The sequence below is a fragment of the Odoribacter lunatus genome (assembly GCF_943193135.1).
Taxonomy (GTDB): domain Bacteria; phylum Bacteroidota; class Bacteroidia; order Bacteroidales; family Marinifilaceae; genus Culturomica; species Culturomica lunata.
Genome location: NZ_CALPCZ010000014.1, coordinates 1 through 57,671 on the forward strand (window position 1 = coordinate 1; position 57,671 = coordinate 57,671).

A 57,671-nucleotide genomic window follows, 5' to 3' on the forward strand; every position below is an offset into this window, starting at 1 on the left:
TTTACAAAATTTACAATTATAGGTTTTGGATGCTTATTATTACCTGAAACTCCGCCATTTTAAACCTACGTTTTTTTGGTTGTGTAATGTGTTTATTATAAAACGATTATGGTATGTAATCGGTGACTATTAATTCTTAAATAATTTTAGTATGGCAAAACAGTATTTTTGGCAAGGTTGGTTATTGGATAATCCGCTGACGGAAGACCCGAATGACTTCACACTCAAGGTGAAAGCGGGCAACATGGTAACAGTCGGGGACATTGCGAAGGCATTGCAGGAGGAAGGTACTGAATTTCAGTTAGAAACACTAATTGACATTCTGAATCGTGGTGACCGGATAATCCGTAACAAGTTGCTTGCCGGCTTCAGTGTGGGAACGGGCGTGTTCTATGCTTATCCGAGCGTGTCGGGTGTGTGGTATGATAAGAATGAAACATTTGACGAGAAGAAGCACAAAGTGAGTGTGAATTTCCAATTGAGTGCAGCATTGCGGGAAGGCATCAAACAGGTGGGGGTAGAGGTGTTGGGCGTCTCTTCCGCAGGTCCGGAGATTTCGGGCGTGACGGATACGTGGACGGGCGAGTTGAACGGTTTGATAACCCCCGACGAAGTGGTGACGGTGAAAGGGCGTAATATACAGATAGCCGGCGAGGACGAAGGCAATGGCATCCGCTTCATCCGTGTGGACGATAACAGCGTCATACCGGTGGATATGCGCCGTCTGACGGTAAACAATCCGTCGTCGTTATCATTCCGTGTACCGAAGCTGACACCAGGCGACTACCATCTGGAACTGACCACGCAGTATTCGGCGGGGGGCAGTCTGTTGAAACAGGCACGTACCACACGTTTTGAGAAAGTGTTGAACGTTCCGGAAGCAGAGCAGAATTAGTGAGGTGTCCCACACGTCCGTATGGGGCATCCCCACACGGGCGTGTGACATACTCCCATTCGAGCGTATGGGACATCCCCATGCGGAAATTAATAACTACAAATAAAAATAACTATGAAACAACTATTATATTGTATGCTGTGCGTGGCTTTGCTGGCGGGGTGCAGCAAGGATCATGATAAGGTAGATGACAAAATTTCGGATTTTGCCCCTGCTTTTGCAAAAGTGTTACAAGAAAAAGGATATATCTCCGATTGTACAAAAATTACTTATGATGAGGTTAAAGATATTGATTCCCTTGATGTCAGTTTTAATGGTTTGACCTCCTTGGCGGGAATAGAGTATTTTGAATCATTGACTTATTTGGATTGTCGTGGTAATGAACTTACTTCATTGGATGTAAGCCGGAATACCGCCTTGACTGGTTTGGGGTGTGGTTCTAATCAACTTACATCTTTGGATGTGAGCCAAAATTCAGCATTGTCTGAGTTGTATTGTGATAGTAATCAACTAAAAGTGTTAGACGTAAGTAAAAATACGGTCTTGGCCGAATTATCCTGTGGTAATAATCCATTGGCTTCTTTGGATGTGAGTAAGAATGCAGCATTGACCGACTTGTCTTGTTATTATAATCAACTCACTTCTTTGGATGTAAGCCAGAATACAGCGTTGACTACGTTGAATTGCAGTGGCAACAAACTCACTTCTTTGGATGTAAGCCAGAATACAGCGTTGACTACGTTGAATTGCAGTGGCAACAAACTCACGTCTTTGGATGTGAGTGGGAATCCTGCATTGATTGAGTTGTTTTGTGCTGCTAATCAACTAACTTCTTTGGATGTGAGCGGGAATCCTGCGTTGACTTATTTGATTTGCTATTGGAATCAACTCACTTCTTTGGATGTGAGCGGGAATCCTGCGTTGACTTATTTGATTTGCTATTGGAATCAACTCACTTCTTTGGATGTGAGCCAAAATTCAGCTTTGTCCGAGTTGTATTGTAGTGATAATCAACTTGCTTCTTTGGATGTGAGCCAGAATACAGCGTTGACTACGTTAAATTGCAGGGGCAACAAACTCACGTCTTTGGATATGAGCCAAAATTCAGCTTTGTCCGAGTTGTATTGTAGTGATAATCAACTTACTTCTTTGGATGTGAGCGGGAATCCTGCATTGACCATTTTGGAATGCTTTTCTAATCAACTTGCTTCTTTGGATATGAGCCAAAATTCAGCTTTGTCCGAGTTGTATTGTAGTGAAAATCAACTTACTTCTTTGGATGTGAGTCAGAATACCGCCTTGACTCTGTTGTGGTGTAATTATAATCAACTTACTTCTTTGGATGTGAGCGGGAATACTGCCTTGACTTATTTGAGGTGTGAGGATAATCAACTTACTTCTTTGGATGTAAGTAATAATACTGCCTTGACTTATTTGAGGTGTGAGGATAATCAACTTACTTCTTTGGATGTAAGTAATAATACTGCCTTGATTTATTTGTATTGTTATGGTAATCAACTTACTTCTTTGGATGTAAGCCAGAATACTGCCTTGATTTATTTGTATTGTTATGGTAATCCTGGCGACGGGGAGAGCCTTTTCCCTGTGACGGCTTGGTTTGACAATAGCACAATTCCGGAAAATATGAAATTTAATAGCGAAGGCGATGGTTCTGACGGTAAAAGCTGGACGTACGCCGGCAAAACCATTCGCATCCATTTCCGCAAGGCGGAGTGATCTTAGAATTTTCGGAAATTATTTAACCGCAGGTTCATTCCGCATGAAGCCGGAATCAGCCTGCGGTTTGTCTATTCTCCTATAGAAATCTCTGACAAATTTCCACCGTAGATTATCTGGAAAATTAGTCATTTTCATGTATTTGCCCTTGAAAATGTGGTTTTAGTTTATGAAACGAAAGATATACAATAAGTTAAAGAAGTAAAAAGAGCATGGCGGGTTTATTGTAATTATCTGGATAATCACGGTTATAATAAGTATCGGTGTGTCATTGCTAAGTTAAATGATTTGCTTTATTTTTGCCGGAGTTTAAGCCCAAAAGAGTGAATCTGGAATTATTTATAGCACGCAGGTTATTAAAAGGAAGCGATAAACATTCCGTATCGGTTCCGATTGTCCGTATAGCATTGGTGGGGATTGCGCTGGGGATGTGCGTGATGTTGCTTTCAGTCTTTATTATTACAGGATTCAAGAAAGAGATTACGGATAAGGTAACGGGCTTTTCTTCTCATTTGAACATCGTCTCTTATGGAAATTACAACTCCTACACAGGAGGAAGAATCGTAGTGACGGATACATTGGTGGAGGGATTGAAGCGGATAAAAGGGGTTGCTTCTTTTCACGGTTATGTGATGAAACCGACCATCCTGAAAAGTGAAAAAGAAATACATGGGGCTATTCTGTATGGGGTGGATTCCTCTTTCCATGCTTCTTTCTTCCGTGACAATTTAAAACAGGGGCGGATGCCTGATTTTACGGGCAGTCAAACTTCCTCGGAAATATTGCTTTCGGGCAATATCGCTTCGATGCTGGATTTAAGCGTAGGGGATAAGATACAGGCACACTTTGTGCAGGAACCTCCCCGTGTGCGGGTTTTTACGGTAGCGGGAATATACAATACGGGGTTCAAGGAATACGATGACATATTTGTATTGTGTGATTTGCGGCATCTGCAACGTCTGAATGCCTGGAATAAGGAAGAAATGACCGGAATAGCCGTAGATGTGACGGATATAGCGCATCTTCCTGCGGTCTATGAGGAAATGGATGAAACATTGCCCTTGGAGAACGGAAATGATTTTTATAAAATAGAAACATTGTACGACAGATCGCCGGCAGTCTTCGACTGGCTGGAATTGTTGAATATGAACGTATGGGTCATCCTGATATTGTTATTGACGGTAGCCGGCTTCAATATGGTGTCGGGGCTGTTGATACTGATTCTGGATAAAACATTGTTGATAGGCATCTTGAAGTCATTGGGCTATAAAAATGTCAATTTGCGGAAACTGTTTTTGTATATATCGGCGGGGTTGATAGGTAAGGGAATGGTATGGGGAAATGTTTTGGCATTTACATTGGGGGCGGTGCAATATTATTTCCATATCGTCCGCTTGGACCCTGCTACCTATTACATGGATACGGTGCCTGTTTATTTCAATTTGTGGTATGTCGTATGGTTGAACATAGGAGTATTGGTAGTTTCCGTATCCATGTTGATTGTGCCGACCATGTTAATATCGCGGATACGGCCTATAAAAACCATTCGCTTTGAATAGCGGGAAGGAAAAAATGAGAGCATGAGCTGGAAAGAGAACATAGTGAAAAAATTATATGCCCATAAATACGGAATTATGGGTACCGTGATATTCCATCTCTTGTTGGCGATATTGCTGCTTAGTATGGAAATTGCCGGACTGCGCCAGCCCGAAAGGGTCGAAATAGAATTGGCAGCCCCGCCCGAGCAGGTACGGCAGAAACTGCTGGAAGAAAAATTGAAAAAAGAGGAAATCCGTAAAAGAGTATCCCGGGAAGAAATTCAGAAAATGTTACGCTCCATAGCAGTGAATGAAAATGTCGAATCGCGCAAGCAGTCGGGAGGCAATGTCGAGCGATATATAGAAGAAATAAGGGAGGAATTAGACCGTAACCAATCCTCCTCGGGACGATATAAACCGAAAAAAGACCGGAATTATAAATCGGATAGTTTGCAGCACGCTACAGATAAGAAAGAAGCCATGTTGGACTCATTGAAGTCTACATTTTATTCAGGGAAAAGCAGCGTATCCTATAAAGTGGAAGGGCGGTTTGCCCGTTTATTGCCGATACCTGTTTTTCAGTGTGAGTTTGGTGGGAAGGTGGTCGTGAGAATAGCGGTAAACAGGGGAGGGGCCGTACAGCGGGCAGTCGTTAGTGAAGCGGATTCCGATATGGATGAATGCTTGCACGAAGCGGCCGTGAATGCCGCTTTGCGTTCCAGATTTAATGAGAAACCCGATGCGCCGGTGTCGCAGACGGGAACGATTACATATCATTTTGTGAAACAATAGCGTTTGGTGTTTAAAATTATTGCATTAACTTTGCTTTGTTTAAGAGGAATTTATGGGATTTTTTTCAAAAAATAAAAAGTTTCGCAGTACGTATGAGGCTGAGACTTTACGGAAAGTGTTCGATGAAGATTATGAAATCTATAACCGGATAGCGAACAGCGAGGATTTGAAGCGTTATAAAGAGTTGGACGAATTCGTAAATAGTCCTGCATTTAAAGAGCGGCGCCGGAAAATAGAACAATTGTCCTATAAGAACAGTGAATATTATGTAGCGGAAAAGAAGTATAAGAAATTACTGAAATCCGCCGACCTGAAATCCTACTACATTATTCGCGAATCTCAGGAATTGAAGGGTTATTTGACTGCGAAGGCCTCTCCGGAGTACGAGCGGTATGCAGAGTTGCGGGTCATTGTCAATGCCGCTGGGTTTGATAAAAAATTAAGGCCGGAAGAGTACCTGGCTTATAAAAAAGTATTGAAAGACGCAAGGATAAAAGCTTTGCTTCGTTTTGAAAAACTTAAAAAATTCAAGTCTTACCAAAAAATGAAAGAAAGCTCGGTTCCGGAGGAATTTGAGCGGCTGGCCGAATATATAAAATCGGAGGACTTCAAAAAAAATCGGGAATATCTTCTTAATAAAAAGAGATATCTGACCACCGATGATTACAAACTGCTGTGTGAATTTGAGCAGTTGAAAAAACGCTCTGACCTTATAAAATATTTTACCCTCTGTGCCGATGTGAATTTCCAGAGTATGTGTAAATGGGAATTGGTATTCAGGGATAACTTCAATCAGGGCAAATTGGATACGGATCATTGGATAACCCGTTATTATGCGGGCGAGCGATTCTTGAACGATACTTATGCCGTTGGGGAAGACGTGCAATTATTTACTCCCGAAAATGTGAATTTTACCAAGAATTCAGTAATGCTGAATTTTAAGAAAGAATCAATTATCGGTAAATATTGGGATAGGGCTTTGGGTATTCGGGAAAAGAGTTTTGATTACACCTCGGGCATGTTGAGTACTGCTATTGATTTCCGGCAATGTTTCGGAAAATTTGAAGCGAAAATAAAATTGTCCCGTACCGAAGTTAAACAATGTTTCTGGATGAGGGGGGATAACGAGATGCCTCATGTGCAGATTATGGAAAATGGTCCGGAGGGATTGAAAATGGGAACAATGTATAATTTGCGGACACAATGTATCAATACGGTGCAGGCATTGAACGGTGTAAAACTGCCGAATGACTATTATATATTTACATTGGAATGGACACGGGACAGGATGGTGTGGAAAATCAACGATACGGTCGTGAAAGAAATAAATGAAGGTGTGCCGGATACACCGATGTATATAGGTTTTAGTCTGGGAACGACCAGTGAGCCTTCTGAACGGATGGTACCGGCGGTCATGGAGATAGGTTGGGTACGTTTTTATAAAATGAAAGACTAACTGTTTATGCCGCACAGGGGGATAGGGCTTTCTTTTCTTAATGCCTTGATAGAACTTTTATATCCCCGTCTGTGTTGTGTATGCGGAACGGGTCTGACAAGAGGGGAAAATCTCCTGTGTACTTCATGTTTATACGACTTTCCTTTTTTTGATGCGGCCTTGATTTCAGGAGACGGATTATTTTCTTCTTTTGAGGAAAAATGCAGGCCGGAAGGATTTCATTCTCTTTTCTATTACAATAAATACAGCAAATATAAAAACCTTGTACATGCTGTAAAATATCGTTCGCAAAAAGAATTGGGAATCTTTCTCGGAAAAATGTTGGGAGAGAGAATGCGGGGAAAAATACAGGCGGACGCGATTATACCGGTACCTTTACATGCTGCCCGGGAGAAAAAACGGGGCTTCAACCAGTCGCAGCGGATAGCGTGCGGTATTTCCGAAGCATTGGGGATAGAGGTATGGGAAGATGTAATTGTTCGGGTAAAAGACAACATTTCACAAACCGGTTTGGAGCCGGAAGAAAGGCGTAGGAACGTTGAAAACATATTTGAATTGCGTAACCCTGCGAAAATTAACGGAAAACACTTGTTGGTTGTTGATGATGTAATCACTACGGGAGCAACCGTTTCCTCCTGCCTGAAAGTATTGGCGGATGCCGGAAACGTACGATACACCTTGGCTTGTCTGGCGCGTCCGTTGGCATAAAAGGAACTTGGGCGGAATTGTTTAAGCAAGTTTGACTTTGTATTCAACTTGCACTATCTTTGTTGTTCAATAGTAAAAATAGTTTATGGATAAAGGACATTTATTGGCAGGTTGGAGGCTGTTTTGCCGATGGTTATTCATGGGGAGCATCATTTATTCATGCGCGAACAAAGGGTATCCGGAAGGAGGCCCAAAAGATGTAACCCCTCCGCATGTGGTGGAAGAGCGTCCCGGTTCTTTTAACCTGAACTTCGATAGAAAAAGTGTGAGTATCTATTTTGATGAATTCGTTCAATTAAAAAATGTGAACGAAAAATTCATCATCTCTCCACCTCAGGCTAAAAAGCCGAAAGTCCGCTTGCGAGGGAAATACATTCTGGTGGAAATACAAGATTCTTTACGTCCGGAAACAACATATAGCATGGACTTCGCGGATGCCATAGTTGATAATAACGAGGGAAATCCCTTGGGATACTATCGCTATGTCTTTTCCACGGGCAATTCAATCGATACCCTCGAATTGAGCGGGAATGTTGTGGATGCTGAAACCAATGAGCCGGTATACAACGCCTATGTATTTATTTATCGGGATGATGCGGATTCGGTGCCTATCACACAACTGCCCGATTACATGGCGAGGACGGACAGTGCCGGATTCTTCCGTCTCACGAATCTGAAAGAAGCGGACTACAAGATAGTGGCGGTGATGGACGACAACCGGGACTATAAATATGTGCCGGAAGCGGAACAAATCGGATTTATGGATTCTCTCGTACATCCGGTAATGATGGAAATGAGCCGGGTAGATACATTGGGAGAAGACTCCGTCGTAACCACGCACTACCTGGCTTACGGCCCGAACAACTTATATTTGCGTTTATTTCAGGAGACCCAGACAAAACTGTATATGACCAATAGCGACCGGCAGCGTCGGGAAGCCTTGTTTTTTACTTTTAGCATACCGGGGGAAAATGACTTCAAGATAGAGTTGTTGGATACGGCACTGAATACCCCTTGGTATATAGCAGAACAATCTGCCGGGAAAGACACGATAAACCTCTGGCTGACCGATTCTGCGGTTTATAAGCGAGACACCTTGCATTTCAGATTATCGTATTTACGTACGGACTCCTTAAATTGTAACTCGCCTTATACGGATACCGTAAGATTGGTATATACGGACAAAAATACCTCCGATAAAAAGAAACCGGACATGACCTTTTTAAACATATCTTCGAGCTTAAAAAGTGAGCAGGATTTAAACAAGGGCATCGGGCTGGAATTTGAAAAACCCTTGGCGGGACACTTGGATAGCATCAGATTATGGGAAAAAATAGATACCCTTTATCAACCGGTGAAATACGAGCTGACAAGAGACTCGCAGTCAGTGCGGAGGTACGAACTGAAAACGGAATGGAAGCCGGACGGCGAATACATGCTGACAATCGACTCTGCGGCCATGACGGACATTTATGGGAATCATAATAACAAATTAGAGAAAAAATTTAAAGTATTGAACAAAGAAGCGTATGGAAAACTGCTTTTGCATATTCAGGAGGGAAAAGGGCAGCTGCTGATTCAACTTTATAAGGCTGAAAACAAAAAAAGCGAAAACGGACACAAGATTTTTACCATCGTGGATGAAAAAATCATACAGGAAGCGGGAGAAGTTGAGTTTGACTACTTGAAAGCAGGGAAATACGGTGTCAGGGCAATATTTGATGAAAACCGCAACGGTAAATGGGATACGGGATTATACTTAAAAGGAATCCAGCCGGAAAAAATTGTTTATCTCCCGGGAGAATTAGATGTTCGACAGAATTTCGATATTGAACAGGAATTTAATCTGAAACAATGAAGAAAATAATTGTTTTTATACTGATATGGGGGGGATTTTTGGAAATTTCGGCACAAATAAGTGTCTTCCCTAAAGACGAGGAATTCACTTATTCGGGATACTACAATTGGGGAATTATATGGATGAGGGCGGGAATCGTCACATTTCGGGTAGAGGAATCGGAAAAATATCCTGATGCCTTGAAATTGGAAGCGGTCGGAACTTCATTGCCTTCATGGGATTGGATGTTTAAAATGCGGGATACCTTAATCACCCATTTTAATCAACACACCTTTTTACCTTATGAATTTTCCCGCAAAGCACATGAAGGGAGTTATCACAAAACCTTCGACTACCTTTGGGATTACGACAACAACCGGATTTTTGCCGATATACATAAAATAGATCGCTACAAAAAGCGGGATACAATACCGTTGCAGCCGGACACCTATGACATGTTATCGGTAGCTTGGAAAGCGAGAGGTTTGGACTTTGATTCCTATCATTCACAGGACACGATACCTATCAAAATATTACTGGACGACAAAATCCATGATTTGTACGTACGTTTTTTAGGTACGGATGAAATAAAAATCGGGGGCAAAAAGAGGGATGCCTATGTATTTTCGCCTCTGTTGGTAAAAGGCGATGTATTTAAAGGGGGAGAGGGAATGAAAATCTGGGTAAGCAAAGATGAAAACAGAATACCTCTGATGGTCGAGGCAAAAATCCTTGTCGGGTCGGTAAAAGGAATATTGGAAGTGAAAAAATAAATAGGGTACAGAAATAAAATAATCAATAAATAAGAATTGTCGCTTATGAAAACAATTGCTTTAATTCGTTTCTTGGCATGGCTGCTTGTAGTTTTTACACTATTCTCATGCAATGACCGTAAAGCGCCGTTGGCTACCTTTTCCGGAGCAACCAATGAAGTTTTGGTAATCATGGATAAAAATGATTGGAACAGTCCAGCGGGGGATACCGTGAAAGACTGGTTCCGGCAGGAACAATTGGGATTACCGCAGCCGGAGCCGATGTTTGATATAATTAATCTGCCCCGAAGCTCCTTTGAAGGCAATATAAAAGCCTACCGGAACATCTTGTATGCGAAAATCTCTCCCGACATCCAATTGGCGGAATTTGAATTCCGGGAAAGCCCGTGGGTGCGCGGACAGAAATATTTTCAGATTATGGCACCAGACAGAGCTTCCTTCATACAGGAATTCAATGCCCATAAGCAGGAAATGATGGATGTATTCATGAAAGCGGAGCGCGACAGGCAAATAGCATTGAACAAGCAAAAGCCGGAGCCGAAAATTGCCGAATTGATGAAAAACAAATACAAACTTTACTGTTACATACCTTTCGGATACAACGTCAATAAAGACCTGAAAGATTTTGTATGGATATCTAGGGAAACCAAAGTAGACAGTAGGGGAATAATCGTAATACAGCGGAAATATGAAGGAATCGGGCAGTTGCAGTACGATAGAATCATTGACACGGTCAATGTTGCTTTGCAACGCAACATCCCCGGACCCTTGGCAGGCACCTACATGGCGATAGATACCAAAACTCCGCTTGTAACGGAAACCTATAATTACGACGAAAACCATTATGCCGTAATGATGAAAGGTCTGTGGACGGTCGTAAACGATTTTATGGGAGGGCCTTTCGTATTAAATACCGTATTGGATGAGAAAAACGATCGGGTTGTATACATGATGGGATACGTTTATGCTCCCGATGATAAAAAACGGAACATGGTGAGAAAAGTGGAAGCAATCTTATTCTCTACCGGATTCGTGGACTGAAAAAACGGTTACTCATCCCGAATATAGTGTGCTGCGTTATTTGAAAATGTGATTTTATATACATAGTTTATCATGACTGAAAAAGTAAAGAAAGCTTTGTGGAAGAGAGGCTTGAAATGGGTGTGTGTCTCCTTCCTTTCGTTGGTTGTATTAGTGTTGATAGGAGTAGCCTTGGCCATCAACTTCATATTTACTTCCGAAAAACTGACCCCGTTTGTTGAAAAAATGGCAAATGAATATCTCAAGGCGGAGACCCGGATTGGAAAAATAGACCTGACATTCTTCTCCACCTTCCCCGATTTCGGAATGGAAATCTCGGATGCCCATATTATTTCGGGGGTATTCAGGGACTCATCGGCAACGGCTGTCGAACGCGACTCATTAATGTATATCGACAAAGCCTTGATTACCGTAAATCCGATGGCCTATTTGAAGAAAAAGAAAATAAAAGTAAAAGACTTCGTTATAGATCATCCTAGGATATACGCGTATGTGGACCAGGAAGGAGTGGCCAACTGGAATATTTTTGAACAGACCTCCGATACGACTGTTGTAGACACGGTGAAAACGCAGGAAGAGTCGGAAGAAATGCTTTTGGATATAAAAAACGTAAGGATAATAAACGGACACTTGATATTAAATGACCGTAGCACAGACCTCTATACGCGGATAGAAGGAATGGACATAGGGATAGATGGTAATTTCTTGGGGCGTACGGCGGACTTGCAATTGGATTTCGATGCGAAGAAAATATTATTTTGGCAGGAAGGAAAATTATTGGTAAAAAATCTGGCATTCGCCATGCAGTCAGGCATGAGCATTAATCGCGACTCCCTCCAATATAAATTGGATAAAGCCGTATTTACCGTAAATGGAATAAAATTCGGTGCCGGAGGAACTGTCAAGGCGGACACCGTGCAACGCCTGCTTGACGTGAATGTAAAATACGGGATACATATACCCTCCCTGAAAACCTTAATCGACTTAGTACCGGAAGCCGTATTGCAGAAAGACCACAAGGCCGACATACGGGGAGACATCCTGTGTACCGGAGATATCCGGGGAAGCTATGGGAAAAAGAATGTACCCCTCATTACCGCAGCTTTCCGCATCAAAGACGGCTATGTCGCCTATGAAGAAATGCCCTCCCGTATAGAGGCATTGGATGCCGATTTTGAAGCAGTAATCGATTTGCAGAAACAGCAGCCCTCCGTCGTAAAATTGAACAGTTTTTGCCTGAAAGGAGGCAAGACGGATATAGACGCGGAAGCGCTCATCGAAGACGTATTGACTGACCCGGTCATAAAAGCCCAGGTAAAAGCCCAGGTAGATTTTGACGATATAACCAATGTATTCCCGCTGACGGACGGAGTAACCTGTCAGGGAAAAATAGATGCCTCATTGCGGACAAAAGTCTTGATGTCGGATATAACGGGAGGAAATTACGGGCAATTGAAATTGGGAGGTTGGTGTAAAATGCAGGACGTATCGGTATTTATACCGCAAGACAGCATCAGCGCCCAGGTTAAATCCGCCGGATTGGCATTTGCCACCAACCGGGCAAACGAGAAAGTCACGCAAGGTGTGGATTTATTAAATGGAATCGTAGGATATACCGGATTGGATGTATTTGTAAGAAACAGGATAAATCTGAAAATGGATTCGGCGTATGTTACCTTAAAAACAACGCCTCTGCGGGACACAACCACCATTGCGACCGTAAATTCCGGTATGCACCTCGGAAGGACATTGCTTATCGTAAAAGACACGTTACTGCTGGGGATGAAACGGGCGGACGTAAAAGCAAAATTGATGCCGACCAAAAGAAACCCGAAAGTACCTCGTATAGAATCCCATTTACAGGTAGATAGTTTACGGCTACGTTCAATGGGAAATCGCTTGAACATGGCCAAAGCGGACATTCAGCTGAATGCGACGCGCACTCGGCGGGACGATAAAGTATGGATTCCTTCGGGATATGTTGATTTCACGGGCTTGCGGGCATTCACGCCTTACTTCCCCTTGCGTGTCAGTATGCCGGGAACACGGATACACTTCAATCGCAAGGAAATACAATTGGATTCGGCCCAATTACGCTTGGGACGTTCGGATGTGCGTCTGACGGGAAGCGTGACAAACCTGTGGAAAGCATTTTTCCGGCATGATACACTATATGCGTCATTGGCTGTCAAATCACGTATGGTAAACTGCAACCAGCTGATGAGGGCATTGGATGCCGGGACCGCTTATATGAACAAAACAGCGGAACAAAGACAGGAAACCGTGAACGGTAACGAAGAAAATTTGGATGACTTATCGGCAGTCAGCGATACCATCGTCTACTCGGAAAACAATACTGTATTTGTCGTTCCTCCGGGAATAGATTTCCTCTTCCGGATGGATATAGACCGGATGATATTCGGTAAACTGTTGATGGATAGCATACACGGAGAAGTCGTGATGAAAAACCAGTGCATCCAGCTTTCCGATTTGACATTGCGTTCCGCAGCGGCAGACATGAATGCTACGGGTATCTACAAAGCCACCGATACCTTGCGGGCCTATACGGGATTTGCCTTGAAAATGCACGAAATCCAGGTAGACAGTCTGATAAGGATGATGCCCTCATTGGATACACTCTTCCCGATGTTGCGTTCACTTGAAGGCGTTGTAGACTTCAATGTATCTGCCGAGGCCTGGTTGGATTCCACGTTGATGGTTGATTTGCCGACCTTGCGGGGAGCGGCCTATCTGGACGGACACGATTTGGTGCTGATGGACGGGGAAACCTTTGCTGAAATATCGAAAATGCTGTGGTTTAAAAACAAACAGAAGAATATGATAGACAGCATTTCGGTAGACATCTTGGTACGGGACGGAGTAGTGGAAATATTCCCCTTCCTGTTGGAAATCGACCGCTACAAAGTAGCAGTGGGAGGAGAGCACAACATGGACATGAGCTTTAAATACCATGTATCACTGTTGAAATCGCCCTTGCCTTTCCGTGCGGGAGTAGATATTTCCGGTACGCTGGATAAAATGAAATTCCGGGTTACAAAAGCAAAATACAAAGATTGGTTCATCCCTTCCCGGCAGACGAAACTGGACAGCGCGCAGGTAAGTTTGAGACAGCGGATTCGCACCATATTGAGAGAGGGAGGAAACAACGAATTGGATAACTGATAAACAAAAAAGCGGGGAGAAACATGGAGCAAAATAAACCGCGGGCAACCGTTCGGATGGACATGTTACATGGCGGTCTGTTTCGGAAAATACTGACATTCGCTTTACCGTTGATAGCCAGTGGAATCCTGCAACAGTCGTTTAACTCGGTAGACGTTGCCGTAGTCGGGAAATTTGCAAGTAGTCAGGCATTGGCGGCTGTTGGGAGCAACGGTTTGATAATCAGTTTGATGATAAACTTGTTTGTCGGAATCTCCGTCGGGGCCAACGTCGTTATAGCCCACTACATCGGGCAACAGGACGAAAAAGGTATCCGGAACGCCATTCATACCGTTGCGGTCATTGCCTTGGCCAGCGGCCTCCTTTTGCTTGCGCTCGGTTTATCCATCGCCAGGCCCTTATTGGAGCTGATGGATACCCCCGAAGATGTCATAGACCTTGCCACCCTTTATCTGCGGATTTACTTCCTGGGAATGCCGTTCATGATGATTTATAACTTCGGGGCGGCCATACTCCGGAGTATGGGAGACACCAAAAGGCCCTTCTATAGCCTCATTGCGGCCGGCATTGTCAATGTAGGACTAAACCTGCTTTTAGTCATCGTATTTGAAATGAGTGTCGCAGGGGTAGCCATTGCGACAGTCGTGTCGAACATCGTAAACGCTGCCATAATCATCTGGTTATTGACACACGAAGAAGGCGCCTTCCGTCTTGAATGGAAAAAAATGTCGATAGCCCGGCGGGAATTGAAAAAAATACTTCAGATAGGCATACCGGCGGGAGTACAGGGAGTGGTATTTTCCATCTCCAACGTATTTATCCTTTCCACCATCAACAAATTCGGTTCCGATGCAGTAGCAGGCTCCTCGGCGGCTGTCAATTTTGAATACTACTGTTACTTTGTCATTAGTGCTTTTGCACAGTCGGCGGTAGCCTTCATCAGTCAGAACTACGGGGCGGGGCAGATAGAGCGTTGTAAAAAAATCTTCCGGCAAAGCATGCTCATGGCATTCGTCAGTTGTGCCGTTCTGAACATAGTCATCGCTTGGCAGCGGGAACTTTTCGTAAGTATGTTCACCTCCAGTCCGGAAGTTATACATTACGCCTCCATACGCATGCGTTACGTCTTGCTCTTTCAGTTCATCGCGTGCAGCTACGAAATAAGCGGGGCGGCACTGCGGGGATTGGGATATTCCATGACTCCCACCATTCTGACCATATTCGGAACATGCTTATTCCGGCTATTATGGATATATACCGTCACACCCCGGTACGGCAGCTTTGAAGTCCTGATGTACGTCTATCCCATATCATGGGTCATAACCGGCATCGCCGTATACGTTGCCTACCTGATTATCCGGAAAAAAGCCTTCGCCTTGCATTCTTAAGTTGAAAAGGCTTTTTAAACTCTTTGATTTTTCATCATGAAATCGTGTTTTTTTCGGCTTCTTAAGCTAATAATCAAGACTTGAAGTGTTCAATAAAAAATCAAACAACCCCATTATCAAGACACCCTCTTCAGTATACCAGGGATTGATGTTTTTGTAAATACCAAGATAACTCAAAAGATGCAAACTGCCAAATAACTCATTTATTATTTTTGCCAATATTGGCACTTTTTGTAAATATATAAGATTTGAGGTTGAAAACAGACGATTTATGTAAAAGATAAAAAGCCATTGTCTTGGCCGTATCATCAGTTTCTTACCTCTTTGATTTTTCATCATGAAACTGTGCATTTTTTTCGGCTAAAAATACCCCTTTTCGGAAAACCTATCATTTTCATGTTAAAAACCTATCGTTTTTGTCTCAAAAACGATAGGTTTTCGGTAGCAAAACGATAGGTTTAAAAATAACGGGTTGGGTCATTAAGCCGGATGTATCTAAATGATGATTGCTAATGTTTTTAATATCAGATATTTATTTGTTTTTTCGCGGGCATTAATTGAAAATGGATACTTAGTTTGAAAAAAAGAGGCTCTTTTCAGTACAAAAAGAGTATGTTTTTGATGCAAAAAGAGCCTCTTTTTTAGTAGAAAACATATCCTTTATTTTTTGGAGTAAAAAAAATTGGTAGAAACGGAACAATGGAAAAAGCATTTTTCCACTGCTCCATTGTCCTATTTTTTCATTCTTACCAATCCGTTTCCAGTTTGTATTTGTTTTTTCTTGCCGCGGTTTGCAGAAAGTCACCCGTTCGAGAGAATTTGTTCCTGCAAGTTGCGGTGTTAAATCCTAAACATTTGTTATGTACCGCTAACAGCGGCTTAAATTTTTAACACTATTTTCTTTTGCAGCCATTCTTTTGGGACTATGGAACGACGGGGCTGATTCGTACTTGTCCGTTTCCATCTTCTGTTTGTACTCCGCTTGACATACTAGCATTTTGGAAGACAAGACCGCTGTAATGATTGGGTTGCCCTGTCGGGGTTAGATTCCCGTCGCCCGTAATGGCGTTGCATCCCGCCATCCCGGACACAAAACCGGAACCACCACCGCCAGAGTGACTTCTATTATTTGTATTTGGACCATAGTAGCCGCCGCCGCCACCGCCACCACCACTATAGCCACTTCCTCCATATTTCCCATCGCCTCCTACTCCAAAGGAATAAGCTGTTTGTGTAGCTTGAATGTAGACACTAGCTAATGATGTTGGATTACCTCCGGTTAAACCTCCTCCAACTCCAGCAGCACCGCCACTGCCGCCACCGCCGGCTACCATGATTCTGGAGTAAAGGTTCCCGGCGACTAGACGGATGTCACTGGCTCCTCCACCTCCACCACCGGTATCGTCTCCCTCATCGTTCCCTCCTTTACCGCCTCCATTCCATCCCCCGGCTCCTCCTGTTTTATTTTTCGCTCCGTCTCCACCCTTTCCTCCAACATAAGCATAAAAAGTTCTTGAAGAAGTTAATACCAATTCGCCTTTGCTGTATCCGCCATAACCAATAGAAGTTTTTAATGTTCCCTGTATTCTGATGCGTCCTCCTTTTGCTCCCCAACACTCCATTTTGTATTTACCAGGAGCCAAGGTAATAGATTGATAACTTCCCGTATATTTAAACTCTCTTTGTATTTCCAGTCTTTTTGTCCATTCTTGTCCCGGGCATTTGTCAGAGGATACCGTTACATTTGTCCAAAAGACGGAATTGGAAGTCAAGCCCGTTACAAGTCCTTTGTTATTAATGGATATTCCCGCAGGGGGAGTTTCCAATTTCCAATGCGTTTGCGGCATGTTACCCCACGTAGAGGTGACGGTAAAGGAAGGATAAGCATTGGTAAGAGTTTCCACAGAACTTGTCCAGGGTTTGGGAGCGACGTAAAGGGTGGCGATGGCTTCTGCTTCGCCGACGGCACAAGTCGCTTTCCGTTTGATTTTGTATACTTTGAATGTCGTTGTTGTGTTTGAGAAAGAAGCTTGTAAGTTAGCTCCCGTACTCCCCGAATATAATATCCACGAAGTTCCGCTGTCCGTACTGTAGTACCAAGAATATGAAATTTTTCCGACACTGTTGTTAGGCAGGACACCTGTTAATTTCACGCTCGTACTGGGACAGACAGAGTCCCGTGTCGTGTTGTTGGGACACAGGATGGCTCCACCATCAAATCCGGTGGTGTTAAGCAGGGTGCGTACTCCCCGGAAACCAACATCGTTAAATCTTTTGGTAAAAGAAGTATAAGTTAGTCCTCGAGCTTTAGTACGGTTGGAAGTATACAACAGGCTGTCCGGATTGAGATAGCATCCTCCCCGAACTCCGAATGCAGCGGCATCATTTGGCCAGTAACTGGTAGAAATATCTGTCGAACCATCAGCATTCAGTTCTCCGTCACCATGGGAGTAAGTAACGTTGGTAGCAACGAATCCTTTTCCGGAGCTTGTTGCGACATAACATAATTCATTTAAATTACCACTCATGTCCATAACGCCCCAATAGGTAGCTCCGGATTGGGTTTGATTGGTGGAAGAGGTGGCAAACATTCCGCACCTTACAGGACCATCGATGATGCCTCCGCTATTTACGTTGTGGTTTTTATTAACGGACTGTTCCCGCTCGTCGCCGGGGTAGAGGAGGTCGGATTCGGCGGTCAGAGGATTGACTCCGCTATTGCTGTTCCAGGCGTATTCTCCTTTTGCCGGAATCTGGGGATAAGGACGTCGGCATGCCTTTTCGTATTCCAGTTCACTCATAGGGCGCAGTCCGCTCCAGTCACAATACGCTAACATGTCATAGGGAGAGAGAGGACCGCAGGCAATAGTCTGCCCGTCATCCTTAGAGAAAAGGTCATTGGCCGGGTTAAGATTGTTGCCGAACACGGCGGGTCCGTCTTTCCCTCTTTGCTCAATAAAGACGATACCGTTCCGACGGGTCGGGGTGGCTATATCCCCAAAAACGTAATCTCCGCGGTTCATCGTAGAGAAATTGTTATTGGTCACATGCGCTTTCTGTTGTGTTAGGGTCAGAGAATTCAAAAACTCCATATACTGCTCCTGGCTCGTCTCGTACTTCATGATATAGAAACCTTTGTAGCCTTTAGGGAAAGCAGCGGGCAAGGTAACAGACGTGGATGACGGATTGGCAGTGATTAGGGTTATTGCCGCTTCCGAATCGATAAGGCAGCGGGTTTTGCCCGATTGGGCAAAACCATAGTGGGACTGATTGTCCCCGAGATAGTAACTACCGTAGGGGATATATACCATCTCTATGGCATGAACAGCAACGTATATTTTATCCAGTTTATCGCCGAAACTGGAGGCAGTGAGTGCTTTCTTCGTGTTGGCCTTGTAAAGCCATTTAAGCCGTACCCGAACACTTACATTACCGTCGGAGATTTCATCCCGCATAAGGAAAACACCAGTGACTTTGGTACCTGTCTGACCGAACATGAAGGAATACTCTCCGCCTTCGTCTCCGCTTTGTGGTGTGGCTTCGTGTCCTAACTGGGCAAGATAGCCGTGATGCCAGGGTTCGGTAGCGCCCCGCTTTTTGTACTTAAGGAACACCCACGCAGCGTCCCAGTTGAAGTCATCCCGCCAGGAGTTGTCCCACGAGAGATTCAGTTCAACGAAAGCCGTATCGCCGACGATATTGACGACACGGGGTTTACCCGCGATTCGGATATTGTTTCCGAGAACGGGCGGAGAAAACAATCCGGAAAGAGTCACGACAAACAGCAACCCCAACGACATCCATAGACGCCGCATTCCGACACACTTGATTAATTTTTTCATATCAAGAAATTACTTAGCACCTTGAAAGTCCCCGGAAAGGTGGTTAATGACAAAAAGAAAGCGTGGGAACTATTCTGTTTATCTTCTTTAAGGTATCGCCAAACACCCCGTTACGAATAAACAGCTATCCCACGCTTAACCTGTATATAGCACGAACGTATATACGGCAAGCATGAGCGTTTGTACTGTTTTTCCCCGTAACTTAAAAATTGGCGATTTCTAAAGAAAGGATAAAACAAAAACGCTTCAAAATAATATATCTACATGGCAGGTCTCTCTGCCACAACGGGACAAATATAAAGAAAAAACTTCAGAAAGTAGAAAAGGTTGTGAAGCGCTTTATAGAATTGAAATAGCATTGAAGAAGAGGCTATGAACAGTTAAAATCTATACGGAATCCGGTAGGAAGTCTAAAGTTGGCTATGATTTTCCGTATTATAAATTGTTTTTGTAATTTTAGCGGCTGAATTGTAACAGAAGCAGTCATGAGAAAAGACGAGAGATATAATAAACGGGGTGTTTCCGCCTCCAAAGAGGATGTACACAACGCTATCCGCAATGTGGATAAAGGGATATTCCCCAGGGCTTTTTGTAAAATAGTCCCGGATTATTTGGGCGGAGACCCTGATTATTGTAATATCATGCACGCGGATGGGGCGGGGACGAAATCGTCGCTGGCTTACATGTACTGGAAAGAAACCGGTGATTTGTCCGTGTGGAAAGGAATAGCGCAGGATGCTCTGATTATGAATATCGATGACCTGTTGTGTGTGGGAGCGGTGGATAATATTCTATTGTCTTCAACCATTGGCCGTAATAAGAATCGGATACCCGGCGAGGTGATAGCTGCTATTATCAATGGTACGGAAGAGTTGTTGGAGGAATACCGCCGGTTGGGGGTAAATATCTATTCCACGGGAGGAGAGACGGCGGATGTGGGAGATCTGGTGCGTACGATTATCGTGGATTCTACGGTGACGTGCAGAATGAAGCGGAAAGATGTAATTGACAATGCAAATATACGGCCGGGAGACGTTATTGTCGGATTGGCTTCATACGGACAGGCGACTTACGAAAAAGAATATAACGGCGGCATGGGTTCCAACGGTCTGACTTCTGCCCGCCATGATGTATTTGCCAAATATCTGGCGGAGAAATATCCGGAAAGTTATGACCACGAAGTGCCGGAAGAATTGATATATGCCGGCGGTTGCTGCTTGACGGATGCGGTGGAAAACGTGTCGTTGGATGCCGGGAAATTGGTGCTTTCTCCCACCCGTACGTATGCGCCGGTAATAAAAAGGATACTGGATCGCTATCGGGGACAGATTCACGGTATGGTACATTGCTCCGGCGGTGCGCAGACGAAAGTGATGAACTTCGTAGAAAACATGCACGTAATTAAAGACAATCTGTTTCCAGTGCCTCCTTTGTTCCGGCTGATACAGGAACAATCCGGCACCTCTTGGGAAGAGATGTACAAAGTATTCAATATGGGACACCGTATGGAAATATACGTAGACGAAAAACTCGCCGATGAAATCATCGCCATATCCGGAACATTCAATATTGACGCTCAAATCGTCGGCAGATGCCACGAAAGCAGCGAAGGCAATAAGCTTACCTTACTCAGTGAATTCGGGAAATTCATATACTGAAAGGTAGGTTTCATTCATAAACCTTTATATATAAGAAAAGGATGCCTTTTAGGCATCCTTTTATATTCGGTTGAAGATGGCATAAAGGCGCCACCATATAAGCAGAATGAGGGCGATGGTGATTGTCCAGGTGAGTACGGCGCCAGTGTGGAGAAAGTATTGGACGGTAAAGGCCAGGCCTTCCATACCCCGCAGGGGATTCAGTCCCATCCAGGTGTACCTGTATTCTGCCGGCAGGGAACTCATGGATAATACGCTGAAGGCAATCAATACGACAATAAAAGAGAGAATCAGTGCTATTTTATTCAAATTTTTCATGGCTTTTCGTTTAAAACAAAAATCCGGCACTTCCCAGCACCGGATTTCAGCTCCTCAGGTAGGACTTGAACCTACGACCTACGGATTAACAGTCCGCCGCTCTAACCAACTGAGCTACTAAGGAATTTCGCTTTAAAAGCGATGCAAAGATAGCGCTATTTTATAAACCTCCAAAATTATTGCTGAAAAAATATAGAAAGCGAAATGCTTTTTGAGGGAATTAAATATGTGGTTTTTATTTGAATGTAAAGAAAGTAAATTAACTTTGTCAAATTATGTATAATTTTAGTGTACGTCCGTTAATTACCGGAATCATTGGTTATGAAAAAAGGTTTATTGTGGATTTGGCTTTTGTATAATGTTGCTGTTGTTTCGGCGCAGGATACGAAAGTTGCCCATCCTTTTATGTGGAAATCTTTTAATAATCCGGGATATTCGGGGTTTGACGGATTGATGCGTGCCGCTTTGGGTGTACAACGTTCGCATTGGAGTCATCCGTTGGATTTAAGAACTTATTTTCTGGCTTATGATTATCCTTTTCAGGATAAGAATACATACGGTTTGGGGGGCATTTCCATAATGTATCAGCGGGATCAGGAAAGTGCCTTGAAATATGTGACGGATATGTTGGGCGTTTCTGTTTCGGGAAGGGTGCAGGTGTCTCGTGCGACTGTCATACAACTTGGTTTGCAACCGACATTTTACAAGAAAGGATTAGACCCGTCAAGGATTACGTTGGGCGACCAGTTTGACCCTTTTTATGGGCAGATATTGGATGTTTCTCCGGAGTTAGTGAACTTTTATGCGGATAATATTTTCATGTTTGATGTGGCGGCAGGTATGTACGGAGAGACGGATTTTCTTATTGGCTGGCATGGCGTGGCAAGTCTGGAGTATGGTTTTTCCGTGTATCATATCATTGAGTCTACGCAGTCGTTTTTATCGAAACACGGTTCGGAATCTTCGTCGGAGAATGTCTTGCAGCGGCGTTATTCGGGGTATCTTTCCTATTCTCATCCGGTGGTTTTGAATGATTTGAATACGGTGTTGTCGCCTTATTTGCTGATGGATATTCACTCCACGATGAAAAGTTTTCATTTCGGGCTTTGTTGGAAAGAAGAACGTTTCGGTATGATTGGTTTGGGCATGAAGAGCGATCAGTATGAGGGCTTGAAGGTTGGTTCGGTGTTATTCCATTTAGGGCTTAATATAGCTCCGAAAAGGGATAGGGGATGGCAACTTGCTTATACGTATGAAGTGCCGACGAATCAGGGTACCATGTATCGGAATACGACGCACGCATTGTCGCTTCACTGGTATTTGAAATACTCACCGAAACGGTGTATCAGCCCCTTCGGGCAAATGCCTGACAGGACAGGCAGGATAAAAGGGCAGAAAAGAGGAGGGAATAAAACTATTAAATTGTGAAAGGGATGACAATCATGAGAAAATATATTTTATTGGTGTTGCTGGCTGCTTCCTTTATATTGCTATCCGGCAGTTTACGTGCCCAGACAGCGGGGCCGCAGTTGGCGTGGGAGGGGAAAAAGGAAGGGACAAATGAGATATTGATTTGTAGTCTTGAGGGGAGGAGATTTATCGTAAATGTGTCGTTGGAAGCGGGAGGAGGAAATTTTAAGGACGGTACATATAAATTGGAATACGGGAATGGGGAAGGAAAAGACGGATTGGAGAAGGCGGATTTCCCTTGGCGTGTGGAATATAGTGAAGCCGGGGAGTATTCGCTTGTCTTTTCTGCTGAAACGTTGGACGGGAAAAGGGTTTCAACGATTTATAAAGTAAAGGCTCTCAAGCGTCCCTTGATTGACTTGAAGCCGGAAAATCAAAACATGCAATGTGTCGGTACTGAAATCACTTATCTGGTGAATGTGTACAATGAAAATCCGGCGGGAACAACGTATAAATTGGATTTTGATGACGGGACGGTTTTAAATTTGACGAATGAGGAATTGAAAAATTTTGGCGGGCGCTTAACGCACACATTTGAGTATTCGTCTTGTGACGAGCATCATATCGGGCGTTCAACAGAATATTTCGATGTATGGCTTACCGTATCGAATGAATGCGGTACAGAGTATGAGATGAACATGCACTATGAAGAGAAAGTGGCTGAGAAAATAGATGCTAGTTTCACTTTTTCTGAATTTGATGGGGAAAATTGCACGTTTGTTCCGGTGCAGTTGCATAACACAACTAATGAGGCGCTTGGGATTAATTGTTTGCCTACCAATGTTGAATATGAATGGGATTTTGGCAATGGGAAAAAAAGTTATGCTAAACATCCATCTGTAACTTACGAAGAAGCCAGAGAGAACGGGTATAAAATTCGTTTGATAGCGACGAACGAATATGAATGTGCCGGGGATACGGCAGAGGTGTCTGTACGTGTCGTAGCGCAAGTGAAAGCTATGATAGAACCGGAGAAAGATACGGTTTGCACGGGGGAGTTGTTGTTGATAAGAAATCGGGAGACAATGTGGGGAGCGTGGTTGATCACTTCTTTGGATGCAGGATATGCGCCGCCTGAATATGATACCCGAACGGGGCATATGCAGGTAAGGTTCGAGCATTATGGGAGATACAAGGTGACGTATATGGTCGGTAATCACTGTTCATACGATGAGACGGATACGATTATTACCGTGTTGCAGGACCCCGATTTGATTCGTTACGATGTTCCGGAAAAAACATGTTTGTCGGACACATGGAATATGACTGATTTTATTTCGGTTTTGTGGAACGGCAATGTGGAAGGTGCGAAGTGGACGATTACTCGGAGGGGAGGAACGAATAATGCGGACGTGGAGTGGCTGAACGGAACGGATGCGCAGTCAGCCTATCCGGTTCTCCGTTTTAAGCAGGCGGGAGTTTACCAGGTGGCGTTGCGGTTGCCGGATGTTGGGTGTGGCGGGACAAAACTGACCGATACGAAAGAGGTTACGGTATATGACCCCGCCATAACGGTCAAGATAGATACGACGCCGCTGAATATATGCGAAAATGGAACCGTCAGGTTTGCGAATAGTTCCATAGGCGACAATTTGCAATATGAGTGGTCGGTGCAACCCATGACGAGAGTCGAATTCATAAACAATACCGATATGAAAAGCGCTTCACCGATCATAAAATTCGGCAGGTACGGAAACTATGAGGTGAAATTGCGGATGTCTGCTCCCGGCGGATGTGGGGCAGTGGATACGGTATTTCAAGTGCATGTGCGCAAAGACCCGTCGATTCTCTTTTTGGAATTGCCGGAGGCGGTATGCCCCGGAGAGGGCTATTTGTTTTATCCCGGTAGTTCGGCAGGATTTCAATTTTATAACAATGAGGCTTGGGTAAAATGGTCGATACAGCCGAAAGACGGTTGGCAGTTTGTCACCGGCGATGAAAACACGCCCTATCCGGCGATATTGTTTGAAAAGCCGGGAGAATATCGTTTTACGGTGGAATTAAACTCTGCCGGTTGTCCGGAACAAGGGGCGGAGAAGTTGAGAACAGGTAGCCTTCGGGTGCGCAACTCGGCGATGACGATGACGGGAAGTGCCATAGACTCGTTGGTTTGCGAGGGGGAAAGCCTGCAATTTAGTTTAAATGCCGAAGCGGCGGAAGGAGGCATGCAATACGCCTGGACAGTATTGCCATTGGACGGAAGTGTTAAATTCAATGAGTATGGCAACGATCATAGTGTGGCTGTCATCGGCTTTAATCATTGGGGAACGTATGAAGTACGGGGGGCGGTGGGTAGCTATTGCGGAACTTTGGACACGATTTTCCGGGTTGTCGTCCAAAAGGACCCGAAAGTCGGGTTGCAGGACAATGTCAGCCTCTGTCCCGGAGAACACGACATGAAAGGCTTTGTGACGTATCAGTGGTTTAATAATGTTCCGGAAGTCCAATGGACAGTAGAGCGGATTTCGGGAGGAAATAAGGATGGTGGGTTTACGATAGATGATGCTTCGGTTGAATATCCGAAGATTGATTTTCAACAGCCGGGAGACTATCGGGTGAAAGTGGAATTGACGTCCCATACGCAGGGATGTGACGAGGATTCTTTGACGGATACCCGGACATTTCATGTCTATGATTCGGTTATATATGGCGACATTACGATGGAGGGGACGGGTGAAATCTGTGAAGGAGGGGCGGTGGCATTCATGAATACGACTTTTGGGGAAGGCGGACTGCAATGGGAATGGCGGGTGGAAGGACAGGAAGACGGGTATGTTTTTCAGGATGGGGGCAAGACATCGACGGTTCAGTTGCCGGAGATTACATTCTCGAAGTATGGAGATTATCGGGTGTATGCAAAGGTGATAGGCCTTTGTACAGAAAAAGAGTTCCCTTATTTTTTTGTGACGGTAAGCGGTGTGCCTGAGATCACGATAGCCGATGTTTCGGGCGTTTGTGAGCCTTTTGATTTTGAAGGGAAGGAATTGATAAGTATTGATTCGCGTAATGATGCTATTCGTTCGGCGCAGTGGACGATTACGGAGAAATCCGGTTCCGTTTCGGAGGGATATGAATATTTGGGAACGTCTTCCGAGACGTCGGTTTATCCGGATATCCGTTTTCATCACGGTGATTATGTGCTTGAAGTTAAATATTGGAACCGATGTCAGACGTCAGGGGAGAAAACTTTTTATATTCGGGCGGATGAATTTGTTCCGATTACCTCGATAGAGGATGCCGCTATTTGCAGCCAGAGTCCGGAGCCCTTGTTATTGACGGCCGTGCCGGATACCGGAATTTGGTCGTTGAAAGATACGAATATACCTCATGCCGGAGAGATTATAGTTAAACGGGGCAACCGCTATTATTTTAATCCGAAATTCGGGGCGTATGATGAGCAGGATGTGAGATTGGTGTATAAGCTGTATAATTATTCGTGTGTGGATACCAAGGAAATGACGATGCATATATGGCCGTTGCCTTATGTAGAGGCGGGGGCTCCGTTGGAAATGTGTTTGAATCATGAGCCGCAGTTGTTGGTGGGGCGCGATTCGGCGGTCGGAGTTGTGTGGCAGTCTAATCGGGGCTATTGGGATTTAGAAGGGAATGTATTGGCGGGGCATTATTTCCGGGCGGAGCGTGCTGGAAATTTTAAAGTGTTTTATCGTTATGAAGATTTTCACCAATGTACGAATGTTGATTCGACGGTTATGACGGTACATGTTTTGCCGAATACGGATTTTGTTTCACAGCCGCAGTATTGTCGCGGGGTGTTGGCGGAGTTTGTTGTAAATAAAAGTCCGGAAGAGAAACAATATATGTGGGAATATTATACGGGGGCGGATTTGGAGGTTTTGTCGGGGAATGGAGGCTATGTGTATGAAGAGGCGGGGTATTATGATGTGAAGTTGATTGCGGAGTCTGTGCACGGTTGTCTGGATACTTCCTCTGTTCATCGGATCGAGGTGGTAAATGATGCTCCGCAGGCGGATTTTACGATGTCTACGCATAATGAATGCGGCCCGGAAGTAAGTATTACGCTTCAAGTGAAAGAAGCGGATTACAGCGATCATAATTTGCATTTCGAGTGGATATTGGGGAACGGGACGGTTTCCGATGCGTTGGTGCCGCCCAATCCGCAATTGTTTTATTCAACGCTGGAGGATACGGTATATCAAGTGAAGTTTAGGGTTTATAATATTTGTAACGAAACGAATAAAATTGATTCTTTGGTTGTGGGGTCTGTGCCGCATGTACATTTTCTTTTTGAGAACGGAGAAAGGAATTGTTCTCCGCTGACTTTGAAAGTATTGAATGTTTCGACGGGGTCTAATAACAGGTATGTATGGCACATGGGGGACGGGACGGATCCGTTGCATGTATTTGAGCCGATGGATTATTTGTATGTGACGGATACGGCAAGAAGGGTGTTTGAGGTGTCGTTGGTTGCCGAAAATCAATGCGGGAGAGACAGTCTTATGCATCCGTTGACGGTGTTGGCGCAGAGTGTGCGGGCATTTTTCAATCGGCCTAAGGATGATATTTGTGTGGGAGAGGAGATATGTTTTACCAATTATACGCGGGATACGGCCCGGGATATTGCTTATAAGTATTGGGATTTCGGGGATGAAGTACGTGATACGTCGTGGAATGCATGCCATGTCTATCGGGATAGCGGTGTGTATAAGGTATTGTTGTTTGTGGATAACGGTTGTTCTTCGGATACGACCAGTAAATATATCCATGTCATCGGGAATCCGAAATTGGAGTTATTGGTGGAACAGGAACATTGCGACAGGGATACGTTTCATTTTGCTTTTACGACGGATCAGAAGTTGCGTTGGCTAAAGTGGGATTTAGGAGATGATTCGACGGTGTATTCACCTGCATTTTCTTATGTTTATAAGGAGCCGGGAAATTATCCGGTGGTGTTGGAGGTTATTGGGGAAAACCGGGCGGATTGCAGCTCAAGGGAGGAGCTTGTATTGGCTGTTCATCCTCGTCCCGTGTTGCATATAACTCCTTTTGATACGCTGGTTTGTCCTCCTTATCTTTATCAACCGCAAGTGGAAGGCGTTGCGGCCCGGATGATGTGGAATTATGGAGACGGTAGTCCTGAAACGTCCGCAGAGGAGCATTTGTATACGAATGAAACCGATGCCTTGCTGGATTATGTTGTTGTATTGCATGCCGTGAGCGACAAGGGATGTCCGGAAGATTTTACGGGGAACATGCGGGTTGCCTATCTGCCGCATGCGGAAATAGGGAAGCAGGTGACGAACGGAAGGCCTCAGAAGGTGGATGTGCTTAATTTGTCACCGGAAGGGTATGTTGATTATATTTGGGTTTTACCGGATGGTAAGATGATTCATACGGTCGGCGATCAGCATTTTGAATTTATGGAGAATGGGATATATAATTTTTCTCTGATAACGGAAAATGAGTATACGTGCCGGGATACGGCTACTTTGGAACATGAAGTGTTGCTGAAAGGGTTGTATTTTCCCAATACGTTTATTCCGCATAGTCAAAATGGCAAGATTAACCGCTTTAACGGGATAGGAATGGGATTACAATATTATAAGCTGGAGATTTTTGACCAGTACCGGAATAAATTGTGGGAAACGGAAGCCTTGGAGGACGGTAAACCCTCGGAAGGCTGGGACGGTTGTAATCCAAAGGGGAAGCCGATGCCGCAGGGTATTTATATTTGGCGTGCTAAGGCAATTTTCGGGAATGATGATGTATGGACGGGAAAGAATAATGAGTCCGGTGTGTCGCAGACGACGCAGGGGACGGTTTTGTTGTTAAGGGAGTAAAGTATGTAATTAATATATAATAGATTGTATGGATTATTTTAAGGAAGTAAATGTGGCGGTGACGGTGTGCGACAAGGAGGGGAAAATTATCGAGATGAACGACAAATCGCGGAAGACTTTTTTGAAACCGGGCAGGGAGGAACTGGTAGGAAAAAATGTGCTGGACTGTCATCCGGAACCTGCTCATTCGTTATTGGCGGATATGTTGCAGAATCCGAGAACTCATGTGTATACGATTGAGAAGAACGGGGTAAAGAAGCTGATATATCAGACTCCGTGGTATGAAAATGGGGAGTATGGAGGATTTATGGAGTTGTCTATGGAGATTCCCGTAGAGTTGAAACATTATATCAGAAAGTAATATAAAAGAAGAAGTGGGGATTTCCCCACTTCTCTGTTTTTTATTGATTTATTATTTCTTCTAAATCAATCTGTTGGAAATATAAGTCGTTGGATCCTTCAAAGAATACGCCGAGTGTGGTCGGATTGATTTGTGCCAGACAGGAATAACCGAAACAGTTCGGTTCGTAGATAAGCGTGTGGTATTTTTCCGGCCAGCTCATGCCTTCGTCAAAGCTGAGTTTTAATGTCATGTGATGGCGTCCTTTGTGGGTGGCGGGATTGAAGAATGCCAGACCGTTTTTGCCGTCCGCGGTTTTTATCCGGATGAGGCTGGCTTGGCAAACGGGTTCCGGTAGAGCGGAACGGGAACTCGGGTGTTCCGTCCATGTTTGTCCGAAATCTTTGGTGATGCATACGGAGCGGGAACCTCTGTTATCGTCGCGCATATTCAGCATAAGGGAACCGTCTTCCAATTCGACTACCTGTGATTCCGTTGTATTGGGTTTTGCACCGGTACCGATGTGCCAGGTTTTTCCTTTGTCTTTACTGTATACAATGGTTGAATGCGGAACTTGTTTTTTGTCTTTGTATTGGGCAGCAAATACCAGTGTGCCGTCTTTGGTTGTAATGCCCATGCCCGGTCCGTTGAAGCAGAGATACCATTCCGGATTTTTTACCTGCGGAGTGATGTTGATGGGTTCCGACCAGGTAGCCCCTTCATCGTCGCTATATGCGAGGACGAATTGACCGGTTACTTCCGGTTCCATACCCGGTTGAGATGCCCACCAGGCTCTTTTGTCGGGTTTGCCGTGCAACCATAAGGCCGCTACCCACACACGTCCGGTTTCCGGGTCTACAAGGATAGCCGGGTCTCCGACTCCATTTTCCTTTTGCGGACGTCCGCCCCATTCACCCATGTCGATAGCTTTTTGCATGGGTAACCATGTTTGCCCGCCGTCAAGGCTCCGGCTGACACCTACGTCGATGTCTTCCTGTAAGTCGGATGAATTGTTCCAGCGGATGTCGTATACGGTGATTAATGTTCCTTTAGGTGTGCAAACCATGCCCGGTATACGGTAGGATTTACTGCCGTTGTCATTTTTTTGTCTTACGGCGTAGCCGATGGAGGATTTGGGTAGTGGTATGGATTCGTTGATACGAACGGCGGCGTCTTTTATCACGAATTCTTTGCAGTTTAGATTAACTTTATGCTGTAAAGAAGCTTTCGGTTTTAAAGATACCGATGCGTAGAAATAATTGTCTCCGGGTTTGAGGTACTGACACCCTTTGAATATCATTGTGGGGTTTGTTTTTGATGTACTGCCGAATAGTACATTCGGAGTGAATTGTGCAGCGTTCCCCGTAAAATAGATGCTGACGGATTCGATGTCGGATAGGTCGGTTGTTCCATTTGTTGTTAATGTAATGGATTTTACGCAAATTTCTTTGTCCGTCGGGTTCGTGACTTTCAAAGTTAACAGGGAGTTCTCTTTTTTGGCAATAAAGGCGGGAGAGACTGCTTTGTTGGGGGTAACTCTTACTTGATATTTAGGAGCGGAACATCCCGTCACAAGCAAAAAGATTACAATGTACAAAAGGTTTATTTTTCTCATAATGAAGAAATGATTTTAATTTATATAATGGTTTCGACAAATATAACAATATTTTATCGGTATAAGAAGTGTATTCTTTATGAAATTCCTTTTATCTTTAAAAGCTAAAATAGATATGGAAATAAGGAGGTATACATGGAAAGAATATTTACTTTTTTACGGGAGTTACGGCAGCATAATAACCGGGAGTGGTTTAACGAGCATAAGCCGGAGTTCCTGGTTTTGAAAATGGAGTTTGAGAAGTGGGTGCAGCAGTTGATAGATAAGATTGCGGAATTTGATGAGGAGTTGAGTCGTCTGGAGGCGAAGGATTGTGTTTATCGTATTTATCGGGATACCCGTTTTTCGCCGGATAAAACGCCTTATAAGACCCATATGGCTGCTTATATGTGTGCTCCGAGAGGGAGAAGCAGTGACAGGGCGGGTTATTATGTGCACCTGGAACCCGATAATTGTTTGTTGGGAGGAGGTTTGTATTGTCCCGAACCCGCCTTGTTAAAGAGGGTGAGACAGGATATTTACGATAATATAGAGGAATTTACGGGTATATTGCGGGATAAGGAGTTTGCGAAAGAATTCGGTGAATTGGACAGGGAGGATATGTTGAAGAAGGTGCCGGCACCTTTTCCTGCCGATTTCCCGGAGGGGGATTTGTTAAAGCGTAAGCATTATGATATTATTTCCCGCAAGCCGGATGATTTTTTCAAAGGGGAAGAGGCTATAAACAGGATTACGGATGTTTTTAGAGTGATGGTGCCATTTCATCGCTTCTTGAATTATACCGTAGACGGGGAAGGAGAAAATTAGGGAGATTTATTATTTTTGTGCGATTGGATGAATTAATAAGATTACGAAATACAGGAAAATAATGGATGTTTTATTATTGGGAAACGGGGGACGTGAGCATGCTTTGGCGTGGAAGATGTTGCAAAGTAAAGAATTGGGAAAGTTGTATGTGGCGCCTGGTAATGCAGGTACGGCTCGGATTGCTGAAAATGTCAATATCGGAGTAACCGATTTCCCGGCGATTGCGGATTTTATTGCAGAAAAGGGAATTGAAATGGTAGTGGTTGGGCCTGAAGATCCTTTGGTAGGGGGGATACGGGATTTTTTGGAAACGGATAAACGTTTTGCCGGAATAAAAATTATCGGACCAGGTAAAGCGGGTGCCCTTTTGGAAGGCAGTAAGGATTTTGCGAAAGAATTCATGTTTCGCCATAAAATACCGACAGCGGCTTATCGGACGGTTACTTCTGATGATATTGAAGGGGGCAAAGCGTTTTTAAGGACGTTGAAGCCGCCGTATGTTTTAAAAGCAGATGGATTGGCTGCGGGGAAGGGTGTATTGATTCTTCACGAACTTGCGGAAGCGGAAAGGGAATTGGAGAGCATGCTTGACGGAAAGTTCGGACAAGCGAGTAAACGGGTGGTGATAGAGGAATTTTTGTCCGGAATAGAGATTTCAGTATTTGCTATTACGGATGGAAAGAGTTATAAAGTATTGGGTTCTGCAAAAGATTACAAGCGTGTAGGAGAGGGGGATACGGGATTGAATACGGGAGGTATGGGGGCTGTGTCTCCGGTGCCTTTTGCCGATAGTGCTTTTAATAGAAAGGTGGAGGAAAAAATTATCAGACCGACGATAGAAGGGTTAAGGAAGGAGGGTATCGATTATAAAGGATTTATCTTTTTCGGATTGATGAATTCGGGCGGGGAACCTTGGGTGATTGAATATAATGTGCGTATGGGAGATCCGGAAACGGAGGTGGTTTTGCCGCGGTTAAAAACAGATTTGATTCATCTGTTTGAGGCTACAGCTACCGGAAAATTAGCCGATGTGGTGTTTGAGATGGATTCCCGTTTCTGTACGACTGTTATGTTGGTATCAAAGGGCTATCCGGAGAGTTATGAGAAAGGGAAAGATATCAGTATAGGAAATACTGAAGGAAGTATTGTATTTCATGCCGGTACCAAGTGTGTCGGAGAGGAGGTCTTAACGAACGGCGGGCGCGTAATGGCTGTCAGTTCTTTTGGGAGTACAATACAGGAGGCTTTGCAAAGGTCTTATGCAAATGTTGAAAACATTTCTTTTGAAGGAAAATGTTTTAGAAGGGATATCGGACAAGATTTGATGAAATTAGGATGATTTTTGACCGTTTTTTGAAATCCAAGAAGCTCTATTTGCTTTTTTGTTTGCCTTTTATTGCGGTAGCTCTTGTTGCATGGCACTTTTATGGCGATACACTTTCCTTTGTGCAGCCGGAGGGGCTGGAGAGTATGTTTCCATTGAGAGTTATTGACTATTTGAGAGGGGAAGAGCGGGTGATAAGCGGATTGGTAGGCGGTCTTGCCATGACTTACTGCTTGTTCGTTCTGAATGCAAAGTATAAGTTTTTACAACAGACAACAGCCTTGCCTTCTTTGATTTATCTTTTTTTGATTGCTTGGCTGCTTCCGGTCTATGGGGTGGATTATTTATTTATTGCTTCCTTGTTGCTGATGATTGGTTTCGGGGAATTACAAGGGGCTATTTTGAAAACTCAATTTAATACCACTCTTTTTAATTTCGGTTTTTTGGTATCTTCTGCCATCGTTGTCTATCCTAAGTTTGTATTGTTGTTTTTGTGGGCGGTATGTGCGATGTTTGTTTCCGGACGTTCTACGGTGAGAGATGTTATGGCATTGCTTTTGGGTTTTGTGACAGTATTGTTTTTCGCCTTGTTCGGTTATTGGTGGATGGGAAACTGGAGTGATTTTGTTCCAGTCTTTAAGAATATATTGTTATCGGGTGAATTTGTAGAGACTTTTTCTAAAAAGGAATTGGTTGGTGCTGGTATTTTGTCGTTTTTACTGCTACTTTCATTACTGAAAGTTATCGGTTATAATTCTCTCTTTGTTGTGAATCAGCGGCGGGGGATGCTTTCTTTGTTATTCTTGTTTTTTTTCCTGTCGCTCACTATATTTATTATACCGGGAATACAACCGAATATTCTTTATTTGCTGGCTTGCCCTATTGCTTATTTTTATGCTCAATATTTTATTTTAAAACGTACTGGGTGGGTAAGTGATTTATTCTTTATTCTTTTTCTTTTTTCTTGTCTTCTGTCGTTGTTTTAGGCAATTTAAAAAGAGAAAATTAATGATTGAACCGGAGCAATTCACCTTTAACAGTGTGGTTGAATTGACCGTTTTGATAAACAATATTTCCGTTTACAAGTGTTGTGGTAATCTGGTAAGATAACGTGCTATCTTCAAGAGGAGACCAGCCGCATTTGTATAGGATGTTTTCTTTTTCTACCGTCCACTTTTCTTTTTTAAAGAGAGATATGTCGGCTTTGTAGCCTTTGCGCAAATAGCCTCGTTTTTCAATTTTGAATAAGTCGGCGGGAGCGTGGCACATGCGTTCAACAACGGTTGCTAAAGTTGTTTCTCCTCTTTCTGCCAATTCAAGCATGACGGGCAAAGAGTGTTGAATCATGGGACCTCCGCTGGCGGCTTTTATATAATTGCCGCTCTTTTCCTGTATTGTATGCGGCGCATGGTCGGTAGCTATAACATGAATAAGGCCTTCATTGACGGCTTTCAATAGGGCTTGTCTGTCCAGTTCTGTTTTAATGGCGGGATTCCATCTGACAAAGTTACCTTTATTCTTGTAGGCGGAATCGTTAAACCATAGGTGATGTACGCAGACCTCTCCCGTAATATTTTTTCCTTCATTCCGGGCCTTTTCAAGCAAAGTCAGTTCCTCCGCGGTACTTAGGTGGAGCAAGTGTAAGCGGGTATTGTATTTGGAAGCTAATTCACACGCTAACGATGAACTTTTGAAGCAGGCTTCCCGGCTTCTGATAAGAGGATGGCAGTAAGGTGGAATGTCATCTCCGAATTTTTCTTTGTAAAAATTTAAGTTGCGGGCGATGGTAGGGGTATCTTCGCAATGAGTGGCGATAAGTAAGGGTGATTCCGCAAATATTTTTTCCAGAGATTGAATATTATCTACCAGCATATTGCCCGTGGAGGAGCCCATGAAAACTTTTATGCCGCACGTTGTAGAAGTATCGACTTGTTTTATCTCGTTCAGGTTATCGGAGGTGGCTCCCAAATAAAAGGAATAATTAACCAGCGAGTTTCGGGCGGCAATTTCCTGCTTTTCTTTTAATAAATCGAGGGTTGTTGTGGGGGGGATGACATTGGGCATATCCATGAAGGAAGTTACTCCGCCTGCTGCCGCAGCCCGGCTTCCTTCCGCAATATCTCCTTTGTGAGTAAGTCCCGGTTCTCTGAAATGCACTTGGTCATCTATGACTCCGGGGATGACAAACTGATTGGCAGCATCAATAATTTCCGCTCCCTGGAGCATACTTTCAGTAAGTTCTCCGAGAGGAATAATATCGGTGATAAATTGGTCTTCAATGATGATGTGGGCTTTAAACACTTTATTTTCGTTGATAAGTGTTCCGTTTTTGATGATTTTCTTCATCTTCTTTTCTTTGTTTTAAAAAGACTTCTGAGTTTCATCATAAACACACCGAGGAAAGCTTCCGTAAAGATACCTCCGCTCATCTTCGACGTACCTAAGGTGCGGTCGGTAAAAATGATAGGTACCTCTTGTAATTTAAAACCAGCTGTCCAGGCCGTAAATTTCATCTCAATCTGAAAAGCGTATCCTTTAAAATGAATCCGTTTGGATTGTATGTCTTCCAATACTTTTCTTGTATAGCAGACAAAACCTGCTGTGGCATCGTGGATTTTCATGCCGGTAACTATTCGCACGTATTTGGAGGCGAAATAAGACATCAGTACCCGTCCCATGGGCCAGTTCACAACATTGACTCCGGTGACGTAACGAGAACCGATGGCCATATCGGCTCCTTCCAGGCACGCGTTATATAAGCGTACCAAATCATCGGGATTGTGGGAGAAATCGGCATCCATTTCAAAGATATAATTATACCCTTGTGATAATCCCCAGTCGAATCCCGTGAGGTAGGCGGTACCCAGTCCTAATTTCCCTTCCCGGCGAATCATATGTAGTCCACTGAACTCTTTTTGCAGGTTCTCTACAATGGCGGCTGTACCGTCTGGTGAATTATCTTCAATAATGAGAATATCGAAAGCAGGTTGTAAAGAAAATACATACCGGATGATATTTTCAATATTTTCTTTTTCGTTATAAGTCGGTATGATAACTAATCTGTCGTTCACGTCAGGGTAATTATAAATATTCAACGATACGTTCCAGTTTATTTCCTCTCGACCCCTTGATAAGAATGCAGGCTGACTCTATCGGTTGGGATTGTAGCCAGACAATCAAATCGTCTGTCGTTTGGAAATGACGGATAAAATTAACATTATTACCGTAATGGGCAAAACTATTGCCGATGAGAATAATTTGGGTAAAACCGGCATTTCGGGTCATCTCGAAAATTTCTTTGTGAGCCGTTTCGCTAGCCTTTCCCAATTCCCGCATTTCGCCTAAAATTAGTATTTTGTTATCTGCCCGGAATTCGCTGAAATTGGTGAGGGCAGCTTTCATACTGCTGGGATTTGCATTATAAGCGTCTAAAATAATTGTGTTTTTCTCCGTTTTTACTAATTGTGAGCGAAGATTGGAGGGTTGATAACCTTCTATGGCTTTTTGTATATCCAATGGAGAAATCCCGAAGAATAAGCCGACGCACGAAGCGGCCATCGCATTGTCGAAGTTGTATCCTCCGATTAAATGTGTGCGGATATATAAATCGCCTTTGAGTGTTTTTAAGGAATAGACGAGAAAAGGGATGGATTGCTTGATTTCTCCTTTGGCTTGATTTCCGTTTTTACCGTAGGTATTCCTGTGTATGTCTTCCGACAATTTTACCAACAGCGGGTCATCGTCGTTGACAAATAATTGCCCGTTTTTGGCTTGGATATGCTCATAGAGTTGCTTTTTGGTCTCAATAATTGTATTATAAGAACCGAATCCTTCCAAGTGGGCTTCTCCGATATTGGTAATGATTCCGTAATCAGGGTCTGCGATATCACAAAGAGTTTTGATTTCTCCGGGATGATTAGCTCCCATTTCAACAATACCGAATTGTGTGGTTTCATCCAGGCTTAGCAGGGTGAGGGGAACGCCGATATGGTTGTTGAAATTTCCTTGTGTGGCAAATGTCTTATATTTTACCGACAGAACGGCATGACAAAGTTCTTTGGTTGTCGTTTTACCGTTTGTACCTGTAATTCCTAAAATTGGGATGCCGAGGCGGTGTCGGTGATAAGAGGCTATTTCTTGAAGAAAAATAAGTGTATCTGTTACCGGAATACACCGTTCGTGCTGGATGGTGGAATCATCAATGAAAGCTACGGATGCCCCGGCTTCAATAGCTTGCAGGGCAAATAAATTCCCATTGAAGTTTTCCCCTTTCAGAGCGATAAAGACATCACCTTCCCTGACAGTACGAGAATCGGTAGTAATCCGTTTTCCCTTAATATATCGGTCGTATAGATATTCGAGATTTTGCATAAGAGCAGTATATTCATTAAAAAAGGTTGTGTAATCACACAACCTTTCTTTTTTATAATTCGTGAAATTATTTCTTAACTTTCTTTCCTCCGATTTGACTCATGGCGCAACGGAATCCGATGTCGTTGGCTGCTTTCTTCTGGTTCAAATAGCGACGACTGCCGGGCACAATCCAATAAGCTCTGTCCTTCCATGACCCACCTTTGTAAACCCTTGCCTCGTCATCAATTAAGGTTGTGGTTTCTTCATCTGTGACATAATACATATCTTTTGTACCTTTGGTATCTTTGGATTTCCAGTCTACATCAGACAAAAGTCTTGATTTGATGTCACCGTCATCATAGTTACGGTTATCAGCTGTTCTGTAATTTTCGCGGTTAGCCAATTCTGCATCTGTCTGTAGCCGATAACGCATTCTACCTAAACTGTCTTTTTGTGCAATGTTGCCGTCTTCATCGGTAACACGTGTCTTGAATACATTACCTCGATAGGGATTAAATTCCGCCATATCCTGGAAAGATAACGGACGGTATACGTCTGATACCCACTCATTGACATTTCCAGCCATATCGTATAAACCGAAATCGTTCGGCCAAAAAGATTTAACAGGTGCCGTGTAATCAAAACCGTCATTAGACATATCCTTTTTGCCTTTTTCAGCCACACCCATGTAGTCACCTTTGCCACGAGCATAATTTGCCATCATCTGTCCCCGATGTTTTTTGTTGGCATATCTGAGCCATGTACCGTCCCAAGGGTAAATGCGGGCGTTGGAAATTCTTTCATCTTTTGTATTTCCTACAAGTGCAAGGGCTGCATATTCCCATTCAGCTTCCGTTGGTAAACGGTATTCCGGCAATAAGATACCGTCTTCCCATCTAACGGCTCTTCTCTCTTTGCCTACACCTTTGTAGTTTTTCTTGACCGTACCAGTATATTGATTTGCTAAATAAGCATCTGTATTGAAATTGTTTTCGTCTTTCTGATTTTCCGGATCGTGAGCCAATACTTTTTTCTCAACCAACAATTGTTCGTTCACACGGTCCGTACGCCAGATACAGTATTCGGTAGCCTGTTCCCAACTTACCCCTACCACAGGATATTCCGCATACGACGGGAAGCGCAGGTAATTAGTAACCATCGGTTCGTTGTAAGCCAATTGTTCACGCCATACCAATGTATCGGGCAATGCTTTGCGGTACTCTTCGGGATAGCTGACAAAAACCCGTTCCAGCCATTTCAGATATTCCAGCCAATCAATGTTTCTTACCTCATGTTCATCCATATAGAAAGAGGCGATGGTAACCCGTCGCGGGTTGTTGTTCCATTCTCCCATGACGTCCTCTTGAGTACGTCCCATGGTAAATGTACCTCCCGGTATATACACCAAACCCGGTCCGGCTTTCTGACCTTTTACTTTTTTATATTCAAACCCTCCGTTCTTGGAATCGTTATATGCCCAACCTGTAGTAGAAGATTTTTTCCCTCCGCCGAAAATACTCTTTATTTTTTGACAAGAAGTCGTGGAAAAGAGTAACAAAGAACATATACCAACGAATAAAATATTGTGTTTTCTCATCTTGAGTAAATTTTAGCTGTATTCTAAGTATAAAAAATAAGCACTCAATAATTAGTTCACAAATATAGGGAAAATTGCATTTATAAAAATAAAAACGTCATATTTTTTTGAATTCAATGCTTTATATAGTGCGGTTTTAACGCTTTTTTTGTTAATCTTGCAGATGTGAAAGGAAAAATAGACAAAAAATGAAGATAAAAACAGGAATCGGGTTTGATGTGCATCGTCTGGAAGAAGGTTTGGAGTTGTGGCTTGGAGGCATAAAAGTGGAACATGTAAAAGGATGTGTGGCTCATTCCGACGGGGATGTGCTAATCCATGCGATTTGTGACGCGCTGCTGGGGGCTGCTGGGCTGCGGGATATAGGTTATCATTTCCCGGATACTTCCGATACTTTTAAAGGGATTGACAGCAAGATACTGCTGGGAAGAACTGTCGGCTTGATTCGGGAGCAGGGATTTACAGTCAGCAATGTCGACAGTATCGTTTGTATGCAGAAACCGAAATTAAAAGGCTATATTGAAGAAATGCGCGTTTGCCTTGCTTCTATAATCGGGATTGACATAGAAGATATGTCCGTGAAAGCGACGACAACGGAACAGTTGGGATTTGAAGGAAGGGAAGAGGGAGTCTCTGCTTATGCGACAGTTTTGATTATTAAGGAATAACTAAAAAAGAGTCAGGGAAATTATTCCCCTGACTGCTTTGCTTCATATATTTCCGGAATTTATTTTTTCTCGTTTTGTTCTTTCAGTAGATCGCGGATTTCCGTCAGCAATACTTCTTCTTTGCTTGGAGCGGGAGGAGCGGTGGGTACAGCTTCTTCTTTCTTGCGGTTTAGCTTGGAAAGAAGCCGGATGAACAGGAAAATAGAAAAGGCAATGATGATAAAATCGAATGTCACTTGCAAAAAGTTGCCGTAGTTCAGTGTCACAGCGGCTTTTTCAACTCCATCGACAATTTCCGCAGGCTTTAATTGCAGCTTTAAATCTGTGAAATTGACACCGCCTACCAGTAAGCCGATGGGAGGCATGATGACGTCTGCTACGATAGAAGATACGATTTTTCCGAATGCACCGCCGATAATCACACCGACTGCCATGTCGATAACATTGCCTCGCATGGCGAATGTTTTGAAATCTTGTAAAAAACTGATTTTCATTTCTGTTTATTTTAGTGAATCCATAATTGTCAATACATATAATCCCATACGGGCAATTGCACCGGTTTGGTTTTCAGGCTCGCTTTGGCTTTGTCGTCCAGGTATTTTTTGTGGACGACGAGGCGGAACATGTATTCGTCAAACCAGTCGTCCGTGAAAGTCAGGTAACCTTTGTGGCCGCTGTTGCTTCCCCAGCTGTTCTCAAATTCCCATTTGAGCGGACGGTCGTTGCTGTCCGTATCGCAGCCGACGAGAGTCATGGCATGCGACGAACCGCTTTGACGGGTTAGGATACGGGCTTTTTTGTCCATATGCAGCTTTACTCCCAACAACGATTCGTAATCATACATTTTCGGGTCTAAAATGCCTGTTTCGCGTTGGAATTGTTTCCCCACGTCACAGGAGGCATACATGGCTTCGTTGTTTTTTATGGAAGCCAATGCGGCCTTCTTAATGGCCTCGTTCGGTAGATTCAGGTAAATCCAGTTGACTCCCTCCAGGGTATTCCGGTAATTCTGGATCTCATAAACTTTATAGTACTCTCGGGTCGGGTCGTTCATAATCATGATGTAATTGTCCGGACTGTAATCGGCAGGGGTAATCTCTTTGTAAAACTGCTTCGGGGTATAATTCACCAGTTCTTTGACATTGCCGTCTTTGTCTTTGAAGCGCCATGTAAATTCATGGGGCGGTTCTCCTAAACAGAGGGCTAAAATCCGGTATACATCCTTTAAAATCTCTTTTTTGGCCGTTTGCAGCTCTTTGGGGCTTTTTCCGGCTGCTGCCATTTCGCGCAGTGTGTATCCGCCCAGTCTCAGTTTTTCATTTATCAACCCTGTCATCTGTGAGGTATTGTTGGAATGAGCGGTTTCCGGCATTACTTCCTGAGGTACTACGCCGTATTTTTGTGCCACATTGTAATACAGATTCCAGACGCCGCCGTCATTGACGGGAGATTTGAAATATTCGGAAACTTCCCGGTCCGTCATTTCTTTTCCTGCCGTGGCAAGAATGTTTTCAAGAAACAGGTTGGACTTCTCGAAAATATCCCAGAAATAGGTGAAGTTGTGAGAGAAATCGAAATCGTTCAGATTATATTTTTTCATGATTTCCGGGCGCAAGACGTTCATGGAAGTAAACATCCAGCAGCGTCCGGAGCTTTGCTGGTTGGTAATGCCTTTAACATTTACCCGGTATTTGAAGTAATGGTCTATCTTGCCCTGTAATTCCCGGTTGAGGGCATTCTCCCTGATATTTTTATCATTGGTCAGGATATTCTGAATAGCCCGGGTAGAAGCATCTTTCTTAAAACCGGCCTGTATCTCCTGTAAATCTTTTTCTGTGACGGTCTGGGCAAATAAACCGACGCAGAAAGTTGTAAATAAAGCGGTAAAAATTTTTCTTTTCATCGTTCCTTTTATTATGAAATGGTTATAAATGTACTGTTTCTCCATGAGCTGCCGCAGCCGCTTCCATGACCGCCTCGCTCATAGTCGGATGGGGATGAATGGTTGCAATCAGTTCGCGACCTGTTATTTTCTTTTTACGGGCGACTACCAGTTCGGCAATCATTTCCGTAACATTGGCACCGACCAGGTGAGCTCCTAAAAGCGTATCGTCGGCAGCATTGAAAATCAATTTTACGAACCCTTCATTGGCTCCGGCGGCACTTGCTTTACCGGAAGCGGTAAACGGGAATTTCCCGACTTTTAATTCGAAGCCGGCTTCCAGGGCTTTGGCTTCCGTGAGTCCGACGGAGGCTACCTCGGGAGAGGTATAAGTACATCCGGGAATATTGCCGTAATCGATGGGTTCGGGGGAGAGACCAGCTATTTTTTCTACACAGCAAATCGCCTCTGCTGAAGCGACATGGGCGAGGGCGGGACCGTGTACAATGTCACCGATGGCGTAGATGCCTTCTACATTCGTACGGTAGAAATCATCCACTTTTATCCGTCCTTTCTCTATTTCGATACCGGCATCCTCCAAACCGATGTTTTCGATGTTGGGTGTGATTCCGACCGCCGATAGTACGGTCTCTACTTCATGTATTTCAATTTCGTCTTTTTTGTTGCGGATACTGACTTTTAATAATTCGCCCGATGCGTCTACACTTTCCACTGAGGATTTGACCAGGACGTCGATACCGGCTTTCTTGAAGGAGCGGGCCACCTGTTTGGATACCTCTTCGTCTTCTACCGGCAAAATGTTGGGCATAAATTCCACCAAAGTGACTTTCGTACCCATGGCATTATAGAACCAGGCGAGTTCCGAACCGATTGCTCCTGAACCGACCACTAACATGGACGCCGGTTTGTGTTCTAACGTGAGAGCCTGTCGGTAACCGATAATTCGTTTACCGTCCTGCGGGATAGTCGGGAGCACCCGGGAACGGGCACCGGTGGCAAGAATAATGTGTTGGGCTTCGTGTGTTTCACTGGTGCCGTCCAGTTGTTCTACCCGGACTTTTTTACCGGCAAGCAGAGAACCCCGGCCATTGAGGATGGTAATGTTGTTCTTTTTAAACAGGTACTGGATGCCTTTGCTCATTTTATCCGCTACGCCGCGGCTTCGGGCGATAACGGCGGAAAAATCGGCTTTCGCTTCTCCGGCTTTAACACCGTAATCCGCTGCCTGACGGGTGTAATCCAGCACTTGTGCCGATTTTAAAAGGGATTTTGTCGGAATACATCCCCAGTTGAGACATATTCCTCCCAATTCCGCTTTTTCAACTACGGCGACTTGCATCCCGCATTGGGCAGCCCTGATAGCTGCGACATATCCTCCGGGACCACTTCCAATAACAATTAAATCGAAATTCATATATCAATTGTTTTTAATCATGTGAATAAAACTGCTTTTATACAAAAATATTGAAAATCTTTTAAATACGCAAAGGGAAACTTTAATGTAGCTTTATCGCAACAGTTTTTTCCCGATGCGTGCGATAATAAAGAAAACCAGGAAGCAAATGACGATAGTTGCTCCGGAAGGAAGGTTCAGCAGGGCGGAAATGAAAAGCCCGATTAAGGAACCGAGACTGCTGATGACAGCGGAAGCTATCAGTAATTGCTTGAAGTTTTTATAAAATACGCCGGCAATGGCCTGCGGAATGGTCAGATAGGAAATGACCAGAATGATTCCTGCCAGTTTCATGCAAAATACGACGCAAAGCGCGATAATAAGGGAAATGCCGATGTCTATCCGTTGGATCGGAAGATGATGTGTGCGGCAGTATTCTTTGTCGAAAGCGATGTAGAAGAGAGGCCGGTAAAATAGAACGAAAAACAGGATGATACCCAGACACAGCAAGCCCGACAAGGCGATTTGTTCGCCGGTGACGGTCAGAATATTTCCGAACAGGTATGACATCAGGTCGGGGGCGTAGCCCGGTGTCAGGTAGATGAACAGAATACCGATGGCCATACCGGCAGACCAGAATATGCCGATGAGCGAATCTTCCCTTAGCTTTTTGTTCTCCGAAAACCAAAGTATGCCCAAAGCGGAGACGATGGCGAAAAATGTTGCTCCTGTCATGGGAGACAAGCCGATGAAATAAGAAAAACCCAATCCGCCGAAGGACGCATGGGTAATCCCCCCGCTGATGAAAACCATCCGTTTGGCTACGATGTAAGTGCCGACCAGCCCGCAGCTGATACCGATAAGCAACGTAGTGATAAAGGCGTTTTGAAAGAAGTCGTATTTCAGTAGTTCCAGCATACTATTCGTGATTGGTTAATACTCGGTGGGGTATTTGTCCGTGTGAAATCAATTCGATGGGACAGTGGTATGATTTCAGCTGTTCGGGAGAAATCAGGTTCGAGTTGTGGTAATGCAATCCCCGGTTTACACAGGCGATGGTTTTGACGTATGAACAGATCGTTCCCACATCGTGGGAGACCATGATGATACTTAAACTCCGGTTCAGTTCCCGGAGTATGTTGTAGAGCTCTTTTTCAAAGTCGCAATCGACATAGGTGGCGGGTTCGTCCAGAATCAGCAGGCGGGGCGAGGAAACAATCGCCCGGCAGAGGAATACACGCTGCATCTGTCCGCCCGACAGCTCTCCGATAGGGGTGTTCAGGTAGTTGCCCATGCCGTATTTCTCCAGCAACATCCGAGCCTTTTTCCGGTCTTCCCGGGTGTAATGGCCTTTCAGTCCTTTCTCCGACAATAATCCGGAAAGGACCACTTCCGTGATGCTGATGGGGAAATGCCGGTCAAAACGGCTGTTTTGCGGAAGGTAACCGAAAAGATTGTGTTTGGACTGATGATAGATGACTTCTCCTTCATAAGGTTTCAGCAGTCCCAATATGATTTTCAGCAAGGTCGTTTTTCCTCCCCCGTTGGGACCGATTACTCCGATAAAATCCTGTTCGTTGATTTGGAGATTGACGTCATGCAGTACGGACAGTCCATCGTAACCGGCAGTAATATGTTTTAATTCTAAAATCGTAGACATAAAGATACGTTGATCAATCTGAGGAATTTTCGCGGAATACCTGCAGCAAGTGATACATTTCTTCCAGCCAGTTTTCGTTTAAAGGGTCTATGGGGACGATTCGGCTGGCGGTTGAGCGGGCGACAGCTTCCGCATTTTTTATGTCGAACTGTTTTTGGATGAAGATTACGGAGATGGATTTGTTCCGGGCTTCATCGACAATCTCTTTCAGGTGAGCGGGGTGAGGCTCTTTCCCTTCCTCCTCGATGGATATTTGTTCCAGTCCGTAGTCATGGGCGAAATAGGTTAGAGCGGGGTGGTAAATGAGGAATGCCCGGTTCTTTTGGGTGGACAGGACGTTCGTCGCTTCCTGGGCGAAAAGGTCGATGTCGGCTTTCAATTCGTTGTAATTTGCCGTAAAAAAGTCCCGTTTGTCGGGATATTTCCGGGAGAGTGTTTCCACTATTTGCTGACAGATATGCAAGGCATAAGCGGGGGACAGCCAGATATGGGGATCCACGCTTTCTCCCGGATGGGAGTGGTGGTGACCGCAGCTGCCAGCCAGCAGTGACAGACTGTCTGAATGTCTGATAAGCAAAATTTCCGGTTTGCGAGTCAATACCGGATAGAGGTGTGTTTGTTCAAAAGGCAGGTTGCCGATGGCAAAATAGACATCGCTGTTATACAAATCTTTTAATTGTCCGATGTTTAAATCGCAGGTAGCGGGATTCATGCCCGGCGGAATCATCACGTTGACTTTTACCTCTTCTTTAGCTATGCGTTCTATAAAATACTTTTGAGGGAGGATACTGACACTTACGGTAGGTCGGTTCGTTTGTGAAGAACGGCAAGCACACAGACAGACAATGATGAAATAAAATAATACGGTCGAATGAAAAGAAACTTTCATAATTATTACATTCCTGTTTTGCTGATAAAACAGTGCAAAGGTACGAAGAAATAATTATTTCAAATCATACTTGAATATATTCATTTCTTTCGGATTTCTGAAATTTTCAGTGTTATTCTGTCATAAAAAGCATGGCTACTATGGGTTTGTTAGTAGTATGCTTTTAATAAAACGGATTGTGTAGGGAGGATTAATGTCCAACTTGTTTTTGTTGCTCAGCATTATAACGGTCACCGACAACGGGGATGGCGGCAACGGTGCGTTCCAACTCGCTCCACGCTTCGGCTGGAACGTCAAAAGCAAGCGTATGCAAATTCTCTTCCAGGTGCGACTGCTTGGTCGTTCCCGGAATTGGAACAATCCACGGGGCTTTCTGCAGAAGCCAACCGAGAGCCACCTGCGCCGAGGTCATACCGCGCTCCCTACCGAAGCGTTGCAATGCCGCCACGATGCGCGTGTTGGCGCGAATGGCATCGGGCTGGAAGCGGGGCAGGGTGTGGCGGTTGTCGTTCGCCGTATCGAAAACGGTGTATTCGTTGATGCAGCCGCCGAGAAAACCCCGGTTGATAGGGCTGTAAGGCACAAAGCCGATGCCGAGTTCCCGGCAGATGTCCAGCACGCCGTTTTGCTCCACGTCACGGTGCATCAGGTGATATTCGCTTTGAATGGCGGTAAGCGGACAAACGGCGTGAGCCTTGCGAATCGTCTCGGCACTCACTTCGCACAATCCCCAACGCTGCACTTTGCCCTTTTGGATGAGTTCTTTGATGGTTTCCGCCACCTCTTCAATCGGCGTATGCGGGTCATAGCGATGCTGATAAAACAACGGGATGGAATCCGTCCGCAGACGTTTCAGGGATTCTTCACAATAACGGCGCACCGTCGCACGACTGCTGTCCTGCCGTCCCGTGCCTTTGCCGTCAATGACTTCGTGACCGAATTTGGTGGTCACGTTGATTTTGCCCTTGAATGCCGACAAGGCTTCTCCCGCCAGATACTCGTTGGTCAGAGGTCCGTAAATGATAGCGGTGTCGAAAAGCGTGACGCCACGTTCCACTGCTTCGTGCAACAGCCGGATGCACGCTTTCTTATCAGGGTGCTGGCTGCGGTTATAAGTCATACCCATTACGCCAAAACCGAGGGCGGATACTTCCAATGCCGCACGTCCCGTGCCAAGCGTGCGGCAGGGCATACCATTCTTGATAACGGGCGATGCGTTAGCGTCACCGAGGGCGACATTAGCAGCCTTTACCTTGTTGACAACGGGTTGAATGGTGAGCGCCGCTCCCACGGTTGCTGCCACTTTCAGAAAATGGCGACGACTGATTTCCTGCTTCATAATGATATAATTAAAGTTCTGACGCAAAGGTAAACGGAAAGCCCCGCAACGGATTTGTTGCGAGGCTCAAAATGTTTTGTTGCAAGGTTCAATATGAGAACTCTTTTTACCTTACTTACTTCCACATTTCTTCAAATCAGCCCAGACTTTATCCACTTCGGTCTCTCCCTCAAAATAAGGATGTTGTTCGCTCCTGCGGAATGTTTCGCCGGCGGGGACGAGGATGATTTTGTCCGAATCGGGATATTCGCACACATCGTGACCGATGTAGGAACGCATATCGAGGTAGGTGCAAGGCTCCTCGGTGTGATTGTGGAGCTGGTGCGCACCGCTCTCTCCTGACTCAAAAAACAAAATGTCCCCTTCGTGCACGGTTTCAAGTCCGGCAGGCGTTCGCAGGGTCGCCGAACCGGACAATATAAAGAACAATTCTTCCGCATAGCGATGGAAATGATAAGGGGCATTGTATTGCTGCGGATTGAGCTGCCGCAAGTCGAAATTCAGGTATTGCGGTTCAACGCCTTTCACCTGCCGGGAAATGTCGGTCAGCAGCCGAAATCCGTCTATCTTGCCGGGATTCGGCTGAAAATCGCGTTCTTCTTTTCGAATAATGGTTGCCATAATGATTGTCGGATTTTAGTTATATACTTCCTGTCGGAGCCACGCCATACGCTTCCTTGTATATCTTTGAAAAGTGAGAGAGGTTTTTGAAGCCCACTTCATAGCAGATGTCGGAAATTTTGCGACCGCCTTTCCGGATTTGTTCGTAGGCGGCATCGAGACGTCGCTTTGTCAGCCATTTCTGTGGCGTGAGGTCGCTGACCTTGGCAAAGTCCCGTTTGAAAGTCGCCAGCGAGCGACCGGTATAATAGGCGATTTCCTGCATCGAAAGCTCGTTCTTGTAGTTCTTTTCCAGAAACTCCATAATGTCGATTTTCCACGGGTCAACGAAATCGAACAGCGAAGCATAGAGATTTTCATCCGTATGCAGAATCGCATAAACGCCCTCCGTCATTTTCAATTTCAAAACCTCTTCAGAGGGCTTTACGGCGGCATCGAAATAGGGAATCACGGATTCAAACAGGCTCCGTATGTCGGGACGATTCGAGGGCAGAACACGTAAGCTCGCCTTATCGCGTCTGGCATCTGCCGGAATGTCGCGTCGGTTGAGCGTCTGATAAAATTCGCCAAGAAACTCACGGGAAAATTTCAGCACGATAGAACGATAGGGATTCCCTTCCTTTGCCCGCTTTTGCAGCCACATCCGGTTATCACGCCGCATAAAAGCGCAGTCACCGGGATGCAGCACGGTTTTGCGTCCGCGTTCGGTAATCTCCAGTTCGCCGGAATAAATGTAAATGAGCGTATGCTCCCGGTTGCAGTGCGCACATCCGCGGTCATCGGTAAAATAGCTTGCCATAAACACGTTCGAGCAGTCAAAAACATCCAGACGTTCCATAGTTATTTCCTTATTTCAAAGACAAAGATACGAACTTTTCGTGTATGGAATTTTGTTGGAAGGCTCAAATTTAACAGAAATTCCCCTCAAAAACTGCTGCTTTTGAGGGGAATTGGAGAATCAGTCGGATGATTTATTTCTTAATTTCTTCCAGCAGGCTTTTTACGGTTGCTTCCAGTTGCAGGTCGCGTCCCTGGATAGCCGATGCCGGATCGTTGGTGACTCTGATGTCTGGTTCCAGTTGCAGGTTCTCCAGATAGCGTCCCTGATTGTCTTTCATGCCAACTTCGGGAATACCGAATACGAGGCTGGGGTCCTGCTGGGTTTCCCACCACACGGCGGTCATGGTACCCGGTACGGGCATACCGACCAGTTTACCGAGTCCGAGTTCTTTGTATACCCAGGGGAAGCCGTGTGCGTTACTGTAATTGCTTTCGCTCATGATGACAGCGGAAGGTTTGGTCCATTGGGCAAAAGGATCCTGGCCGATGTATTGACCGCGGGGGAGGAATTCCGCGAATTTTTTACCGCTTAGCATGTTGACGAGGTCCTCATGCAACCAGCCGCCGCCGTTATAGCGGGTGTCCAGGATGATGGCTTCTTTGTTCCGGTAGCGTCCGAAGATTTCGGAATATATTTCACGGAAACTTGCGCTGTTCATGCCTTGAATGTGTACGTAACCGATTTTTCCGTCAGACAGTTTGTCGACCAGGGCTTTCCGTTGTTTTACCCATCTGTTGTACAGTAAGCTGTTTTGCGCACCCTGGGAAATGGGTTTCACGTATTCGGACCAGTGTTCCTTGGTGGTCGGGTCATACAGGTCCAAATAAACCCGTTTCCCGCTTTGGTTGTTCAATAAATGGAAATAGTCTTCGCCTGCCTTGACGGGCTGGTTGTTGATTTTTTCAATGATAACGCCTGCTTTGATTTTGGTTTTGGCGGTGTTTAACGGTCCTTTTTCAATGATTTCCTTGATTTTTAAGCCGTCTCCTTTGTATTCCGGATCATAGAATGCACCTAATGCAGCAGTTTGCGGAGCACTGTTGTAACTGTAATACCGCGCACCGGTATGGGAGGCGTTTAATTCGCCCAGCAGTTCTCCCAATGCTTCGGCAAAGTCGTAGTTGTTGTTGATGTGCGGCAAAAAGCGCTTGTATTCTTTTTGATAAAATTTCCAGTCTACGTTGTGGATGGCTGGGTCATAGAATTTATCCACGACTTGTTGCCAGGCATGGTCGAAGATATACTCTCTTTCCTGCGGTTTTTTCAGTTCCATTTCAGCTGTATAGGTAACCGGAGTGACTTTACCACTGTTAATGTCTATTTTGGAAATCTGACCTCCGGAAAGCAGGAACAGATTTTTACCTTCTTTGTCCATTTCAAGGGCACCGCCCCATTTGTTGAGTTTGGATAAAATCTTGGTGCTTCCTTCTTTGAAATCGCGTACCCACAGGTCGTATCCGCCTTCGAAACGGGAAAGATAATACAGCTTGTTTCCGTCTTTGGTTAAAACAGCGTCTCCCAAATTGGAGGAGTTAATGGTCAGACGGGCGATGCGGTCTTCCAGATTGTTAAAGTCAATGGTAAGATCTTTTTTCTCCTCTTTCTTCTTGCTGTCTTTTTTATTAGCTTTTTCTTCTTTTTTCGGATTCTCTTTCTTCAGTTCTTTGGCCAAAGCGGCTTCCTCTTTATTCATTTTGAAGTCATCCCAGGCTTCAGGATCGAGGAACATGGCGTATACATCGTAGTGGGCGCCCCAGCTTCCGTGGCTGCGGTAACCGGCTCTGTCCGAGTGCCAGATAATGACTTTGCCGTCCATCATCCATTTGGGTGCAGCATCGCTGTAACCGCTGTTGGTAAGATTGTGGATTTCCTGGCTGCCGTCCGCTTTCACTAATGCGATGTCTGTGTTCTGCCAGCCGCCGTGCTCAAAATAATTGGCTAAAATCCATTTTCCGTCGGGAGACCATTGATACCATTGGTCTCCGTCACTGTAGGAATAGTTGTATTTTGCTGGTAAAACAGTGCGTGTTTTTTTATTTTTTAGGTTGATTACTTTGATTTCTGTGCGGTTTTCAAGGAATGCCACTTCTTTACCGTCCGGTGAAAACTGAGGTTCAAATTTGGCATTTTCACCTTTGGTGAGTTGTTCTTCTTTGATTTCCTTCGCATAGGTAAACAGTTTGTCCGTGCTGTCTGTCAATGAAGCGGTATAGATATTCCAGTTCCCGTCCCGCTCTCCGGCGTATACCAATGTCCGGCCATCCGGTGAAAAGCTGACGGAACGTTCCTGGCTGGCAGTATTGGTAATGCGTTTGGTAGTATTGTATTCAACGGAGGTAACGAAGACATCACCGCGTACGATGAATGCGATTTCTTTTCCGTTAGGAGAGAGGGCTATTTCTCTGGCTCCGCCGCTCATGTTGGATGGGGTAATCTGTTGTTCTATCTGGTCACCGAAAATGTTAATATTTAGTTTTTTGGGTTGTTCTCCTTCTTTTACAGTGTAAATTTCTCCGTTGAAGAAATAGCAGAGCGTTCCGTCATCGGATTTGGTAAGGAAACGTACGGGGTGCTTGCTGTGTTTGGTTATCTGTTTTATGTCTTTGGGATTGTTCAGGGACATTTTGCAGATGTTGAAGTCTCCGAAACGTTCACTCAAAAAGTAGATATTTTCATCGTTTTCAGCAAATACCGGATTGCGGTCTTCCACTTCCTGATTGGTGAGGTTGGTGAATTTCCCCGTTTTGAGGTCGTGCATCCAGACGTCCCGTGTGACAGAAGATTTGTGATGTTTTCTCCATTCGTCCTCATACCCTTTTTTGTCGTGGTAGACGATTTTGTCTCCTTTGGAAGAGAATTGAATGTTATAGGCATCGAATGTAAGAAATTGTTCCGGTCTTCCTCCGTTTAAATCTACGGCATACACCTGCGAACCGGAGGGGAATTGGGTGTAATTCGCATCGGGCAGCAGGTTGGTCTGGTAGAGGATTTTTTTCCCGTCCGGAGTAAAGGTAACAGGAACTTCGGATGCGGAGTTCCAGGTCAGACGTTTGGGAGTTCCTCCTGTTGCACTGACGATGTAGACATCCATGCCTCCCTCACGGTCGGAAGCGAAAGCTATCGTTTTGCTGTCCGGCGACCATACGGCACGTCCGTCATAGGCGGGATTTGTCGTTAATTGTGTGGCGCGTCCACCCTCGCTGCTGACGGTGTAGATATCGCCTTTGTAATTGAATGCGATAGTTTTTCCATCCGGAGAGATGGCCGGATAGCGCATCCATAAAGCATTGCCTTGGGCTTGAAGTCCGCAGACCGCCAAAAGCATGCTGATTGTAAGGAAGATTTTTAAGATATTCATGTCCGTTATAATTAATAATGAGCCAAATGTAACTCTTTTTTACTTATAAAACGGAGGCTTGAATATTTTTAAGAAATAATTAATACACAAAAGAAAAAACGCCCCGAAGGGCGTTTTTATTTATTTTTTGTACATTCCCAATTGGTCGGGATTGAAGTTGTCGATGAAAGCAGCGTGAGCGGCTACCTTGGCCTGGCCGTATTTGATGAATATTTCGGCTGATTTAAGGAAGCGGGCAGCACGTTGGCTATCCTGCAACAACAGGTGTCCGATAATGGTATAACCGGCGATTTCCACCAACCGACGGGCGTGGAAGTCGGTGTATTCCGTATTGCCTGCGGCATTGACGGTCGCTGTCGTTCTTTCCAGCGTATCGGCCATTCCTTTCAGCGTGTTTTTCAAATACTCATGTTCCGGTGCGACTTCCGTTTTTTCATATACTTCCCGGATGTGTTTCAGGTACTGTCCGGTGGTTACGCCACGGATGGCTGCCACAACCTGCAACTGTGAAGTTCCTTCATAGATGTTGGTAATACGGGCATCCCGAACGTAACGCTGAATAGGATAGTCTTTCATAAAACCGGAACCGCCGTGAATCTGCAACGCATCGTAAGCGATCTCGTTGGCGTATTCGCTGGCGAACAGTTTCTGCAGCGGAGTATAGATATCAGCCAGTTTCTGGTATTCTTTCATTTCATTCCGTTCATCTTTATCCAACGCTCTTTCTTTGGATATGTGATAGTAGGTTTTGTAGACATCAACAAAACGGGCCGTTTCATAGAGAACGGAGCGGATTCCGTGCAGTTTGGCTTCCATGTTGGAAAGCATTTCGTAGATGGCAGGGAATTCAATGATAGCTTTACCGAACTGTTTTCTCTCTTGGGCATATTTCAAACCTTCCCGGTAAGCGGCTTCGGCTATACCGGTGGATTGTGCACCGATACCCAAACGGGCGGCGTTCATTAGCGCCATGACGTATTTAATCAATCCCATTTTACGTTCACCTACCAGTTCTGCGGGGGCGTTTTTGAATACCAGCTCACAAGTAGGAGAGCCTTTGATACCTAATTTGTTCTCGATGCGGCGTACGGTTACGGCATTGCTGTTGCGGTCGTAAATGAACATGGAAAGACCGCGTCCGTCGTTAGTCCCTTCCTCAGAACGTGCTAATACCAGGGAGATATGTCCGTCTCCGTTGGTAATGAAGCGTTTTACACCGTTCAGGTACCATGTATTGTCTTTTTCGTTGTAGGTAGCTTTCAGTTGTACGGCCTGTAAGTCCGAACCAGCATCCGGTTCCGTCAGGTCCATGGCGCAGGTTTCTCCAGCAGAAACACGGGGGAGATACTTGGCTTTCTGTTCCGCACTGGCGAATTCGTTGATTGTTTCGGCACAGTCCTGCAATCCCCAGATGTTTTGCAATCCGGCATCGGCACGAGCAACCAACTCAGCTGCCATGATGAAAGGTACAATCGGGAAGTTTAATCCGTTGTATTCCCGCGGCAGGGAGATACCGTTTAATCCGGCCTGGTTGATGACGTCGATGTTTTGTTGGGTTCCTGCGGCATATTTTACGTGACCGTCAATTACCTGAGGTCCTTCAGCATCTACTGATTCAGCATTGACAGCTACGACTTCTCCGCATATTTCACCTACAATTTCCAATACTTTGTCATAATTGTCAAGAGCATCTTCAAAGTCTTTAGGGGCTGATTCATACTGTTGCACCTGAGTGTAGTTGCGTTCTTTCAGGTCTACAATCTTTTTCATCAGCGGATGACCGAGATGAAATTTTATATCTTCATTGTCTGTATAAAAATTAGCCATATTCTGAATTATAAATTATTTACTGTTTTTCTTGTAATATTGAATCATCTTCGGGATAACAACATTTAAATCGCCTGTAATGACATAGTCGGCGAATTTGTTGATCGGTGCGTTGCTGTCGGTATTGATAGCGATGACCATTGCTGATTCTTCCATACCGGCGGTATGTTGGATTTGTCCGGAAATACCGCATGCAATATATAATTTCGGTCTAACGGTGACACCGGTTTGTCCGATCTGCCGCTCGTGTTCGCAGAATCCTGCATCTACGGCAGCACGGGAAGCACCGACTTCTCCTCCTAATACTTCAGCCAATTCATACAATAAATTGAAATTCTCCTTGGAGCCGACTCCGTATCCTCCGGCAACAATAATCGGCGCTGCTTTCAGATTGATTTTTGATTTTTCAATTTGGCGTTCAATGACTTTTATGACGAAATCAACATCTGCATTTACGTATCGGTTGACATCGATATTTTTTACTTCTCCCTGATGAGAGGGGTTGTATATTTCTTTTTTCATTACGCCTTCACGCACGGTTGCCATTTGAGGTCTGCATTCCGGATTTACAATAGTCGCAACGATGTTTCCTCCGAATGCCGGGCGGATTTGGTAAAGCAGGTTGTGATAAACTTGTTTGGTTTTGGCATCTTCATAGTCTCCAATTTCCAGACTGGTACAATCGGCTGTCAAGCCGCTGTGCAGGGCGGAGGAAACACGGGGTCCCAAGTCGCGTCCTATGCTGGTAGCCCCCATAAAGGCGATTTGCGGTTTTTCTTCTTTGAAGAGATTGACCAATACGGACGTATGGGGAAGTGTCGTGTAAGGAGCCAGGCGTTTGTCATCCCCTTTCCATAATACATCAACTCCGTATGGGAATACCTGTTTTTCCACGTCTTTTAATCCGGAACCTAAAACGATAGCTTCCAGTTTTACACCTAATTTACTGGCAAGGGTACGGCCTTTGGTCAGCAATTCCAAGCTTACGTCGGCAATCGTACCATCTTCTATTTCGCAATATACAAATACGCTGTTCATAATCTGATTTAATAAAGTTTGAAAGTTAATGAAGTTGATTGGCTGTTTATCCGATTGTGTGATTGCTGATCAATTCTTTCACCATATTCTCAATCGCTTCGTCATTTGCTTCCACTGTTTTTGCTTCTTTGGCTTGGAAAACAACGTTCTCGATTGTTTTTACTTTCGTCGGTGAGCCGCTTAAACCAAGATCTTGTGGATCGCAGGTAATGTCGTTTACGCTCCATTCCGTGATTTTCAGGTATGGGCGTTGATTGATGATGCTGATGTAGTCGTCATCGGCATTTTGCATTTCGGATGCAGCCTTTGCATATTTGTATTGCATGACTCTTCTGGCATTGCGGGGACGACAGGATGCTGCAGAACCGTTTACGGTGATGACAGCGGGAATCGGGCAAGTTACGACTTCGATACCTCTTTCCAAACGGCGGCGGATAGTCAATTCTTTGTCGTTGCAAGCCAATACTTCTTCTGCATAAGTAACTTGCGGAAGACCGAGTTTTTCTGCTACTTGCGGTCCTACTTGCGCTGTGTCTCCGTCAATAGCCTGACGTCCACAGATGATTAAATCGGCAGATAGATTTCGTAAAGCGCATGATAAAGCATAGGAGGTGGCAAGGGTATCGGAACCGGCAAAAGCCCGGTCAGATAATAAATAACCACCATCGGCTCCACGGAACATGGCTTCGCGAATAATTTCCGCAGCCCGACCGGGACCCATCGTTAAAATATGTACGGTAGAACCTTCGTTACTATCTTTGATTCTTAATGCTTGTTCCAGGGCATTTAAATCTTCCGGGTTGAAAATTGCAGGTAGGGCTGCTCTGTTAACAGTTCCGTCTGCCTTCATTGCATCTTTTCCCACATTTCGAGTGTCGGGAACTTGCTTTGCAAGAACAACGATTTTTAATCCTTTCATGTGTGTATTTTAAATTATTGTGGTTAATATTTACCTTCTGTTATTTCGTTACACTATTAAAATTCGGTAAAGGTAACATTTAAAATTGAAAAAGCTATTTTAATGTTTATTTTTCGATTGTATTACAACTCCAAATAGCCCAGCTTTTTTCTGCTTGCTTGATGAGCATTTCCCAACCGTTGCATGTGTGTGCGCCGTAAAAGGCTCCGCGTTTCATAAATTCCGTTGTTTCCGGATTATATACTAAATCAAAAAGATAGTGTCCGGAGTTTAAAAGCGAATAGGGAATATCCGGATAAGAGTGTATGTCCGGCCATGTTCCTAAAGGTGTTGTGTTTATGATTAACCGATATTGGGAGAGCAGGGGGGCGATTTCATGATAGCCGATTTCATCGGCTTTTCGGGGGGTACGTGATACGATTAATGATTGAATGCCGAGTGCTTGTAAAACGAATTTTACAGCTTTGGCCGCTCCGCCGTTTCCCAAGATAAGGGCATGGGTGATGTTTTCGGGAATAAAGCGAATCAGGGCGTATTTGAAACCATAGACGTCAGTGTTGTATCCGATAAATTGGAGTTGTGAATTTTGCGAAATAATCTTGACGCAATTGACAGCACCGATTTTCTGAGCTTCTTCGCTCAATACATCTAAAAAAGGAATGATGGATTGTTTATGAGGAATTGTTACATTGAAGCCTTTCAAATTTTTATAGCGGGATAATAAAGGTAAGATTTCCGATATGTCTTCCTGTTCAAATTTCAAGTATTCCGCTTCAATCTTTTCACATTGAAATTTTTCCGAGAAATAGCGTTGGGAAAATGAATGTTTTAAAGGAAACCCTACGATGCCATAAGTATCCATGCTTTAAAGCTGTTTTTTTAATTTTCGGGCAAGATATTCAATCCCTTGTATCAGAAAAAAGCCGAGCAGGCATAAAAGAACAGCACGTCCTATAAATGGGTCGGATTGGGTTGCATATTTGTCCGGTAATACGTTTAGTCCGGAAGTTTCTTTCCATGGCCATACTTTATTTAAAGAGCCTAGCATAAATCCTGTCAATAAGGCTATAGTTAAAGCATGGTGGTTTTTCAGTAGCCAGGACAGAAAATGGGAAAAACTGATGATCCCGATAACGGCTCCGATAGCGAAGAGCAGAATGATTCCTAAATGTAACTCACTAATGGCTTCCATGATGAAACTATATTTTCCAAGCAAGAGTAAAATAAATGCTCCTGAAATGCCGGGTAATATCATGGCGCAAATGGCTATTGCACCGGATAACATGATGAACCACCATGTTTCCGGTGTAGAAGCGGGGGATAGAATGGTAATCGTATAAGCTCCCGCACCTCCTGCTATTAGTGCAATCCAGGTGGAGAAATTCCATTGTTGTATTTCTTTGGATATGAGTAAAGCGGATGCAATAATCAAACCAAAAAAGAATGACCAGATTTCAATCGGATGTGTGGTAAGTAGATAGTTCATCAATTTGGCTAAGGAAAAGATTGAAATACCGATGCCACAGAGTACGGAAAGCAGGAAACTACCGTTTATTTTTTTCCACAATTCTTTGAATTTTAGCTGAAAGAGTAGTTTTAATGCAGCTAGATCAAAACTTTTTATGGAGTAGATTAATTCTTCGTAAATGCCTGTAATGAATGCGATTGTGCCTCCGGATACTCCGGGAACAACATCAGCAGCTCCCATACAACAGCCTTTAATGACCAATAAAAGATAATTTCTTTGTTTCCCCATAACAACCGATTGATTTATATAAAATAGGTATTGTGTTTAAGATTTGGAAAAAACATTCCGATGTTCAAATCTTCTCAAATCAAATACGGTTTTTACGGGTGTAAAAGTAGACAACGGAACTTCTACGAATATAGTAATCCATTGAGCCATGGCTCCGTTCCAGAGACCGGGCAATTCTTGTACTTTTATGTCTTTTCCTTTGTATGATTTGTTTGTGATAAATCCCTGACTTTGGTCGATAAAGTCTGGCAGGTCGAATCGTTTGCCCTTGTAATTACGGGTACCACAAACAATATCCACTGGATTGAAATGGGTGGAACAATCAAAGATTTTTTTCTGTTCCTTGTCTTTTAGGTTGATTTGCGCCGATTCGATAATCATTAATCTGGAACTGCCATCACTTGTCTTTACCCAGAAAGGTCCTCCGCCAGGCTCTCCTTCGTTTTTAACCATACCGCAAACCCGGATAGGACGATTGAGGATATGTTGTAAGAATTTGATTCTTTCTTTTTGGGATGAGAAATTCAAGTTGTTTGCTTTTTTATAACCGATATTATTTTCAATAAAGGCATCAATTTCGTCTAATTCGGAATCTGTAATAGTCTTTTTTTCCAAAAGGTCAAGTTGTTCAAATACTTTGCTTTGAGTTTCCAACAAGACTCCCCCCAATAATTTTTTGAATTTAATGGTATCGGCTTTGCTGCGGTCCGGAATAACATTATCGATATTTTTAATAAAAATGACGTCGGCATTGATTTCATTTAAATTGTAAATCAAGGCGCCGTGTCCCCCCGGACGGAAAAGGATTTTGCCGGAATCATCCCGAACGAGTTCTCCTTTTTCATCTATACTGACAATATCTGTAGAAGGTTTTTGAATGGAGAAAGTAACTTCATATTTTACATCAAACATTTTTTCAAATACTTTGGTTACTTTTTTTAGCCGATTTTTGAATAGTTCAACATATT

At 44.3% G+C, this 57,671-nt stretch carries 43 protein-coding genes and 1 tRNA gene (1 of these 44 running past the window's edge); 19 read left to right on the forward strand and 25 right to left on the reverse strand.

Features of this window, described 5'->3' with window-relative positions:
- Nucleotides 1–151: 151 nt before the first annotated feature.
- From NFR61_RS06850 to NFR61_RS06900, 11 genes are all read left to right on the forward strand, one after another.
- Nucleotides 152–895: a DNA-binding domain-containing protein gene (locus NFR61_RS06850; protein WP_251622014.1), complete on the forward strand. Its 744-nt coding sequence runs from the start codon at nucleotides 152–154 to the stop codon at nucleotides 893–895.
- Nucleotides 896–1,009: 114 nt separating this feature from the next.
- The gene (locus NFR61_RS06855) at nucleotides 1,010–2,632 is read left to right on the forward strand and encodes a leucine-rich repeat domain-containing protein (protein ID WP_251622015.1); all 1,623 of its coding nucleotides are present in this window, start codon (nucleotides 1,010–1,012) and stop codon (nucleotides 2,630–2,632) included.
- Between the two features lie 323 nt (nucleotides 2,633–2,955).
- Nucleotides 2,956–4,191, forward strand: coding sequence for an ABC transporter permease (locus tag NFR61_RS06860; RefSeq protein ID WP_251622016.1), 1,236 nt, complete (start codon nucleotides 2,956–2,958; stop codon nucleotides 4,189–4,191).
- Between the two features lie 21 nt (nucleotides 4,192–4,212).
- The gene (locus NFR61_RS06865; protein WP_251622017.1) at nucleotides 4,213–4,962 is read left to right on the forward strand and encodes an energy transducer TonB; all 750 of its coding nucleotides are present in this window, start codon (nucleotides 4,213–4,215) and stop codon (nucleotides 4,960–4,962) included.
- 52 nt (nucleotides 4,963–5,014) lie between these two features.
- Nucleotides 5,015–6,418, forward strand: a complete 1,404-nt coding sequence (locus NFR61_RS06870) for a glycoside hydrolase family 16 protein (RefSeq protein WP_251622018.1) — start codon at nucleotides 5,015–5,017, stop codon at nucleotides 6,416–6,418.
- Between the two features lie 6 nt (nucleotides 6,419–6,424).
- Nucleotides 6,425–7,126 (forward strand): ComF family protein, encoded by a 702-nt coding sequence (locus tag NFR61_RS06875; RefSeq protein ID WP_251622019.1) that lies wholly within the window; start codon nucleotides 6,425–6,427, stop codon nucleotides 7,124–7,126.
- Nucleotides 7,127–7,211: 85 nt separating this feature from the next.
- Entirely contained in the window at nucleotides 7,212–8,984 is a 1,773-nt protein-coding gene (locus NFR61_RS06880; protein WP_251622020.1) for an Ig-like domain-containing protein, read from the forward strand.
- On the forward strand, nucleotides 8,981–9,736 hold the full coding sequence (locus NFR61_RS06885; RefSeq protein WP_251622021.1) for a DUF3108 domain-containing protein: 756 nt from the start codon (nucleotides 8,981–8,983) through the stop codon (nucleotides 9,734–9,736). The genes NFR61_RS06880 and NFR61_RS06885 overlap by 4 nt, the downstream gene beginning before the upstream one ends.
- Nucleotides 9,737–9,781: 45 nt before the next feature.
- Nucleotides 9,782–10,777, forward strand: coding sequence for a DUF4837 family protein (locus NFR61_RS06890; protein WP_251622023.1), 996 nt, complete (start codon nucleotides 9,782–9,784; stop codon nucleotides 10,775–10,777).
- A gap of 72 nt (nucleotides 10,778–10,849) precedes the next feature.
- On the forward strand, nucleotides 10,850–13,960 hold the full coding sequence (locus NFR61_RS06895) for an AsmA family protein (protein ID WP_251622026.1): 3,111 nt from the start codon (nucleotides 10,850–10,852) through the stop codon (nucleotides 13,958–13,960).
- Between the two features lie 23 nt (nucleotides 13,961–13,983).
- On the forward strand, nucleotides 13,984–15,348 hold the full coding sequence (locus NFR61_RS06900) for an MATE family efflux transporter (RefSeq protein WP_251622027.1): 1,365 nt from the start codon (nucleotides 13,984–13,986) through the stop codon (nucleotides 15,346–15,348).
- 66 nt (nucleotides 15,349–15,414) lie between these two features.
- Here the strand turns inward: NFR61_RS06900 and NFR61_RS06905 are convergent, their stop codons facing one another.
- Both NFR61_RS06905 and NFR61_RS11165 read right to left on the reverse strand, forming a co-directional pair.
- On the reverse strand, nucleotides 15,415–15,687 hold the full coding sequence (locus tag NFR61_RS06905) for a hypothetical protein (RefSeq protein WP_251622028.1): 273 nt from the start codon (nucleotides 15,685–15,687) through the stop codon (nucleotides 15,415–15,417).
- 584 nt (nucleotides 15,688–16,271) lie between these two features.
- The gene (locus NFR61_RS11165) at nucleotides 16,272–19,190 is read right to left on the reverse strand and encodes a glycine-rich protein (RefSeq protein ID WP_277613062.1); all 2,919 of its coding nucleotides are present in this window, start codon (nucleotides 19,188–19,190) and stop codon (nucleotides 16,272–16,274) included.
- A 485-nt stretch (nucleotides 19,191–19,675) separates the two neighbouring features.
- On the opposite strand from NFR61_RS11165, the gene NFR61_RS06920 reads away from it, so the two are divergent.
- Nucleotides 19,676–20,848 carry an AIR synthase related protein gene (locus NFR61_RS06920; protein WP_251622029.1) on the forward strand — a complete coding sequence of 391 codons (1,173 nt, stop codon included), beginning with the start codon at nucleotides 19,676–19,678 and terminating at the stop codon, nucleotides 20,846–20,848.
- A gap of 60 nt (nucleotides 20,849–20,908) precedes the next feature.
- Here NFR61_RS06920 and NFR61_RS06925 read toward each other — a convergent pair whose 3' ends face one another.
- Together NFR61_RS06925 and NFR61_RS06930 are read right to left on the reverse strand one after the other, a co-directional pair.
- Entirely contained in the window at nucleotides 20,909–21,166 is a 258-nt protein-coding gene (locus tag NFR61_RS06925) for a hypothetical protein (RefSeq protein ID WP_251622030.1), read from the reverse strand.
- A gap of 50 nt (nucleotides 21,167–21,216) precedes the next feature.
- A tRNA-Asn gene (locus NFR61_RS06930) sits at nucleotides 21,217–21,290 on the reverse strand.
- Nucleotides 21,291–21,487: 197 nt separating this feature from the next.
- Between NFR61_RS06930 and NFR61_RS06935 the strand changes: the two genes are divergently transcribed.
- Genes NFR61_RS06935 through NFR61_RS06945 form a run of 3 tightly spaced genes read left to right on the forward strand, consistent with a single transcriptional unit; the run spans nucleotide 21,488 to nucleotide 28,816 of the window.
- The gene (locus NFR61_RS06935; RefSeq protein WP_251622031.1) at nucleotides 21,488–22,594 is read left to right on the forward strand and encodes a PorP/SprF family type IX secretion system membrane protein; all 1,107 of its coding nucleotides are present in this window, start codon (nucleotides 21,488–21,490) and stop codon (nucleotides 22,592–22,594) included.
- A 14-nt stretch (nucleotides 22,595–22,608) separates the two neighbouring features.
- Nucleotides 22,609–28,455: a PKD domain-containing protein gene (locus NFR61_RS06940; RefSeq protein ID WP_251622032.1), complete on the forward strand. Its 5,847-nt coding sequence runs from the start codon at nucleotides 22,609–22,611 to the stop codon at nucleotides 28,453–28,455.
- Nucleotides 28,456–28,483: 28 nt separating this feature from the next.
- Nucleotides 28,484–28,816 (forward strand): PAS domain-containing protein, encoded by a 333-nt coding sequence (locus tag NFR61_RS06945; protein WP_251622034.1) that lies wholly within the window; start codon nucleotides 28,484–28,486, stop codon nucleotides 28,814–28,816.
- Nucleotides 28,817–28,856: 40 nt separating this feature from the next.
- Here NFR61_RS06945 and NFR61_RS06950 read toward each other — a convergent pair whose 3' ends face one another.
- On the reverse strand, nucleotides 28,857–30,410 hold the full coding sequence (locus NFR61_RS06950) for a sialidase family protein (RefSeq protein WP_251622036.1): 1,554 nt from the start codon (nucleotides 30,408–30,410) through the stop codon (nucleotides 28,857–28,859).
- A 135-nt stretch (nucleotides 30,411–30,545) separates the two neighbouring features.
- Between NFR61_RS06950 and NFR61_RS06955 the strand changes: the two genes are divergently transcribed.
- From NFR61_RS06955 to NFR61_RS06965, 3 genes are all read left to right on the forward strand, one after another.
- A complete protein-coding gene (locus NFR61_RS06955; protein WP_251622038.1) occupies nucleotides 30,546–31,217 on the forward strand; it encodes a DUF2461 domain-containing protein in 672 nt (223 codons plus the stop codon).
- Between the two features lie 61 nt (nucleotides 31,218–31,278).
- Nucleotides 31,279–32,556 (forward strand): phosphoribosylamine--glycine ligase, encoded by a 1,278-nt coding sequence (gene purD / locus NFR61_RS06960; RefSeq protein WP_251622040.1) that lies wholly within the window; start codon nucleotides 31,279–31,281, stop codon nucleotides 32,554–32,556.
- A gap of 47 nt (nucleotides 32,557–32,603) precedes the next feature.
- Nucleotides 32,604–33,527, forward strand: a complete 924-nt coding sequence (locus NFR61_RS06965) for a hypothetical protein (protein WP_251622042.1) — start codon at nucleotides 32,604–32,606, stop codon at nucleotides 33,525–33,527.
- A gap of 19 nt (nucleotides 33,528–33,546) precedes the next feature.
- Here NFR61_RS06965 and NFR61_RS06970 read toward each other — a convergent pair whose 3' ends face one another.
- From NFR61_RS06970 to NFR61_RS06985, 4 genes are all read right to left on the reverse strand, one after another.
- Nucleotides 33,547–34,887, reverse strand: coding sequence for a dihydroorotase (locus NFR61_RS06970; protein ID WP_251622043.1), 1,341 nt, complete (start codon nucleotides 34,885–34,887; stop codon nucleotides 33,547–33,549).
- A complete protein-coding gene (locus NFR61_RS06975) occupies nucleotides 34,884–35,612 on the reverse strand; it encodes a polyprenol monophosphomannose synthase (protein WP_251622045.1) in 729 nt (242 codons plus the stop codon). The genes NFR61_RS06970 and NFR61_RS06975 overlap by 4 nt, the downstream gene beginning before the upstream one ends.
- 10 nt (nucleotides 35,613–35,622) lie before the next feature.
- The gene (locus NFR61_RS06980; RefSeq protein WP_251622046.1) at nucleotides 35,623–36,912 is read right to left on the reverse strand and encodes a UDP-N-acetylmuramoyl-tripeptide--D-alanyl-D-alanine ligase; all 1,290 of its coding nucleotides are present in this window, start codon (nucleotides 36,910–36,912) and stop codon (nucleotides 35,623–35,625) included.
- A gap of 67 nt (nucleotides 36,913–36,979) precedes the next feature.
- Nucleotides 36,980–38,491 (reverse strand): SUMF1/EgtB/PvdO family nonheme iron enzyme, encoded by a 1,512-nt coding sequence (locus tag NFR61_RS06985; protein WP_251622051.1) that lies wholly within the window; start codon nucleotides 38,489–38,491, stop codon nucleotides 36,980–36,982.
- Between the two features lie 188 nt (nucleotides 38,492–38,679).
- Between NFR61_RS06985 and ispF the strand changes: the two genes are divergently transcribed.
- Nucleotides 38,680–39,159 carry a 2-C-methyl-D-erythritol 2,4-cyclodiphosphate synthase gene (gene ispF / locus NFR61_RS06990; RefSeq protein ID WP_251622052.1) on the forward strand — a complete coding sequence of 160 codons (480 nt, stop codon included), beginning with the start codon at nucleotides 38,680–38,682 and terminating at the stop codon, nucleotides 39,157–39,159.
- A gap of 59 nt (nucleotides 39,160–39,218) precedes the next feature.
- Here the strand turns inward: ispF and mscL are convergent, their stop codons facing one another.
- The 16 genes from mscL to NFR61_RS07070 form a co-directional block, all read right to left on the reverse strand.
- The gene (mscL, locus tag NFR61_RS06995) at nucleotides 39,219–39,653 is read right to left on the reverse strand and encodes a large-conductance mechanosensitive channel protein MscL (RefSeq protein WP_251622054.1); all 435 of its coding nucleotides are present in this window, start codon (nucleotides 39,651–39,653) and stop codon (nucleotides 39,219–39,221) included.
- A 29-nt stretch (nucleotides 39,654–39,682) separates the two neighbouring features.
- On the reverse strand, nucleotides 39,683–41,062 hold the full coding sequence (locus tag NFR61_RS07000) for a C1 family peptidase (protein ID WP_251622056.1): 1,380 nt from the start codon (nucleotides 41,060–41,062) through the stop codon (nucleotides 39,683–39,685).
- Between the two features lie 22 nt (nucleotides 41,063–41,084).
- Nucleotides 41,085–42,476, reverse strand: coding sequence for a dihydrolipoyl dehydrogenase (gene lpdA, locus NFR61_RS07005; RefSeq protein WP_251622058.1), 1,392 nt, complete (start codon nucleotides 42,474–42,476; stop codon nucleotides 41,085–41,087).
- A gap of 93 nt (nucleotides 42,477–42,569) precedes the next feature.
- The gene (locus tag NFR61_RS07010) at nucleotides 42,570–43,373 is read right to left on the reverse strand and encodes a metal ABC transporter permease (RefSeq protein WP_251622061.1); all 804 of its coding nucleotides are present in this window, start codon (nucleotides 43,371–43,373) and stop codon (nucleotides 42,570–42,572) included.
- Nucleotide 43,374: 1 nt separating this feature from the next.
- A complete protein-coding gene (locus NFR61_RS07015; RefSeq protein ID WP_251622063.1) occupies nucleotides 43,375–44,115 on the reverse strand; it encodes a metal ABC transporter ATP-binding protein in 741 nt (246 codons plus the stop codon).
- Nucleotides 44,116–44,128: 13 nt separating this feature from the next.
- Entirely contained in the window at nucleotides 44,129–45,004 is an 876-nt protein-coding gene (locus NFR61_RS07020) for a metal ABC transporter solute-binding protein, Zn/Mn family (RefSeq protein ID WP_251622065.1), read from the reverse strand.
- Between the two features lie 190 nt (nucleotides 45,005–45,194).
- Nucleotides 45,195–46,343: an aldo/keto reductase gene (locus tag NFR61_RS07025; RefSeq protein ID WP_251622067.1), complete on the reverse strand. Its 1,149-nt coding sequence runs from the start codon at nucleotides 46,341–46,343 to the stop codon at nucleotides 45,195–45,197.
- Between the two features lie 111 nt (nucleotides 46,344–46,454).
- Nucleotides 46,455–46,964 carry a cupin domain-containing protein gene (locus NFR61_RS07030; protein ID WP_251622069.1) on the reverse strand — a complete coding sequence of 170 codons (510 nt, stop codon included), beginning with the start codon at nucleotides 46,962–46,964 and terminating at the stop codon, nucleotides 46,455–46,457.
- Between the two features lie 19 nt (nucleotides 46,965–46,983).
- Entirely contained in the window at nucleotides 46,984–47,802 is an 819-nt protein-coding gene (locus NFR61_RS07035; protein ID WP_251622071.1) for an AraC family transcriptional regulator, read from the reverse strand.
- Between the two features lie 133 nt (nucleotides 47,803–47,935).
- The gene (locus NFR61_RS07040; RefSeq protein WP_251622073.1) at nucleotides 47,936–51,163 is read right to left on the reverse strand and encodes a S41 family peptidase; all 3,228 of its coding nucleotides are present in this window, start codon (nucleotides 51,161–51,163) and stop codon (nucleotides 47,936–47,938) included.
- 120 nt (nucleotides 51,164–51,283) lie between these two features.
- Nucleotides 51,284–52,990 carry an acyl-CoA dehydrogenase family protein gene (locus NFR61_RS07045; RefSeq protein ID WP_251622082.1) on the reverse strand — a complete coding sequence of 569 codons (1,707 nt, stop codon included), beginning with the start codon at nucleotides 52,988–52,990 and terminating at the stop codon, nucleotides 51,284–51,286.
- A gap of 15 nt (nucleotides 52,991–53,005) precedes the next feature.
- The gene (locus NFR61_RS07050; protein WP_251622084.1) at nucleotides 53,006–54,028 is read right to left on the reverse strand and encodes an electron transfer flavoprotein subunit alpha/FixB family protein; all 1,023 of its coding nucleotides are present in this window, start codon (nucleotides 54,026–54,028) and stop codon (nucleotides 53,006–53,008) included.
- Between the two features lie 46 nt (nucleotides 54,029–54,074).
- Entirely contained in the window at nucleotides 54,075–54,947 is an 873-nt protein-coding gene (locus NFR61_RS07055; protein ID WP_251622086.1) for an electron transfer flavoprotein subunit beta/FixA family protein, read from the reverse strand.
- Between the two features lie 106 nt (nucleotides 54,948–55,053).
- Nucleotides 55,054–55,809, reverse strand: coding sequence for a shikimate dehydrogenase family protein (locus tag NFR61_RS07060; protein ID WP_251622087.1), 756 nt, complete (start codon nucleotides 55,807–55,809; stop codon nucleotides 55,054–55,056).
- A 3-nt stretch (nucleotides 55,810–55,812) separates the two neighbouring features.
- Nucleotides 55,813–56,703 carry a DUF368 domain-containing protein gene (locus NFR61_RS07065; protein ID WP_251622090.1) on the reverse strand — a complete coding sequence of 297 codons (891 nt, stop codon included), beginning with the start codon at nucleotides 56,701–56,703 and terminating at the stop codon, nucleotides 55,813–55,815.
- A gap of 36 nt (nucleotides 56,704–56,739) precedes the next feature.
- A protein-coding gene (locus tag NFR61_RS07070; protein WP_251622093.1) for a DUF4301 family protein crosses the window boundary here: on the reverse strand, nucleotides 56,740–57,671 show its 3' portion. It continues 631 nt past the right edge of the window; 932 of the gene's 1,563 nt are visible here — the last part of the coding sequence; its start codon lies beyond the right edge, outside the window; its stop codon occupies nucleotides 56,740–56,742.

Excerpts from the sequence above, each read along its gene's own strand:
- NFR61_RS06850 (WP_251622014.1), top strand. The coding sequence starts at position 152 with ATGGCAAAACAGTATTTTTGGCAAGGTTGGTTATTGGATAATCCGCTG.
- NFR61_RS06855 (WP_251622015.1), top strand. The coding sequence starts at position 1,010 with ATGAAACAACTATTATATTGTATGCTGTGCGTGGCTTTGCTGGCGGGG.
- NFR61_RS06865 (WP_251622017.1), top strand. The coding sequence starts at position 4,213 with ATGAGCTGGAAAGAGAACATAGTGAAAAAATTATATGCCCATAAATAC.
- NFR61_RS06870 (WP_251622018.1), top strand. The coding sequence starts at position 5,015 with ATGGGATTTTTTTCAAAAAATAAAAAGTTTCGCAGTACGTATGAGGCT.
- NFR61_RS06875 (WP_251622019.1), top strand. The coding sequence starts at position 6,425 with ATGCCGCACAGGGGGATAGGGCTTTCTTTTCTTAATGCCTTGATAGAA.
- NFR61_RS06880 (WP_251622020.1), top strand. The coding sequence starts at position 7,212 with ATGGATAAAGGACATTTATTGGCAGGTTGGAGGCTGTTTTGCCGATGG.
- NFR61_RS06885 (WP_251622021.1), top strand. The coding sequence starts at position 8,981 with ATGAAGAAAATAATTGTTTTTATACTGATATGGGGGGGATTTTTGGAA.
- NFR61_RS06890 (WP_251622023.1), top strand. The coding sequence starts at position 9,782 with ATGAAAACAATTGCTTTAATTCGTTTCTTGGCATGGCTGCTTGTAGTT.
- NFR61_RS06895 (WP_251622026.1), top strand. The coding sequence starts at position 10,850 with ATGACTGAAAAAGTAAAGAAAGCTTTGTGGAAGAGAGGCTTGAAATGG.
- NFR61_RS06900 (WP_251622027.1), top strand. The coding sequence starts at position 13,984 with ATGGAGCAAAATAAACCGCGGGCAACCGTTCGGATGGACATGTTACAT.
- NFR61_RS06905 (WP_251622028.1), bottom strand. The coding sequence starts at position 15,687 with ATGATGAAAAATCAAAGAGGTAAGAAACTGATGATACGGCCAAGACAA.
- NFR61_RS11165 (WP_277613062.1), bottom strand. The coding sequence starts at position 19,190 with ATGAAAAAATTAATCAAGTGTGTCGGAATGCGGCGTCTATGGATGTCG.
- NFR61_RS06920 (WP_251622029.1), top strand. The coding sequence starts at position 19,676 with ATGAGAAAAGACGAGAGATATAATAAACGGGGTGTTTCCGCCTCCAAA.
- NFR61_RS06925 (WP_251622030.1), bottom strand. The coding sequence starts at position 21,166 with ATGAAAAATTTGAATAAAATAGCACTGATTCTCTCTTTTATTGTCGTA.
- NFR61_RS06935 (WP_251622031.1), top strand. The coding sequence starts at position 21,488 with ATGAAAAAAGGTTTATTGTGGATTTGGCTTTTGTATAATGTTGCTGTT.
- NFR61_RS06940 (WP_251622032.1), top strand. The coding sequence starts at position 22,609 with ATGAGAAAATATATTTTATTGGTGTTGCTGGCTGCTTCCTTTATATTG.
- NFR61_RS06945 (WP_251622034.1), top strand. The coding sequence starts at position 28,484 with ATGGATTATTTTAAGGAAGTAAATGTGGCGGTGACGGTGTGCGACAAG.
- NFR61_RS06950 (WP_251622036.1), bottom strand. The coding sequence starts at position 30,410 with ATGAGAAAAATAAACCTTTTGTACATTGTAATCTTTTTGCTTGTGACG.
- NFR61_RS06955 (WP_251622038.1), top strand. The coding sequence starts at position 30,546 with ATGGAAAGAATATTTACTTTTTTACGGGAGTTACGGCAGCATAATAAC.
- purD (WP_251622040.1), top strand. The coding sequence starts at position 31,279 with ATGGATGTTTTATTATTGGGAAACGGGGGACGTGAGCATGCTTTGGCG.
- NFR61_RS06970 (WP_251622043.1), bottom strand. The coding sequence starts at position 34,887 with ATGAAGAAAATCATCAAAAACGGAACACTTATCAACGAAAATAAAGTG.
- NFR61_RS06980 (WP_251622046.1), bottom strand. The coding sequence starts at position 36,912 with ATGCAAAATCTCGAATATCTATACGACCGATATATTAAGGGAAAACGG.
- NFR61_RS06985 (WP_251622051.1), bottom strand. The coding sequence starts at position 38,491 with ATGAGAAAACACAATATTTTATTCGTTGGTATATGTTCTTTGTTACTC.
- ispF (WP_251622052.1), top strand. The coding sequence starts at position 38,680 with ATGAAGATAAAAACAGGAATCGGGTTTGATGTGCATCGTCTGGAAGAA.
- mscL (WP_251622054.1), bottom strand. The coding sequence starts at position 39,653 with ATGAAAATCAGTTTTTTACAAGATTTCAAAACATTCGCCATGCGAGGC.
- NFR61_RS07000 (WP_251622056.1), bottom strand. The coding sequence starts at position 41,062 with ATGAAAAGAAAAATTTTTACCGCTTTATTTACAACTTTCTGCGTCGGT.
- lpdA (WP_251622058.1), bottom strand. The coding sequence starts at position 42,476 with ATGAATTTCGATTTAATTGTTATTGGAAGTGGTCCCGGAGGATATGTC.
- NFR61_RS07010 (WP_251622061.1), bottom strand. The coding sequence starts at position 43,373 with ATGCTGGAACTACTGAAATACGACTTCTTTCAAAACGCCTTTATCACT.
- NFR61_RS07015 (WP_251622063.1), bottom strand. The coding sequence starts at position 44,115 with ATGTCTACGATTTTAGAATTAAAACATATTACTGCCGGTTACGATGGA.
- NFR61_RS07020 (WP_251622065.1), bottom strand. The coding sequence starts at position 45,004 with ATGAAAGTTTCTTTTCATTCGACCGTATTATTTTATTTCATCATTGTC.
- NFR61_RS07025 (WP_251622067.1), bottom strand. The coding sequence starts at position 46,343 with ATGAAGCAGGAAATCAGTCGTCGCCATTTTCTGAAAGTGGCAGCAACC.
- NFR61_RS07030 (WP_251622069.1), bottom strand. The coding sequence starts at position 46,964 with ATGGCAACCATTATTCGAAAAGAAGAACGCGATTTTCAGCCGAATCCC.
- NFR61_RS07035 (WP_251622071.1), bottom strand. The coding sequence starts at position 47,802 with ATGGAACGTCTGGATGTTTTTGACTGCTCGAACGTGTTTATGGCAAGC.
- NFR61_RS07040 (WP_251622073.1), bottom strand. The coding sequence starts at position 51,163 with ATGAATATCTTAAAAATCTTCCTTACAATCAGCATGCTTTTGGCGGTC.
- NFR61_RS07045 (WP_251622082.1), bottom strand. The coding sequence starts at position 52,990 with ATGGCTAATTTTTATACAGACAATGAAGATATAAAATTTCATCTCGGT.
- NFR61_RS07050 (WP_251622084.1), bottom strand. The coding sequence starts at position 54,028 with ATGAACAGCGTATTTGTATATTGCGAAATAGAAGATGGTACGATTGCC.
- NFR61_RS07055 (WP_251622086.1), bottom strand. The coding sequence starts at position 54,947 with ATGAAAGGATTAAAAATCGTTGTTCTTGCAAAGCAAGTTCCCGACACT.
- NFR61_RS07060 (WP_251622087.1), bottom strand. The coding sequence starts at position 55,809 with ATGGATACTTATGGCATCGTAGGGTTTCCTTTAAAACATTCATTTTCC.
- NFR61_RS07065 (WP_251622090.1), bottom strand. The coding sequence starts at position 56,703 with ATGGGGAAACAAAGAAATTATCTTTTATTGGTCATTAAAGGCTGTTGT.